General features: G+C 64.7%; 49 protein-coding genes and 1 riboswitch (1 of these 50 running past the window's edge). Of the genes, 15 read left to right on the top strand and 34 right to left on the bottom strand.

Annotated features, from left to right (window positions below; all coding sequences use genetic code 11):
- A protein-coding gene (locus JKF87_RS12610) for an AMP-binding protein (protein ID WP_236261360.1) crosses the window boundary here: on the top strand, positions 1 to 729 show its final stretch. The gene continues 945 nt to the left of window position 1, outside the view; the window shows 729 of its 1,674 coding nt (coding positions 946-1,674); its start codon lies beyond the left edge, outside the window; the stop codon is at positions 727 to 729.
- A 189-nt stretch (positions 730 to 918) separates the two neighbouring features.
- On the opposite strand, the gene JKF87_RS12605 is transcribed toward JKF87_RS12610, so the two are convergent.
- The 12 genes from JKF87_RS12605 to JKF87_RS12550 all read right to left on the bottom strand — a co-directional run bounded on the left by JKF87_RS12605 (position 919) and on the right by JKF87_RS12550 (position 11,535).
- Complete coding sequence (locus tag JKF87_RS12605) at positions 919 to 1,680, bottom strand: class I SAM-dependent methyltransferase (protein ID WP_201100243.1); 762 nt, start codon at positions 1,678 to 1,680, stop codon at positions 919 to 921.
- 70 nt (positions 1,681 to 1,750) lie between these two features.
- Entirely contained in the window at positions 1,751 to 2,461 is a 711-nt protein-coding gene (locus tag JKF87_RS12600; RefSeq protein WP_201100242.1) for an ABC transporter ATP-binding protein, read from the bottom strand.
- Positions 2,458 to 3,783, bottom strand: a complete 1,326-nt coding sequence (locus JKF87_RS12595; RefSeq protein ID WP_201100241.1) for a TolC family protein — start codon at positions 3,781 to 3,783, stop codon at positions 2,458 to 2,460. Before JKF87_RS12595 ends, JKF87_RS12600 begins: the two co-directional genes overlap by 4 nt.
- On the bottom strand, positions 3,780 to 4,658 hold the full coding sequence (locus JKF87_RS12590) for an efflux RND transporter periplasmic adaptor subunit (protein ID WP_201100240.1): 879 nt from the start codon (positions 4,656 to 4,658) through the stop codon (positions 3,780 to 3,782). The genes JKF87_RS12595 and JKF87_RS12590 overlap by 4 nt, the downstream gene beginning before the upstream one ends.
- Positions 4,655 to 5,785, bottom strand: coding sequence for an ABC transporter permease (locus JKF87_RS12585; protein WP_201100239.1), 1,131 nt, complete (start codon positions 5,783 to 5,785; stop codon positions 4,655 to 4,657). Before JKF87_RS12585 ends, JKF87_RS12590 begins: the two co-directional genes overlap by 4 nt.
- Positions 5,782 to 6,189, bottom strand: a complete 408-nt coding sequence (locus JKF87_RS12580; RefSeq protein ID WP_201100238.1) for a DMT family transporter — start codon at positions 6,187 to 6,189, stop codon at positions 5,782 to 5,784. Before JKF87_RS12580 ends, JKF87_RS12585 begins: the two co-directional genes overlap by 4 nt.
- Positions 6,186 to 7,298: a GNAT family N-acetyltransferase gene (locus JKF87_RS12575; RefSeq protein ID WP_201100237.1), complete on the bottom strand. Its 1,113-nt coding sequence runs from the start codon at positions 7,296 to 7,298 to the stop codon at positions 6,186 to 6,188. Before JKF87_RS12575 ends, JKF87_RS12580 begins: the two co-directional genes overlap by 4 nt.
- A complete protein-coding gene (locus tag JKF87_RS12570) occupies positions 7,291 to 8,139 on the bottom strand; it encodes an alpha/beta hydrolase (RefSeq protein ID WP_201100236.1) in 849 nt (282 codons plus the stop codon). The genes JKF87_RS12575 and JKF87_RS12570 overlap by 8 nt, the downstream gene beginning before the upstream one ends.
- A 23-nt stretch (positions 8,140 to 8,162) precedes the next feature.
- Positions 8,163 to 8,525: an EamA family transporter gene (locus JKF87_RS12565; RefSeq protein ID WP_201100235.1), complete on the bottom strand. Its 363-nt coding sequence runs from the start codon at positions 8,523 to 8,525 to the stop codon at positions 8,163 to 8,165.
- Positions 8,522 to 9,439 carry an arginase family protein gene (locus tag JKF87_RS12560; protein ID WP_201100234.1) on the bottom strand — a complete coding sequence of 306 codons (918 nt, stop codon included), beginning with the start codon at positions 9,437 to 9,439 and terminating at the stop codon, positions 8,522 to 8,524. The genes JKF87_RS12565 and JKF87_RS12560 overlap by 4 nt, the downstream gene beginning before the upstream one ends.
- 8 nt (positions 9,440 to 9,447) lie before the next feature.
- Positions 9,448 to 10,851 (bottom strand): aspartate aminotransferase family protein, encoded by a 1,404-nt coding sequence (locus tag JKF87_RS12555; protein ID WP_201100233.1) that lies wholly within the window; start codon positions 10,849 to 10,851, stop codon positions 9,448 to 9,450.
- A 15-nt stretch (positions 10,852 to 10,866) separates the two neighbouring features.
- Entirely contained in the window at positions 10,867 to 11,535 is a 669-nt protein-coding gene (locus JKF87_RS12550) for an MtnX-like HAD-IB family phosphatase (RefSeq protein ID WP_201100232.1), read from the bottom strand.
- A 167-nt stretch (positions 11,536 to 11,702) separates the two neighbouring features.
- On the opposite strand from JKF87_RS12550, the gene JKF87_RS12545 reads away from it, so the two are divergent.
- From JKF87_RS12545 to JKF87_RS12535, 3 genes are all read left to right on the top strand, one after another.
- Positions 11,703 to 12,224, top strand: coding sequence for an RNA polymerase sigma factor (locus tag JKF87_RS12545; RefSeq protein ID WP_201100231.1), 522 nt, complete (start codon positions 11,703 to 11,705; stop codon positions 12,222 to 12,224).
- A 106-nt stretch (positions 12,225 to 12,330) separates the two neighbouring features.
- Positions 12,331 to 13,296 (top strand): FecR family protein, encoded by a 966-nt coding sequence (locus tag JKF87_RS12540; RefSeq protein ID WP_201100230.1) that lies wholly within the window; start codon positions 12,331 to 12,333, stop codon positions 13,294 to 13,296.
- 59 nt (positions 13,297 to 13,355) lie between these two features.
- The gene (locus JKF87_RS12535) at positions 13,356 to 14,597 is read left to right on the top strand and encodes an SAM-dependent methyltransferase (protein WP_236261359.1); all 1,242 of its coding nucleotides are present in this window, start codon (positions 13,356 to 13,358) and stop codon (positions 14,595 to 14,597) included.
- A 6-nt stretch (positions 14,598 to 14,603) separates the two neighbouring features.
- Here JKF87_RS12535 and JKF87_RS12530 read toward each other — a convergent pair whose 3' ends face one another.
- Positions 14,604 to 15,749, bottom strand: a complete 1,146-nt coding sequence (locus JKF87_RS12530) for an FAD-dependent oxidoreductase (RefSeq protein WP_201100229.1) — start codon at positions 15,747 to 15,749, stop codon at positions 14,604 to 14,606.
- A 60-nt stretch (positions 15,750 to 15,809) separates the two neighbouring features.
- On the opposite strand from JKF87_RS12530, the gene JKF87_RS12525 reads away from it, so the two are divergent.
- The gene (locus JKF87_RS12525; RefSeq protein ID WP_201100228.1) at positions 15,810 to 16,262 is read left to right on the top strand and encodes a MarR family winged helix-turn-helix transcriptional regulator; all 453 of its coding nucleotides are present in this window, start codon (positions 15,810 to 15,812) and stop codon (positions 16,260 to 16,262) included.
- A 33-nt stretch (positions 16,263 to 16,295) separates the two neighbouring features.
- Here JKF87_RS12525 and JKF87_RS12520 read toward each other — a convergent pair whose 3' ends face one another.
- From JKF87_RS12520 to JKF87_RS12505, 4 genes are all read right to left on the bottom strand, one after another.
- Positions 16,296 to 17,426: a zinc-binding dehydrogenase gene (locus JKF87_RS12520; protein ID WP_201100227.1), complete on the bottom strand. Its 1,131-nt coding sequence runs from the start codon at positions 17,424 to 17,426 to the stop codon at positions 16,296 to 16,298.
- A gap of 204 nt (positions 17,427 to 17,630) precedes the next feature.
- Entirely contained in the window at positions 17,631 to 18,881 is a 1,251-nt protein-coding gene (locus JKF87_RS12515; RefSeq protein ID WP_201100226.1) for a TetR/AcrR family transcriptional regulator, read from the bottom strand.
- Positions 18,882 to 18,980: 99 nt separating this feature from the next.
- Positions 18,981 to 19,751, bottom strand: coding sequence for an SDR family NAD(P)-dependent oxidoreductase (locus JKF87_RS12510; RefSeq protein WP_201100225.1), 771 nt, complete (start codon positions 19,749 to 19,751; stop codon positions 18,981 to 18,983).
- Between the two features lie 51 nt (positions 19,752 to 19,802).
- Positions 19,803 to 21,074, bottom strand: coding sequence for an acyl-CoA dehydrogenase family protein (locus tag JKF87_RS12505; RefSeq protein ID WP_201100224.1), 1,272 nt, complete (start codon positions 21,072 to 21,074; stop codon positions 19,803 to 19,805).
- Between the two features lie 346 nt (positions 21,075 to 21,420).
- Between JKF87_RS12505 and JKF87_RS12500 the strand changes: the two genes are divergently transcribed.
- The 5 genes from JKF87_RS12500 (at position 21,421) to JKF87_RS12480 (ending at position 28,167) form a co-directional block, all read left to right on the top strand.
- Positions 21,421 to 23,196 carry a class I adenylate-forming enzyme family protein gene (locus JKF87_RS12500; protein ID WP_307418041.1) on the top strand — a complete coding sequence of 592 codons (1,776 nt, stop codon included), beginning with the start codon at positions 21,421 to 21,423 and terminating at the stop codon, positions 23,194 to 23,196.
- A gap of 212 nt (positions 23,197 to 23,408) precedes the next feature.
- Complete coding sequence (locus JKF87_RS18525) at positions 23,409 to 24,008, top strand: TetR/AcrR family transcriptional regulator (protein ID WP_201100223.1); 600 nt, start codon at positions 23,409 to 23,411, stop codon at positions 24,006 to 24,008.
- A gap of 113 nt (positions 24,009 to 24,121) precedes the next feature.
- Positions 24,122 to 24,733 (top strand): glutathione S-transferase family protein, encoded by a 612-nt coding sequence (locus JKF87_RS12490; RefSeq protein ID WP_201100222.1) that lies wholly within the window; start codon positions 24,122 to 24,124, stop codon positions 24,731 to 24,733.
- Between the two features lie 229 nt (positions 24,734 to 24,962).
- Positions 24,963 to 27,323 carry a TonB-dependent receptor gene (locus JKF87_RS12485; protein WP_201100221.1) on the top strand — a complete coding sequence of 787 codons (2,361 nt, stop codon included), beginning with the start codon at positions 24,963 to 24,965 and terminating at the stop codon, positions 27,321 to 27,323.
- A gap of 43 nt (positions 27,324 to 27,366) precedes the next feature.
- Positions 27,367 to 28,167 (top strand): glutathione S-transferase family protein, encoded by an 801-nt coding sequence (locus JKF87_RS12480; protein WP_201100220.1) that lies wholly within the window; start codon positions 27,367 to 27,369, stop codon positions 28,165 to 28,167.
- A gap of 74 nt (positions 28,168 to 28,241) precedes the next feature.
- On the opposite strand, the gene JKF87_RS12475 is transcribed toward JKF87_RS12480, so the two are convergent.
- Genes JKF87_RS12475 through JKF87_RS12455 form a run of 5 tightly spaced genes read right to left on the bottom strand, consistent with a single transcriptional unit; the run spans position 28,242 to position 36,397 of the window.
- Positions 28,242 to 30,305, bottom strand: a complete 2,064-nt coding sequence (locus tag JKF87_RS12475) for a heavy metal translocating P-type ATPase (protein WP_201100219.1) — start codon at positions 30,303 to 30,305, stop codon at positions 28,242 to 28,244.
- Positions 30,306 to 30,351: 46 nt separating this feature from the next.
- Positions 30,352 to 33,573 (bottom strand): efflux RND transporter permease subunit, encoded by a 3,222-nt coding sequence (locus JKF87_RS12470; RefSeq protein ID WP_201100218.1) that lies wholly within the window; start codon positions 33,571 to 33,573, stop codon positions 30,352 to 30,354.
- Between the two features lie 11 nt (positions 33,574 to 33,584).
- Positions 33,585 to 34,754, bottom strand: coding sequence for an efflux RND transporter periplasmic adaptor subunit (locus JKF87_RS12465; protein WP_201100217.1), 1,170 nt, complete (start codon positions 34,752 to 34,754; stop codon positions 33,585 to 33,587).
- Positions 34,754 to 36,007, bottom strand: coding sequence for a TolC family protein (locus tag JKF87_RS12460; RefSeq protein ID WP_201100216.1), 1,254 nt, complete (start codon positions 36,005 to 36,007; stop codon positions 34,754 to 34,756). Before JKF87_RS12460 ends, JKF87_RS12465 begins: the two co-directional genes overlap by 1 nt.
- A gap of 57 nt (positions 36,008 to 36,064) precedes the next feature.
- The gene (locus JKF87_RS12455; protein WP_236261358.1) at positions 36,065 to 36,397 is read right to left on the bottom strand and encodes a hypothetical protein; all 333 of its coding nucleotides are present in this window, start codon (positions 36,395 to 36,397) and stop codon (positions 36,065 to 36,067) included.
- Between the two features lie 150 nt (positions 36,398 to 36,547).
- Between JKF87_RS12455 and ligD the strand changes: the two genes are divergently transcribed.
- Positions 36,548 to 39,124 (top strand): DNA ligase D, encoded by a 2,577-nt coding sequence (gene ligD / locus JKF87_RS12450; RefSeq protein ID WP_201100215.1) that lies wholly within the window; start codon positions 36,548 to 36,550, stop codon positions 39,122 to 39,124.
- Positions 39,125 to 39,151: 27 nt separating this feature from the next.
- Here ligD and ku read toward each other — a convergent pair whose 3' ends face one another.
- Entirely contained in the window at positions 39,152 to 40,000 is an 849-nt protein-coding gene (ku, locus tag JKF87_RS12445) for a non-homologous end joining protein Ku (RefSeq protein WP_201100214.1), read from the bottom strand.
- 121 nt (positions 40,001 to 40,121) lie between these two features.
- Positions 40,122 to 40,329, top strand: a riboswitch (cobalamin riboswitch).
- A gap of 108 nt (positions 40,330 to 40,437) precedes the next feature.
- On the opposite strand from ku, the gene JKF87_RS12440 reads away from it, so the two are divergent.
- From JKF87_RS12440 to JKF87_RS12430, 3 genes are all read left to right on the top strand, one after another.
- Positions 40,438 to 41,424, top strand: a complete 987-nt coding sequence (locus JKF87_RS12440; RefSeq protein WP_201100213.1) for a DUF1852 domain-containing protein — start codon at positions 40,438 to 40,440, stop codon at positions 41,422 to 41,424.
- 28 nt (positions 41,425 to 41,452) lie between these two features.
- Positions 41,453 to 42,481, top strand: a complete 1,029-nt coding sequence (locus JKF87_RS12435; protein WP_201100212.1) for a methionine synthase — start codon at positions 41,453 to 41,455, stop codon at positions 42,479 to 42,481.
- A gap of 91 nt (positions 42,482 to 42,572) precedes the next feature.
- The gene (locus JKF87_RS12430) at positions 42,573 to 43,082 is read left to right on the top strand and encodes a flavin reductase family protein (RefSeq protein ID WP_201100211.1); all 510 of its coding nucleotides are present in this window, start codon (positions 42,573 to 42,575) and stop codon (positions 43,080 to 43,082) included.
- A 389-nt stretch (positions 43,083 to 43,471) separates the two neighbouring features.
- On the opposite strand, the gene JKF87_RS18390 is transcribed toward JKF87_RS12430, so the two are convergent.
- Complete coding sequence (locus tag JKF87_RS18390) at positions 43,472 to 44,413, bottom strand: hypothetical protein (RefSeq protein WP_236261357.1); 942 nt, start codon at positions 44,411 to 44,413, stop codon at positions 43,472 to 43,474.
- Positions 44,414 to 44,544: 131 nt separating this feature from the next.
- Between JKF87_RS18390 and JKF87_RS12420 the strand changes: the two genes are divergently transcribed.
- Positions 44,545 to 45,207 carry a beta family protein gene (locus JKF87_RS12420; RefSeq protein ID WP_201100210.1) on the top strand — a complete coding sequence of 221 codons (663 nt, stop codon included), beginning with the start codon at positions 44,545 to 44,547 and terminating at the stop codon, positions 45,205 to 45,207.
- On the opposite strand, the gene JKF87_RS12415 is transcribed toward JKF87_RS12420, so the two are convergent.
- The 10 genes from JKF87_RS12415 to JKF87_RS12370 all read right to left on the bottom strand — a co-directional run bounded on the left by JKF87_RS12415 (position 45,164) and on the right by JKF87_RS12370 (position 57,609).
- Positions 45,164 to 45,883, bottom strand: a complete 720-nt coding sequence (locus JKF87_RS12415) for a sce7726 family protein (protein WP_201100209.1) — start codon at positions 45,881 to 45,883, stop codon at positions 45,164 to 45,166. The two genes, JKF87_RS12420 and JKF87_RS12415, sit on opposite strands and share 44 nt — an antisense overlap.
- 110 nt (positions 45,884 to 45,993) lie before the next feature.
- A complete protein-coding gene (locus JKF87_RS12410; RefSeq protein WP_201100208.1) occupies positions 45,994 to 47,106 on the bottom strand; it encodes a M48 family metalloprotease in 1,113 nt (370 codons plus the stop codon).
- Between the two features lie 23 nt (positions 47,107 to 47,129).
- Positions 47,130 to 47,750 carry a nucleotidyltransferase domain-containing protein gene (locus JKF87_RS12405; protein ID WP_201100207.1) on the bottom strand — a complete coding sequence of 207 codons (621 nt, stop codon included), beginning with the start codon at positions 47,748 to 47,750 and terminating at the stop codon, positions 47,130 to 47,132.
- A gap of 160 nt (positions 47,751 to 47,910) precedes the next feature.
- On the bottom strand, positions 47,911 to 48,186 hold the full coding sequence (locus JKF87_RS12400) for a hypothetical protein (RefSeq protein WP_201100206.1): 276 nt from the start codon (positions 48,184 to 48,186) through the stop codon (positions 47,911 to 47,913).
- Between the two features lie 48 nt (positions 48,187 to 48,234).
- Positions 48,235 to 49,314: a hypothetical protein gene (locus tag JKF87_RS12395; RefSeq protein WP_201100205.1), complete on the bottom strand. Its 1,080-nt coding sequence runs from the start codon at positions 49,312 to 49,314 to the stop codon at positions 48,235 to 48,237.
- A 131-nt stretch (positions 49,315 to 49,445) separates the two neighbouring features.
- Entirely contained in the window at positions 49,446 to 50,699 is a 1,254-nt protein-coding gene (locus JKF87_RS12390) for a tyrosine-type recombinase/integrase (RefSeq protein ID WP_201100204.1), read from the bottom strand.
- 588 nt (positions 50,700 to 51,287) lie between these two features.
- Complete coding sequence (locus JKF87_RS12385) at positions 51,288 to 53,204, bottom strand: DUF7017 domain-containing protein (RefSeq protein ID WP_201100203.1); 1,917 nt, start codon at positions 53,202 to 53,204, stop codon at positions 51,288 to 51,290.
- The gene (locus JKF87_RS12380; protein ID WP_201100202.1) at positions 53,201 to 55,975 is read right to left on the bottom strand and encodes an ATP-dependent DNA helicase; all 2,775 of its coding nucleotides are present in this window, start codon (positions 55,973 to 55,975) and stop codon (positions 53,201 to 53,203) included. Before JKF87_RS12380 ends, JKF87_RS12385 begins: the two co-directional genes overlap by 4 nt.
- 83 nt (positions 55,976 to 56,058) lie before the next feature.
- The gene (locus JKF87_RS12375; RefSeq protein WP_236261370.1) at positions 56,059 to 56,790 is read right to left on the bottom strand and encodes a nucleotidyl transferase AbiEii/AbiGii toxin family protein; all 732 of its coding nucleotides are present in this window, start codon (positions 56,788 to 56,790) and stop codon (positions 56,059 to 56,061) included.
- A gap of 54 nt (positions 56,791 to 56,844) precedes the next feature.
- Positions 56,845 to 57,609, bottom strand: coding sequence for an IS6-like element IS6100 family transposase (locus JKF87_RS12370; RefSeq protein WP_001389365.1), 765 nt, complete (start codon positions 57,607 to 57,609; stop codon positions 56,845 to 56,847).
- Positions 57,610 to 57,671: the final 62 nt, after the last annotated feature.

The raw sequence follows: 57,671 nt of genomic DNA, 5'->3' as shown, positions 1-57,671 counted from the left end.
CGACTGCGCACCGGCATCATGGCCGGCTCACCCTGCCCGATCGAAGTGATGAAGAAGGTCATCGAGCGGATGCACATGCGCGACATCACCATCGGCTACGGAATGACCGAGACCAGCCCCCTCAGCTTCCAGAGCGGCGGCGATGATCCGCTGGAGCGCCGCGTATCCACCGTTGGCCGCATCCACCCGCACGTCGAATGCAAGATCGTCGATGCGGACGGCGCCGTCCTGCCCTACGGCCAGCCGGGAGAGCTTTGCACGCGCGGCTATTCGGTCATGATCGGCTATTGGAACGACCCGGAGCAGACCGCCGCCTCCATCGACGCCGACGGGTGGATGCACAGCGGCGACCTGGCCACCTTCGACGACGAAGGCTACTGCCAGATCGTCGGACGGTTGAAGGACATGATCATTCGCGGCGGCGAAAACCTCTATCCGCGCGAGATTGAGGAATACCTGTACCGCCACCCCAAGATCCAGGACGTCCAGGTCTTCGGCGTGCCGGACGACCGCTACGGCGAGCAGGTCTGCGCCTGGGTGCGGCTGGTCGATGGCGAGACGATGGAGCACGAAGAGCTTCTGGCCTTCTGCCGGGGCGAGATCGCCCACCAGAAGCTGCCCCACTATGTCCGCTTCGTCTCCGAATTCCCCCTGACCGTCACCGGCAAGATCCAGAAGTTCGTCATGCGCGACATGATGATCGAGGAACTGAACGCCTCCGCCGTCTAGGTTCGATCGACATTCAGTTCCAAACCGTCATTCCGGGGCGTCCGCAGGACGAACCCGGAACCCAGGAGGCTCGCAATCCGGCGCCGAATACGGCCAGCAATGGCGGCGCAGCCCTGGGTTCCGGGCTCTTCGCTTCGCTCAGCCCCGGAATGACGATTTAAGATTTCGACCGACTGAATATCGATTGGCCTAGGTCTTGGCGAAGGCGATCATCACCGTGCGATAGGAGAAGGCGACCTCGGGCGTCTGGAGCTCGGGCGTGCAGGCGATCAGGTCGCGGACCTGTTGTTCCGCCTTCTGCTGCCGGTCCTGCGGCAGGGCGGCGATGAAGCTGACCGACAGGGTGCGGGCGACCACGACTTGATCCGCCGGCCCGACATGGCTGTTGACCGCATGACGCTCGCCCAGCTCACGCAAGCCCTCCGCAGGAAAGGCCCTGCGCCATTCGCCTGTGCGGTAACGGGGCGTGTCGGCGTTCAGGGCGTCGGTGATGTCCGACAGGGCCGCGACCCACGGCACAGTCTCGTCGCGCACATTCCAGATCAGGCCCAGCACCCCGCCCGGCTTCAAGACCCGTCGCACTTCCGCCAGCGCCTCCTTGGTCGCGAACCAGTGGAAGGCCTGGGCGCAGACCACCGCATCGACCGAGGCGTTCGGCAAGGGGATGCTGTCTGCCGCCCCGGCCAGAACCTCAACATCGGGATTGGCCTGCGACAGTTGCCGCCGCATCGCCGCGACCGGCTCCAGCGCAATCAGATCGGCGCCGCTGGCCCGCAGCAGCGGCAGGAACTTGCCCGTCCCCGATCCCACATCCAGCACCCGCCTGCCCGGCGCCAGTCCGACCACGTCGCGCAGCCATTCAGACGCCTCTGGCGGATAGCCGGGCCGCCCGCGCGCATAGGTTTCCGCGCCTACGGCATAGCCCTTGGTCGCACTGTCATGGACGCTCATTCGCTCACCCTCCGTCGCCATTCTGAAATCAGAACACCCCGACGAGCCGTTTGTTCGCAGTCGAGCGTCCTCAGCCGGAATAGGCTTCCTTGCGCACGCCCGGATCAGTGATGCGTCCGTCCTCCATCCGCACCACCCGGTCGGCATAGACTTCCAGACGGGGATCGTGGCTGACGCAGATCACGCCGACCCCGTCCTCCAACGCCGTGGCGCGCAGCATTTCCGCGACCTGACGGCCATTGGTCGAATCCAGCGCCGAGGTCGGTTCATCGGCGAAGATCAGTTGCGGACGCTTGGCGAGGGCGCGGGCGATGGCGACTCGCTGACGTTCGCCGCCCGACAGCGAGTCAGGGCGGTTCTTCAACCGATGTCCCAGGCCCACCGCCTCCAGCGCCAGTGCGGAACGGGTGTCAGCCAGGCGGCTTTTCAGACCCTGGCGTCGCAGAACGATGCTGACCTGCTCCATCGCCGTCAGGGCTGGCAGCAGGTGGAAACCCTGAAAGATGAAGCCGAAAGACTCCAGCCGCAGAGCGTCCGCCTCGGCCTTGCCCATGGCGGTGATGTCCCGACCCAGCACCTCAATCTGCCCCGCGTCCGGCGTCAGCAGGCCAGAGATGATGGCCAGTAGCGTCGATTTCCCCGAGCCGGACGGACCGGACACCATGACGAACTCGCCCCGCTCGACGGCGAAATCGGTGGGGTGCAGAGCCACCACCCGCCCGCCGCCCGTCGCATAGGACTTGCCCACGCCGCGCGCGTTCAGAAGCGGCTCGTTCCTCATCCGCCGGTCCCTGTCGCCAGACGGCTCTGGACGCGGGCGGCCAAGGCCTGCGCCTGCGCCTGTGTCAGCGCGCGTTGCGCCGTCTCGACCGCCAGCGCGGCGTCGGCCATGGCCACGCCGTCGATCACGCCCTCGCGGTGGCGGCGTTCGGCGGCCTGCAGGGCGGTGCGCGCGGTGCGGTCGACTAGGCTCGCCTGACTGACGGCGGCGGCGGCGTCCGCCTCACGCCGCACGGCCAGTTGCATCTCGGTCCAGCCGTCGACCACGGCCTTGCGCCAGGCGATCTCGGCCTGATCCGCTTCGGACGAGGCGGCGGCGATGCGTGCGTCTGCGGCGCCCCCGTCCACCACGGCCTGGGTCACCGTGCCCGCCAGAGCCCAGGCCAGGGTCTTGACGTCCAGCAGGGTGGCGATGGCGGGATCGGGCGCGCCAAGGGCGGCGATGATCTGAAACTGAGGCCGTTCCGCAGCCACGGCGGCGGCACGTCGTGCATCCGCCGCATGAAGGCGCAGCAAGGCCGCCTGAACCTCGGGTCTGTGATCCACAGCATCGGACGACAGGCCGTCCGCGTCCGCAGGCAGGCGCGGCAGATCGGCAGACGCCAGCTCCAGACCCCGCACGCCGCCCAGCAGGGCCTCAAGCAGCAGAGTCTGGGCGATCACCTCGGTGCGGGCTTCGCGGCCCACGGCCTCGGCCTCGGCGCGCACGACCTCGGCCTTCAGCACCTCGCCGTTCGACGCCGCGCCGTTCTGGGTCCGCACACGCATCAGGTCCACGCGCCGGGCGGCGGCGGCGACGGCGCGCTGGGCAGAAGCCTCGGCCTGCTGGGCCGCCCGGAAGGCGACATAGGCGGTGACGGTCTGGGCGGCGATCAGTCGCCGCGCCTCGATAGTGTCGGCGGCTGCTGCTGCGGCGTCGGCATCGACAGCCGTGCGCATCTGGCGGATGCGTCCCCACAGGTCGGCCTCATAAGCGGCTTCCAACGTCGGCGAGGCGGCATGACGGGTGCGCCGCAACGACGTGCCGCCTGCGGCCCCAGCCACGCCGACCTCGATGCGCGGCGTGCGCGTGGATCGGGTCAGGGCCACGGCAGCCTGGGCCTGTTCCGCACGGGCCAGCGCCGCCTTCACGTCCAGATTGCCCAGGTCCGCCCGCGCCAGCAGGTCGCGCAGGATGGGATCACCGAAGTCCTCGGTCCACACCGCCTCCTGTGGCGGCGTCAGGCGCAGGGCCGAGGGCCGCTCCTTCGGCACGGGGGTCGCGCAGGCGCCCAGTCCGATCAGGGCCGCTGCGACGACTGTGGTGGTCAACGGCCGCTTCACGGTGCGATCCGCACCAGAACGCGCTGGCCCAGACGCAGATTGGGTTGTTCACCCGTCGGCTGCAGGATCACGCTGATGCTGCGCGTATCCGATGGCGCGGTCGGGTCGCCGACGATCTGGCTCGGCCCGAACATCTCGGAAATACGGACCAGCCGCGCCTGGAAGGTGCGCGATGTGTCGGATTCCAGACTGACCGTCGCCGTCATGCCGGGCTTCAGCTTGTCGGCGAACTCTTCATCCACCTCGGCGCGGACGACGCGGGCGCCCGCAGGCTCCAGCATGAACAACGGCGTTCCCGCCGTGACCGACGCGCCTTCCGACACCCAGCGCCGCACGATCCGCCCCGCCGTCGGCGCGGTGATGGTGCGGGCGTCGACGGCATAGGCGTCCAATTGGCGGCGCGCGCGGGCCGTGTCGGCGGCGCGCTGGGCCGTGATCAGTTCGTCACGCGCCAGTCGAGCCGCGTCGCGCGCGCGGTCCGCATCCTGGCGCGATCCGGCGTCGGCGTCGGCCAGACGTCGCAGGCGTGCGGCCTCGACATCGGCGCGGTTCGCCGCAGCATTGGCCGCCGCGACACGGGCCTCGATCTCGGCGATCTCGGCGTTGGCGGCGGTCAAGGTCAGGCGCGCCAAGCGGTCGTCCAGACTGGCCAGCTGCGCGCCCGCCGCAACCTGATCGCCTTCCTTGACGCGCAGCGACCGGACCACGCCGTCGAACGGCGCGGCCAGGGTCACCAAACCCGGCTCGGCGTCGATGACCCCGCGCGCCACAGCGGCAGGGGGCGCGACATTGGCGGTCGGGATATTGTTCGCATCCCCGCCCTTGCAGGCGGCGACGGCCAGAACACAGGCCAGCAGGGGAAGATGCAGTTTCATAGCAGCAAGCTCGCGGGATCGGCCTTGCCCACGCGTCGCAGCGCCCAGGCGCCGGATCCCAGGGCCACCAGGATGATGAGGATGCCTGCGCCCGCCATCATGGGCAGGGACAGCACGATGGGGACGCCTTGGGTCCGCGCCACCGCAGCCAGCAACAGTGTCATGACGCCCGCCGCCGCCAGGCCGGCGACGCCAACCCAGGCGCTCTGCTCCAGCACGATGGCGCGCAGCGATCCCATGGAGAACCCCAGGGCGCGCAGGGCGGCGTATTCGCGGATCGACCCGACGACGGCGGCGGTCAGGGTCTGGCTGGTGATGATGACGGCGACGGCGACGGCGACGATGCTGCCGAAGATGAAGGCGATGCCCGCCCCCGATTCCGCCAGCCAGTAGAGGGTGCTGCGGTCCGCAAAGGCGTCGGCCTGCATGGCCTCGAACCCGGCGCGCTTGCCGACCAAGTTAAGCGCCTTGGTCGCGGCGGCTACGTTCTCGGGCGTATCGAACCGCGCCAGCACATAGCCCACGCGACCCTTGGGCGCCGCTGCGGGATCAAGCGCGCGAGTGGTGGCCACGGAGGCGATGACATTGACCCCGCCCAGACCCCGCAGGCCATTGGTGAGGCCCACGATGCGGACGCGGCGTCCATTGATCTCGGCGGTGTCGCCGGGCGCCACATCCAGCTTGTTCATATCGGCGGCGTCGATCAGCACCGTGTCCGGCTCCGCCAGACGCGAGCGTTCCTCGGCCCCCAGCGTGCCCGCCAATGCCAGCGCCTGCGCATCCAGCGCCACGCCGACGATATAGACGTTGACCGCCCCTTGGGTCTCGGTGCGCCACTGGCCCGATCCCCAAAGCAGAGGCTCGACCTGTTTCACCCCCGGCTGCATCCAGGCCGACAGTTCCGCCTGTTCGCTGATTGGGCGGCCCAGATCGACGCTCTGCACGCCCGGATAACCAATCCAGACATCCGCCGACGACTTGGTCACATACAGGCTGGACAGAGAGAAGATGCCCAGGATCAGCGCGGCCTGAAGCAGCACCAGCAGCCCAGAAAAGGCCACCGCCACCACAGCGGGCGAGAACCGCCGCCAGTCGTGGATCAGGCTTTTGAGGGCAAGCGACTTCACGCTCGCTCCCGCCCGATCATCCAGACCCCGGCCATGATGGCCACGCCGCCCACAGCCTGCAGCCAGTGCAGTTGTTCATGGAACACCAGCCAGCCGGTCACCATCACCAGCACATAGCCAAGGGCCAGCATCGGGAAGGCCGCACTCAGCTTGATCTCGGACAACACCACCATCCAGGCGATCAGGCTCAGCACCTCGATCACCAGCAGGGCCGGTCCCCATGGCTGGCTCAGCGCCGCGACGATCCAGTCCAGACCGAACGGCTTGTCGTCCAGCGCCATAGCGGTGAACTTAGACGCCACCTGATACCCCAGACCCAGCAGGGGCAGGCCCAGGCACAAGGCGACCAGCGCCACTCGGCGCGGGATCGGCCCATCTCCGTTTTCGCGGCTCCAGATCGTCATGCCGCCGCCTTCACGCCTTGATCCGCCGCAAACAGGGGCGCGGCCAGGTTCAAAGCCCCGTTCAGGACGCGGTTTCTGTGCCGGAAATACAGGCCCATGCCGGTCAAAGTGCTGCCCAGGCGCCGCTTGACCTCATAGGCGGCTGCGCCCGCATGATAACGACCGATGCCGTTTTGCAGGCAGTGTTCGATATTGGCGAACCAGCTGAGGAAATACAGGTCCAGCGCACGACCGCCCTCCCCGTCCATGACGAAGAATTTGTCGACCAGAACATCATCGCCCGACAGCAGCAGGTTCATCGCCAGCAGTTCCTCCCCGGACCAGTAGAGAACATACTGCACCCGATCGCCCATCGTCTCGGACAGGCCTGTAAAATAGGCGGGCGTCAGGTCCTCGAAGGTCATGTCCGCCCGCGCCAGCGTCTGGCGGTACAGTTCCATGACCCGGTCCAGAACCCCGTCCAGATCATTGCGCCACTCAACCCGCACCTTGGCGCGGTTGCGCAGCTTGCGCCGCATATCCTTGCGGGTCGCGGCTGAGCGCCCGGCCAGATAGGCGTCGACGCTGTCGAAGCTGATGTCCATATGCGCGACCGGCAGGCCCGCGATCCGGCGATAATCCCGCGTCCCCGCCACCATATCCCACAATGGATACTGGTCTTCCGATGCGTCTTTCAGTCCCATCAGCCCGCACCGCGACCGCGCAGCCTCGGCCTCGAAGGCGTCCAGCAGCAGGCGCAGCAGAACGGGCTTTTGCGTCTGGTCCACCTCGGCGGCGAAACCCAGCGGCAGGCCTTCCGTGCAGGGCGATCCCAGGCAGGCCAGACGCAGCGTCAGCAGGCCCGGAAACACCTTGCGCGCGCCCTCGACGACCTTGCGTCCCGACGCCGCCAGGGTGGTGTCCAACGGATAGGTGGTGACGAACATCGGCGCGCCCGCCAGCACCCGTCCCGCCTCCTCGACCACCAGATAACGGTATTCGAAACCTGACAGACCCGCGCGCTCGACCGTCAGCAGATAGTCGTAGGCCTCGACCTCGCCGACGAACAGCCGGTCCCAGGCCTCGCGGCCAATCTCGACGATTGACGAAACTATGCGCGCATCAGGCATCCACCACCTCGCGCACCGAGGCGGTGGCGCTGTGACGGGCGAAGAAGTCCGCGCTCAACTCGGCGACCAGATCGCGTTCCCGGTCGACGTGGATCATGTGGAAACTGTCGTTCAGATAGTGCAGCTCCGTCTCGCCCGCGAGGCAGGCCTGCAGCCGCTTGGCGTTCTTGGGGCTGCTCATGTCATCTTCCGATGCGTGCAGGATCAGGGTCGGGGTGGTGATCGACGGTCCCTTCACCTCGACCCGACGGCCCAGCCGATACAGCTGATACAGGGCGCCCAGCGGCATGATGTCGATGGCCCCGTCGATCAGGCCATCGGCGGCGTTGGCGGCCATGGCGCGCAGGCGCTCGTCCTTCAGACCGAACGGCGACGGCTCGTTGATCGGGATGTGACGCACGCCCGGAAGGTTGGCGACCAGCTGGATCAGCGGCGCGCCCATGGCCCAACGCGGCATGTTCCAGCCATCATATTCGAACGTCATCGAATAGACAGCCGCGCTGCGGATTTCGGGCACTTCTGACGCCAGCAGCAAGCCCAGGGCGCCGCCTGCGCAGATGCCCGCGACATGGACCTCGTCCACCTCACGCGCGAACTTCTCATAGGCCGTGCGGGCGCTGTCCAGCCAGTCGCGCCAGTCGGTCTTCAGCAGGTCTTTTTCGGTGCCGCCGTGACCCGCCAGCTGCGGGCAGGAATAGTCAAAACCGCGACGCTTCAGCCGCTTGGCCAGAGGTTTCATCTCGCCCGGCGCGCCGGTCATGCCATGCAGCAACAGAACACCCTTGCCGTTCCCGGCGCTGGCGGAAAAGCTGCGGTCCTGAATGGCGGTCTCGCGTCCCATAAGGGGCCTCTTGTTGGATAGGGTCATGCGGCGGTCGCGCCGACGCACAGGACGCCGCCCAGGATCAGCATGGCGCCGATGATCTGCTGTTTCGACATCCGTTCATGCAGGAACAGGGCGCTGGCCGCCGGAACCCCGGCGTAGGACAGCGTCATCAGGGGAAAGGCCACGACCAGCGGCACAGACTGCAGCACTACAATCCAGAGGCCGGTCTGGATCGCCCACAACAGCATGCCGAACCACATCCACGGCTGGCGCGCGACATCGCGGACATAGTGGTCGCTGTCGCCCGCCCTGTTGGCTGCGACCTTGAAGGCCACTTCGTGGAAGATTTCGGCGGCGACGCAGGCCGCGATCAAAACGAACGACAGGGCGGTGACGTTCATGCCGCCAGCTCCTGCAGGGTCTCATACAGGCTCAGGTTCACCGCCTGATTATGCGCGCGCGCCTCGACCGATGGCGCGGACCAGGGCTGGTCCAGCAGGGCCTCGCCCTTCTTCAGCAGGGGCGCCAGACCGCCGCCGCCATAGCGCGGGTGCGACCAGTCGCCGATCACATCTGCCCCGACCAGACGACGCCCCCTGGCCGCCACCGCCAGCAGGCGCTGCAGATAGGCCAGGGTCATCTGCCCCTGATCCCAGTTGGTCGCCGCATCGTCGGGACGCAGCACGTCCTTGTCGATGGTGATGTAGAGGCTTTCCGTCTCGATCCGGGTCGCCAGGAAGTCGGCGAAACCGTCTTCGCCCAGAGACTGGATGGTGGCGAATTCCCTGCCGAACAGGTCCAGAGCGCCGCCGCCCGGCGCGGCATGGGCGTACAGCTCCAGCACCCCATCCTGGATCAGGGAGGCGTCGCCCTCTTTCGAGCCAGGGGGCAGAATGTCGCTGCTGCACACGCCCATGGTGATGACCTTCCTGACCGACGGCAGCCGCGCCGCCGTCGCCACCCACGACCCACAGTGCAGGCCGTTCTGATACCGCACCCAGTCGGGGTGGTTGTCAAAGTGGACGACGGTGATCGCCTCTTCCGACGCGCGTTCGCTGGCCAGACGCACCAGCAAGGCGCTGACGTGGTGGAAATCGCCTGACCCCATGAAGGTCAACAGCGGCCGGGCGTCATCGCCCAGTCCGGCGCGCACCCGGTCCTCCAGCGCCTGCAGGGACGCAGGACGCCCCCACAGACGAACCGACAGCCCCAGGTCGCGGCAGTCCACAGACCGCCCGCCGTCAGAGAGGACACGCCCCTCCAACGCCGTTTGCGACGTCAGGGCGTCGTCGAGATGCAGCAGGACCGGACGCACGACCCGTCTCAGGCCGCCGTGCAGCGACGCAGCAGGATGTCCAGAAGCTCGATCGCCAGATCGATCTCTTCGTGAGTGATCTCCAGCGACGGGGCCAGGGTGATGACGTTCTTGTAATAGCCGCCGACGTCCAGGATCAGGCCGTAGGTGCCGCTCTTGGCGACCAGATCACCCTTCATGCCTTCGTCTGCCATCAGGTCCAGCAGGGCCTTGTTCGGCGTGAAGCCGTCTTCCTGGCAAATCTCGCAGCGCAGAGCCAGGCCCAGGCCGTCGACGTCGCCGATCTGGGGCCAGCGCTTCTGAAGCTCCTGCAGACCCTTCAGGAAGTAGGCGCCCTTCTCCATCACGGCCGCGCCGTAATCGACTTCCGACGTCATCTTCAGGGCTTCCAGCGCCACTGACGTGCCCAGCGGGTTGGAGTTGAAGGTCGAATGGGTCGAGCCGGGAGGGAAGATGCCCGGATTGATCAGTTCTTCGCGCGCCCAGACGCCCGACAGCGGGTTCAGACCGTTGGTCAGGGCCTTGCCGAAGACCAGCACGTCCGGCTGCACGCCGAAATGCTCGATCGACCACAGCTTGCCGGTCCGGTACATGCCCATCTGGATTTCATCGACCACCAGCTTGATGCCGTGCTGGTCCAGAACCTTCTTCAGTTCGATGAAGAAGTTGGGCGGCGGGATCACATAGCCGCCGGTGCCCTGAATAGGCTCGATGTAGAAGGCGGCGTATTCCGCCTCGCCGGTCTTGATGTCCAGCACGCCGTTGTATTCGGTCTCGAACAGGCGGGCGAACTTCTGCACGCAGTAGTGGCCGTATTCTTCCTTCGTCATGCCCTTGGGGCCGCGGAAGTGGTACGGGAATTCGATGAACTGGGCGCGGTCGCTGAAGTGGCCGAAGCGACGGCGATAGCGGTACGACGAGGTGATCGCCGAGGCGCCCAGGGTGCGCCCGTGATAGCCTCCCTCAAAGGCGAACATCAGTTGTTTGCCGTTCGAAGCGTTGCGGACCAGCTTCAACGAGTCCTCGACCGCCTGTGCGCCGCCGACGTTGAAGTGAACGCGGCCCTTGCGGCCGAACTTGCGCTCCATGTCCTGGGCGATCATCGCGGCCAACTCGACCTTCTCGCGGTGCAGATACTGCGAGGCGACCTGCGGCAGGGTGTCCAGCTGGCGGTGGGCCACGGCGTTCAGGCGCGGGTTGCGATAGCCGAAGTTGACCGCCGAGTACCACATCTGCAGGTCGAGGAACTGACGGCCCTCGGCATCGTACATGTAGGAGCCTTCGCACCCGTCGAAGAACTTGGGTTCCTCCATGTAGTGGACGGTGTCGCCGTAGGAGCAGTATTCGGCTTCCAGACGGCGCAGTTCAGCTTCATCGACCGGTGCGACGGGGGATAGTATCTTGTCGTGCATACTCAGCTTCCGTTGTCAGACCGCGCAGGCCTGTTTCGCCGGGACGGCCGCAAAACCGTTCAGCGTCGCGGTCACATCCGCGAAGGTTTCGTAGGGGAGAAATTCTGCGCCGCGCGCAGCGGCGTACTCGGCCAAACGATGCTTGGCGAAGAGGATGTCGACCTTGGCCGAGACACAGAAGTCGGAACGGCCGTCGCCGACAAAGACCACCGGGCCCTGGGTCTCGGTCGCCGTCGTGCGGACGACCTCGCATTTGCAGACCCCCGAGCCCCCGGCGCAGCCCGCGCGCATCCACGGCTGCTCCAGCGCCCAGGCGCCCGCTTGCCCTGCCAGCACATTGGCGAAGACCGGCAAACGGCCCAGCCCCTCGCGCGTCAGCAGGCGTTTGATGAAATGGTTCACACCGTCGCTTAGAATGGTGATCGGGTGGCCGTTCGCCTCGGCCCAGAGGACGAAATTCTTGAAATGCGGGTCCAGTTCGACACGATCCAGCACCGTATTCAGGTCAGTCTCCGAACCGCCGATCATGGCGACCTGAAGACGCATGCATTCCGCAGCGTCGATTTCGCCGGATTCCCAGCGGGCTTCAATCTCATGCCAGGCGGGGTCCGCCAGGGCGGTCAGCACGAAATCCGTCGTGTCGCTTCGACTGATTGTCCCGTCGAAGTCGCAGAAGATACGCATCCACTAAGCTCGCGTTTCGACCGCGATCATGCGGTATGTTCGGAAGACGACGCGCACGGCGACTTGCCTCAAAAATTTCTACGCGGCATGAGAAGCGCAACGACGCATCATCGACGTGGCCCGGGATCAGAGGACGCGTGTCAGTCCCAGCATCCGATCAGGCCGTGATGACCTCTCCGCCAACGCTCGTTGAAACCTATCTCCTGCAGCGACAGGCGATGACGCGGTTTTTCCAGAGCCGCCTGGGGGCGGAGGCGGATGTCGAGGATCTGGTCCAGGAACTGTACCTCAAGGTCATTGCCCTGGACGCCGAACAGGCCCAGGTGCAGAACCCGCGCGCCTATCTGTACCGACTGGCGTCCAACCTGCTGATCGACCGCTGGCGCGGATGGCAGAGATCACGCCAGCGCGACACCGCCTGGCGCGACGCCGCCCATGTCGAAGGCGTCACGCCCGAGGCCGACGGCGCGCCCTCCCCCGAAGCCATCGTCATCGACCGCGACCGTCTGGAGCGTATCGTGCGCGTCGTCCAGAAGCTGCCCGCGCGCACCCAGAGCATCTTCCGCCTGCACAAGTTTGATGGCGTCAGCCATGCCGAAGTCGCCGCCCGGCTGGGCATCTCGCGCAGTTCTGTCGAGAAGCACATGATGGACGCCCTGCGCGCCATCACCGAGAAACTGGAGCGGTGATGGACCCTTTTTCGCCACAAAATGCAAAAAATCGCGGTGGTGGTCGCGGCGCGGCGCCGTCTTGTCGTCATGGCCCATGGTCTTGGCGACTGGAGGGGGTGGTGAAATGACGACGCATTCCGAAGTCCCGACCGAGATCCGACCCGATATTCGTGAACGCGCCCTGACCTGGTTCGTCCAGCTTCAGGACGAGGCGGCGACCGAAGATCAGTGGCTGTCGTTCCAGGATTGGCTGGAAGCGGACGGCGCCCACCGACGCGCCTATGCCCTGGTCGAACAGGCCTGGGCGGTCACGGATCAGACGCCTCTCGCGATCAAGCCCGCCAATGACGACACGCCCCCGCTCTGGCGTCGCCGCAGCTTCATGCGCGGTGCGGGCGTGGCGGCGGCCCTGGCGCTGACGGCGGGCCTGTCGCCGCAACTGATCGAAATGGCCACGTCTCAGTCCTACAGCGCTGATGAGACGCCGATGACGATTGATCTGGAGGATGGGTCGCGCATCTATCTGAACCGGGCCACCGACATCCGCGTGCGCTTGGGCCGCAACAAGCGTTCCGTGGTGCTGAAGGAAGGCGAGGCCGCCTTCGATGTCGCCCATGATCCGTCACGCCCGTTCGAAGTCCGCTCGGGCCATCGCTCCGTCCGCGTGCTCGGCACCGCCTTCGACATGGTCAGCCACGATGACATGTTCCGCGTCAGCGTCGCGCGCGGGGCCGTCGCCGTCTCCACCACCGGCCAGGACGCCGACTTCCACCTGGCCGCCGGTCAGCAGTTGAACCAGTTGCGAAAGGCCCCCGCCGACGTGTCCGAAGTGGACCCCACTCGCGCTTTCGCCTGGCGTCATGGCGTCCTCGTCTATCAGGATCGCCCCCTGGGCGAGGTGGCTGCGGATATGTCCCGCTATTTCGAAAAGCCCGTCGTGGTGATGCCGACCGCCACGTCCCTGCGTTTCACCGGAGCGCTCAAGGTGGCGGACGAGGCGACCGTGCTCGACAAGCTGGACGACTATCTGCCGATCCGGGTCGAAAGAAGCGCCGACCAGATCGCCATCTACGCCCTGGCCGAGCACTGAATGTTCCTGTTTTCGGCGCTTTAGATTCGCAGAACGATTTCGATAGGTGGAGCCTCTGAATGCTGACGCGTCTGGTCGAAGCGACATTGGGCAAACACGTCCGCACGGGCGACCTGACCGTCATTCTGCCGAACGGAAGCAAGCTATTCATGGGCGATGGGACCGGCGATCCCATCGTGGTGCGGCTGACCGATAACGCCGCCGTCCTGTCACTGCTGCTCCAGCCCGAACTTCGCACCGGTGAACTGTTCACCGACAGCCGACTGCTGGTCGAAAAGGGCACGGTCTTCGACTTCCTCTGCCTGGTGCTGGGTCAGACCTATCCCCGCCCCTCGGCCCTTTCGCGCTGGGTCGAACGCACCCGCCAGAAACTGTCTCTGTGGGGCCAGAGGAACAATCCCGGTCAGTCGCGCCGCAACGTGGCCCATCACTATGATCTGGGCGACGCCTTCTACGCCCTGTTTCTGGACCCGGACTGGCAATACTCCTGCGCCTATTTCGAGCATCCGGGACAGTCTCTGGCCGAGGCCCAACTGGCCAAGAAGCGCCATATCGCCGCCAAGATGGCCCTGCGTCCCGGCGACCGAGTGCTTGAGATCGGCTGCGGCTGGGGCGGCATGGCGCTCTATCTGGCCGGCGTCGCCCAGGCGGGTCAGGTCGTCGGCGTCACCCTGTCGGACGAACAACTGGCCCGCGCCCGCAGCCGCGCCTCGGCTTTGGGTCTGGACGGAAAGATCGACTTCCGGCTTCAGGACTATCGCGCAACACCAGAGACCTTTGACCGCATCGTCTCGGTGGGCATGTTCGAACACGTCGGCCTGAACTTCTACGAAGCCTTCTTCGACACCTGCCGCGAGCGTCTGACTGATGACGGGGTCATGCTGCTGCACACCATCGGGTCGTCCGATGAACCCAGCACGACCAATCCCTGGCTGACCCGCTACATCTTCCCCGGCGGGCACCTGCCCTCGCTGTCGGACATGACGACGGCCATCGAGCGCGCAGGCCTAATCATCACCGATGTCGAGGTGCTGCGCCTGCACTACGCCTTCACTCTCAAGGCCTGGCGCGACGCCTTCATGGCCCGTCGCGACGAGGCGGTCGCCATGTTCGACGACCGCTTCTGCCGGATGTGGGAGTTCTATCTCTCCATGGCCGAAGCCGCCTTCCGCCACGAAGACATCGTCATCTTCCAGCTGCAACTGGCCAAGAACCAGCACGCCGTCCCCCTCACCCGCAACTACATCGGACAGGCCGAAGACGCGCTGCGGGCGAGAGAAGTCGAAACGGGCTGGAAGTAGGCCGGATCAGGCGGCGGCCTCTTTTGGCGCCTCCATGTCATCCAGCAGCGCCTGTTCGCCATCGGCGGCGAACCAGTCGGCAAAGGCCTGATTGCACTCGACCGCCGTCTCGGCTGCGCGGGCCAGCATGACGTCCTCATAATCGCGGACGGCCTGTCGCCAGTCCTGCGCCGTGACCAGGGCCTCGGCCAGTTCGGCGGCGTCCAGCATCGCCAGATTCACCCCCACGCCCATCGGCGGCATGACATGGGCCGCATCCCCCACCAGGGTCAGGCCATCCCTTTGCTCCCACCGCAATGTTTCGGTCGGCAGGGCGACAATGGGTCGAACCGCCGCAACCCGATCAGCATCGGTTATCAAGGCAGTCAGGGAAGGCGCCCAGCCCTTAAACCGCTCCAGCAGTTCCGTCTTGGTGATATCGGCCAGCACCCTGTCCGGTCGATCCGTCTCCTCGGGCCGGGTTCGAAAGGCGGCGTAGACGCGGACCGTGTCGCCGCCATTCCGCTGACCAATGATCCCCACCCCGCCATGCAGGGCGTACATCGAACCATGGCCAACCAGCTTGGCTAACTCAGGATGGCGCGCATCCACGTCGTTCAGCCACAACTCTACAAAGGTGACGCCGGAATAGACCGGCTGGGCCTCAGTCAGCGCCGCCCGCACCCTCGACCATGCGCCATCCGCACCGATAACCAGATCGAACGGCCCCATGACACCCGTATTCAGGCGCAATTCGTGGCGCCCGTCCGCCAGCGCAGTCACCGCCTCGACCCGCACGCCCCAATACACCAGTTCGTCCGGCAAGGGACGCAGCAGAAGTTGGCGCAACAACACCCGGTCGATCTCGGGGCGGTCGCCGGTTCCCGCCTCGGGTATCTCTTCACGCAACAGGGCGCCGGTCACATAGTCCGCGACCCTCTGCTCCTGGTCCTCATGCCGGGCCTCAGCCAGAAAATCGTCCAGCAGCCCCGCCTTCACCAGCGCCAACTGCCCGCTGTCAGGATGCAGGTCCAGGGTGCCGCCCTGATCGCGCGCGGTCAGTGAGGCGTCGCTCTCAAAGACTTCCACCCGCCAACCGGCGCGGTGCAGGATATTGGCGGCCGTCAGCCCGGCAGGCCCAGCCCCGATGATGGCGATGGATGGATGTTGCATTTCAAACCAGCTTCGATAATTTATATAGGACACTATCAATAAATATAGCCACCTATACAAATGAACAAGCCCCTGTCGCAATGGCGGCCCGAAACCATGCCCGCCCTGGTCATCAGCCGCCTTGGCAAGCTGCTGATGAAGCGTATGGACGACAGTCTGAAGTCGGTAGGCGTGACGACCGCCCAACTGCCCGTGCTGGTCGCGCTGAAAAATGGTGAACGTCTGACGCAGAAGGCCCTGGCCGAGTTCGCGGATGTGGAACAGCCCAGTATGGCCCAGTTGCTGGCGCGGATGGAACGCGACAACCTGATCCAACGCGAACCCTCGCCCACAGACGGGCGCAGCAGCCTCATCGCATTGACGGACCATGCGCACGGCCTGCTGGAACCCGGCCGCGACGCCCTGCGCCTGCTCGATGCCGAAATCTGCGCCGACCTCACGCCCAAGGAACATGCAACCCTATCCACCCTCCTCGCCCGCGTCGCGGCACGTATCGAGAAAACAGCAGACTGAAGGGGGCGCGAAGGTGGCGACGCCCCCGCCCGGTCAGGTCTTCTGCGGCAGGATCAGATATTTCTCGCCAGTCGCGCGACGATTATATGCGGCGACGATTTCGGGCTTCAGCGCGTCGGCCAGAGAGATTTCCGCGGTGTAGCGGCTGGCGAAGGTGGTCTTCAGTTCCGCCATGACCCGGCCGCGCATGGCGATCACCGTCTCCATGCCGAACTTTGCCAGGCTGGGCGGCAGCAACCAGCCGCCGACGCCCCAGCTCATGCCGAAGCCGCGCGTCAGTTCGGTCGGGCGCAGGTCCAGGCCGCCATAGATATAGACCTGTTTGTGCACCGACGAGCCATAGCGGCTGAAGGGCGCGCCCGAGCGGATGACGGCGATCTCCATCGCGTTCAGGATTTGCCCCGCCAGCTTGCCTCCGCCGATGGCGTCGAACGCCAGGGTCGCGCCGGTCGCGGCGATGGCGTCGGCCAGGTCGGCTTCAAAGCTTTCCAACGTGCTGTCGATCACATGTTTCGCACCGATGTCGCGCAACAGGGCCGCCTGTTCGGCGCTGCGGACGATGTTCACCAAGCCGATGCCGTCGGCCAGGCAGATCTTGTTCAGCATCTGCCCCAGGTTCGAGGCGGCGGCGGTGTGGACCAGCGCCGTATGGCCTTCGCGGCGCATCGTCTCGACCATGCCCAGCGCCGTCATCGGGTTGACGAAGGCCGATGCGCCGTCGACGGCGGTCGCGCCCTCCGGCAGCACCAGGGCGTCATGGGCGCGCACGGTGACATATTGGGCGAACGTCGGCCCGCCGACGATGGCGACCGTCTTGCCAAGCAGATGCTCGGCCTTGGCGCCTGCCGCGATGACGGTTCCTGCGCCCTCATTGCCCGCCGGCATCGACTGATCCAGCCGCCCCTTGATAATGGCCAGCCGGCGCTGCGGCACGTCGGCGACCAGAACCGGGCTGTCCGCCGTCCCTTCGGCCCGCGCCGTGCTGAGGTCAGCAGGACCAAGCAGAAGCGCGAGGTCGGACGGGCTTATCGGCGCAGCCTCGACCCGCACGACAATCTGACCGTCTGCGGGATGAGGAACCGAAACCCGCTCCAGCGACAGCCGCAACTGCCCCTCAGAGGTGATCAGGGTTCTGAGTTCGATGCCGGAAGCGATGTCGGTCATGGTCCGTCTTTCCAGTCTGGTCACGCCATGCGGCGGCTTGGGAACGCGGCAGCGTGTTCGCCGACGCGGAAATAGGGGTCGCGGCCGTAATGACGGCTGTCTGACGCCCTGTGGATGAAGCATTTCCCGGGACGCATCAAGGCATAAATCGAAAAATGGGTATGCCCACAGCTGCAGAACGGCGGAACGCGCCGACGACCCGCATCAAAGCGTCTCCAGCACCCGATCATCAAACATGCCGAAGGCCAGGCTGGAGGCGTACAGGGCCACCGCACGCTCTCTCGGCATGGTCGAAGCCCAACTCCGCATGTCGAAGGCGGCGTTCTGCAGCGCGACCAAACCCTGACTGGCGATGAAGGGATCGACAGGCCGCATCGAGCCCTCGGCGACGCCGTCGCTGATCATGCCCGCATAGGACTGGGCGATCCGGTGCGACCGTTCCAGCATAAGGGCGAACTCACGCGCAGGCACGCTGGTCAGGGCGGTCGTGCGAAGCAGCCCCTCGCCATTGGCCAACTGAAGATCGAGTATGCTGGCCAGAACGCTGGACAGCCGACGCCAGTGATTGCCGGCCACCGTGTCCGACAGACGCTGCGCCGTCGTCATGATGTTGAAGCTGCGGTCATAACAGGCGGTGATCAGGTCATCCTTGGCATCCATGTGATGATAGAAGCTGCCCTTGGTGACCTTCAGTTCGGCCGAAATCCGTTCGACCGACGCGCCGCGATAGCCGACCTCGTTCATCAGACGGGTGGCGACGCGCAGGAAGGCGTCGCGATTGACCGTTTCATCGTCCTGAATCTGCACCAGAGGGATCAGCTCCGGCGCCCAGGGCTGCCCTGCGGCTGCGATGCCGTGCGTCAGCAACTGCATCATGCGCGCTTCCAGCCGGTCGAACTCATAGGCGTCGTAACGGTCCAGCCAGACCGGCAGCCAGAAGGTCTTTTCCAACAATAGATGCGCGCGCGCGCCGTAGAGGTCCGCGTGAACCCGTGTCGCGGGCGCGCCCCACAGGCTGCGAGTCCGCCGGAACACGGTGCGCCAGCCCGCCAGCAGTTGGCCGCGCAGCGGGTCTTCCATGGCGCGCAGATCGGACAGCACCGCGAAGGGCGCCTCCTGCCCCGCCTGAATCCGGGCCAGCCGCGCCATGTGCAGCGACAGATAACGCCGCACCCGCAACTGGGGGGTCGGCTCCTCCAACGCCTGGTCCAGAATCTCCAGCAGCTTGTCCAGCGTCCGGCTGAAACAGGCCGCCGCCAGATCTTCCTTTTTCTTGAAATAATAGGTGACGCTGGTCGTGGTCAGCCCGACCCTGCGCCCCACGTCGGCCAGCGTCAGACCCTTGGCGCTCTGCTCGTTGATGGCCAGGGCGGCGGCGGCGAGAATGGCCTCGCGCTTGGCGTGATAGCGGGCGGGGCGTCGCGATTCCGCAGGCTCGATATCCGTGCTGCTCATTGGCGATACATACCCAATAAAACGGGCCCAATAAAACGAGCCCAATCTCGGGGGAAAGTCAGCCTGATGCTGCGAGCATCAGGCTGACCCCGCTTTCGATCAGGATCGGATCGTCGCGCCGCCGTCCACGATCAGCGCCTGCCCGGTCATGAAGGTCGAGGCCGACGAGGCCAGGAAGGTCACCGCCCCCGCGATCTCATGCGGCTCGCCGATACGACGCAGCGGGGTCTCGGAGGTCATGGACTTTTCGACCTTGGAGTCTTCCCACAGCGCCTTGGCGAAGTCGGTGCGGACCAGCCCCGGCGCAATGCAGTTGATGCGGACGTTGTGGCGTCCGTATTCCACCGCCAGATTGCGCGCCAACTGGAAGTCCGCCGCCTTGGAGACGTTGTAGCCGCCGATCATGTCCGAGCCGCGCAAGCCGCCGACCGAGGAGATGATGATGATCGAACCCTCCTTGCGCTCAATCATCTCGCCGATGACCATCTGGATCAGCCAGTGGTTCGACAGCACGTTGTTGTCGAAGATCTTGCGGAACTGCTCGTCGGTGATGGTGCCGATCGGGCCATAGTGCGGATTGCTGGCGGCGTTGCAGACCACGACATCGACACGCCCGAAAGCCTTGCGCGTCTCGTTGACCAGATTCTCCAACTGCGATTTGTGGGCGATGCTGGCGGCGACGGCGATGGCTGTTCCATCGCCGTGACGCGCGTTGATTTCCGCCGCCACGACGTCGCAGGCGTCCTGATTACGGCTGGAGATGACCACCTTGGCGCCATTGGCGGCCAGTTCTTCCGCCGCCGCCTTGCCGATGCCGCGCGATGAACCGGTGATGATGACGACCTTACCGGCCAGATCGAATTGAGACATGCGTAAACCCTGAAATGCGGTGCGGCCCAAAGGCCGAAATGACGGCGGCTTTTAGCGGTGGGTCCGCTCTGGACGCGGGGCGGCGACGTCCTCGTATTTGCCCAGCTCAGCGCGGGCGATGGCGCGGTTGTGCACCTCGTCCGGGCCGTCGGCGAAGCGCAGGGTGCGGATGCCCGCCCAGGCCGCCGCCAGTTCGAAATCACCCGAAACACCGCCGCCGCCGTGCGCCTGAATGGCGTCATCGAGGATTTTCAGCGCCATGGTCGGCGCCTGCACCTTGATCAGAGCGATCTCCAGCTGGGCCGACTTGTTGCCCGCCCGATCCATCATGTCGGCGGCCTTCAGACACAGCAGGCGGCTGCATTCGATGTCGATGCGGGCGCGGGCGATCCGTTCCTCCCAGACGTTGTTGTCGCTGATCCGCTTGCCGAAGGCGACGCGGCTGACCAGTCGACGGCACATGGCCTCCAGCGCCATTTCGGCGGCGCCGATCGTGCGCATGCAGTGATGGATGCGGCCCGGGCCAAGCCGCCCTTGCGAAATCTCGAAGCCACGTCCCTCGCCCAACACCAGATTCTCGACCGGCACCCGCACATTCTCCAGAGCGATTTCGGCATGGCCGTGCGGCGCGTGGTCATAGCCATAGACCGACAGCATCCGCTCGATGCGGACGCCGGGAGTCGAGAGGTCGACCAGAATCTGCGCCTGCTGCTGGTGACGCGCCGCCTCGGGATTGGTGCGTCCCATGACAATGGCCAGTTTGCAGCGCGGATCGCCCGCGCCCGACGACCACCACTTGCGGCCGTTGATGACATAGTGGTCGCCGTCCCGCTCGATCCGGGTCTGGATGTTGGTGGCGTCGGACGAAGCGACTTCCGGTTCAGTCATCAGGAAGGCCGAGCGGATTTCACCGTTCATCAGCGGACGCAGCCAGCGCTCCTTCTGCTCCAGCGTGCCGTATCGATTCAGCACTTCCATATTGCCGGTGTCGGGCGCGGAGCAGTTGAACACCTCGGACGCCCATTCGACCTTGCCCATCTCTTCGGCGCACAGGGCGTATTCCAGATTGGACAGTTGCGTGCCCTCGAACACGAAGCTGTCGTCCACATGGGGCGCGCCGCTGGTCGGGGGCATGAACAGGTTCCACAGCCCCTCGGCCTTGGCGTGGGCCTTCATCTCCTCGATCACCGGAATGACCTTCCAGCGCTCGCCCTCGCGCTGCTGGGCCAGATAATCGGCGTGGCGCGGACGGATGCGGGTGTCGATGAACGCCTTCACCCGATCGCGGAAATGCGTCTCTCTGTCTGAAAGCTGAAAGTCCACGCGCGTCTCCTGAGGTTGAAGCGCCGCTGCGCTTCGGTTGCCATACCAAATATTCGATATTTGGAGTATCGGCTGCGAACGGCGGACGCAAGCCCCGGATATGCGGCCCGAAACCCGGCGCCATAACCCCGGTTCCATTCGCTTGTATCAATACTTCCGGCACCCATGGCCCCGATGTTGGTCTGCGCCTTGGGGCTTTGAACGGATTGGCTTGACTCCAATCTCAATCATACCTCAAGTTCGAAACTACAGCACATCCGGTCGCGGCCGCCATCGCTTCCGGGGACGCTGTGCGTTCAAAATACTCAAGAGCCCGGCAAACGGGCCAGCAGTAGAGGAAACGACCGTGACGACCCAAAGCGCCCAATCCGCCTCGCCGTCCGGGTCCGCCCCCGCATGGCCAGCGATGAGCCTGCAGCAGGCCCACGGCCTGCTGACCCAGCCTGGCTCTCCGTTCGAAATCGAGGACGTCCAGATCGACGGCCGCACGGTCAAGTGGTGGAAAAACGCCCCTTCGACCCTGCGCCAGACCTTCCAGGTCGCTGCGTCTCACGGCGACAAGACCTTTCTGGTCTATGAGCAAGACCGGGTCAGTTTTGACGCCTTCAAACGCGCCACCCTGGCCTTGGCAGCCGAGCTTCAGGCCCAGGGCGTCCAGCCCGGCGACCGCGTGGCTGTCATCATGCGCAACCTGCCGGAATGGCCGGTGGCCTTCTTCGCCGGCGCCCTGATCGGCGCCATCGTCGCGCCGCTGAACGCCTGGTGGTCGAGCGCCGAACTGCTGCATGGCCTGAACGATAGCGGCGCCACGACCGCAATCGTCGACCCCGAGCGCCTAGCCGCCATCCTGCCCCTGCTGGACCAGACCCCGGCCCTGAAGCGGATCTATGCCTGCCGCACGGACGCCCTGCCGGAGGACGCGCGCGTCACAGCGCTGGAGGCCGTCATCGGCGCCACGGCCCAATGGCCTGCCCTGCCTGAGGGCCTGATGCCCGATGTCGAACTGACGCCGGAGACCCCCGCCACCCTGTTCTACACCTCGGGCACCAGCGGTCGGGCCAAGGGTGCGCTGGGCACGCATCGCAACGCCGGATGCGGCCTGATGGCCATCCAGTTCTCGATCGTGCGCACCATGCTGCGTCGGGGCGAGACGCCCAAGCCGCCCGCCCCGGATGCGCCCCAGGGCGCCGGGCTGGTCTCCATCCCCTTCTTCCACACCACCGGATGCAACGCCGTCCTGCTGGTGGCGATGGCCATTGGGCAGAAGCTGGTCTGCCAGCGCCGCTTCGACGCGGGCGAGGCCCTGGCCCTGATCGAGCGTGAACGCATCACCTCGGCGGGCGGCGTGCCAGCCGTGGCCATCGCCCTGATGACCCATCCCGACCGCGACCGCTACGACCTGTCGTCGCTGGAGTTGATGAGCTACGGCGGCGCCGCCGCGCCCACAGAGCTGGTCCGCCGCATCGACGGCGACACGCCCCATGCCGCCCCCGGCTCGGGCTGGGGCATGACCGAGACCAGCGCCGCCCACACCCACCACGCGGGTCAGGACTATTCCCAACGCCCCGCCAGCTGCGGCCCGGCCCTTCCGGTCGGCGAGGTCAAGGTGGTTGACGAGCAAGGCCGCACCCTGCCCGTCGGCGAGCAGGGCGAATTGCTGGTCTATGGCCCCAATATCGTGACCGGCTACTGGAACCGGCCCGAGGACACCGCCGAGACCTTTGTCGACGGCTGGGTCCGCACGGGCGATATCGCCCACATCGACGAGGAAGGCTTCGTCTTCATCGTCGACCGCAAGAAGGACATCATCATCCGCGGCGGCGAGAACATCTACTGCCAGGAGGTGGAGGACGCCATCTACAGCCACCCGGCCGTCGCCGAAGCGGCCCTGGTGGCCCGCCCGCATCCCGTGCTGGGCGAAGAGGCCGTCGCCTTCGTCACCCTGATCCCCGGAGAGACGGCTTCGGCGGACACGCTGAAAGCCTTCGTCGCCGAACGTCTGGCCGCCTTCAAGGTCCCCGCCGACATCCGCATTCAAGCGGCGATGCTGCCCCGAAATGCGGCGGGCAAGATCATCAAGACTGAACTCAAGGCCGCGCTGGCCGGCGAATGCGCGGCCTGACCCTCGCCATCGGGACAGACCTCCGGTTGGCGCGCCCCATTGCCACCGCCAAGCCGAGAGGCGTACTGCGGTCTGTCGCCCGCCTGCGCGCGGACGACCGTAGGCTGTTCGCAGGCGCGGAGAAACGGATCACCATACGGCGCCTGAGCAGGGCGGCCATATCCCCCGCTCCCTTCCTCGACAGCCGTCACATTGGCTCACCGAGGCAGGGCGTGAAGCAGACACGATTGAAGGGCGCCGAACGACGCACGCGGTTTCTGGACGCCGCTGCGGAAATCGTCGTTGAGGATGGCGTTTCGGCCGTGACCATGGACGGCGTCGCGGCGCGTTGCGGCGTGGCCAAGTCGCTGGGCTATCGTTACTTCAAGGACCGCGACGACCTGCTGGGCGCTCTGTTCGACCGTGAAATGCAGGCCTATGTCGACCATGCCCGCGAGAACATGAAGCCGGACGCCCGTCTGGAGGACTGGATACGCGGCGGTTGCCGACAGTGGTTCCGTCTGGCCGATGAACAGGGCCAGTTGTTCACCCGTCTGGCCGGCGACAACGGCCCCCTCGCCTCTCGCGCCCGCGCCGCCCAGCGCGCCACCGCCCAGGGCTGGGCCGCCGGACTTCAGGCCGCCTATCGTCTGCCCCAGCGACAGGCCGAACACATGGCCTGGTTCATCGTCAGCGGCGCCGCCGGAATCCTGTCCGCGCGCAATGGCGAGGACGACGAGGCCTTGATCGAAACCCTGGTCGTTTCCGTTGTCGCGGCCTGCGAGGCGCTGCGGGCGAAATACGCCCCGCCCAGAACGAAAAATATCGCCTGAAACCCGGTCAGACCGCCAGTTTCCGATTGCCCATCGCCACTAAGTGACGATACCGTCACTAAATGCCCCGCCGTCGTGGTCGGGCCGAAATCTGGCGATCAGCGCGAGTTCCGATGAAACTGTACGGCGACCAAAACCCCGCCCCGAATCCACGACGCGTCAGGATCTTCCTGGCCGAGAAGAACATCGAGGTTGAGCACGAGCGCGTGTCGCTGCGCGAAGGCGCGCACAAGACGCCGGAGTTTCTGGAGAAGAACTCGCTGGGCCAGGTTCCGGTGCTGGAACTGGATGACGGCAGCTACATCAGCGAAAGCGTCAGCATCTGCCGCTACCTGGAGGAGACGCACCCCGAACCCCCGCTGTTCGGGCGGGACGCCAAGGACAAGGCCCTGATCGACATGTGGTGTCGGCGCATCGAACTGCGGCTGATGATCCCGATCGCCCACATCTGGCGCCACACCCACCCGCTCACAGCCGCCCTGCTGGTCCAGTACAAGGACTTCGGCGAGTCCAATCGGCCCCGCATCGACGAGTTCTATCTCTGGCTGAATGGCGAGTTGGAGAGCCGCGATTTCATTGCTGGCGACGACTATTCGATCGCCGACATCGTCGCCCTGACCGCAATCGATTTCGGTCGAATGATCGGCGTCGACATTCCTGAATCCTGCACCGTCGTCTGGGCCTGGCACGCCCGCGTCTCCGCCCGCCCCAGCGCCCACGCCTGACCAGAATATCATTGCCGCAATCCATAAGTGACGTTAACGTCACTTAACGCTCAAAACGTTGTCCGGAAGGGAGAAAACCACCGGCACAAGCCGCCTGCACGGGCGCGGCGCGATCTCTGCCGCCCCCGTCAAAGCCTGCATCAAGACTGCGGACCGGCGGCTCAATCCGCCCGGCCTGCAACCAAGAAACTTTCAAAAATAAGTCGCACAGCGACAGGGAGAGAAATGCATGCCTAAAGGTCAAAACAAGCCCCTCTATGCGCGCGGAAAACCTGCCATCGGCGCCGGACTGGTCGTCGCGGCGCTTTCCGCCGGCTCCGCCGCCTGGGCGCAGACTTCGCCGCCCCCGGCCAACACTGTCGACGACATCGTCGTCACGGCTCAGCGCCGCGCTGAAAACGTCCAGAACGTCCCGATAGCCATCACGGCGGTCCGGGGGGAGACGCTGCAGAACCTGAACATCACCCAGCCGTCGCAACTGTCGCTGATCGATCCCAGCGTTCGCTTCAAGCAAAGCTTGAGCAGCAGCGCCTCGGGCCTGTCCATTCGCGGCGTCGGCACCAGCAGCTTCTCGGCCGGCATCGAACAGAGCATCTCCACCGTCGTCGACGGCGTGGTTCTGGCGGTCCCGTCCGGCCTGTCCACCCTCAGCGACATCGACCGGGTGGAGATCCTGCGCGGGCCGCAGGGCATGTTGTTCGGCAAAAACGCTTCGGCAGGGCTGGTCCACTTCATCACCAAACGCCCCAAGCTGGACGCCACCGAGGGCGAGCTGGATGTTCAGATCGGCAACCGCGGCACACGCATCGTCCAGGCCATCGGCAACGTCGCCCTGACCGAGAATTCGGCCCTGCGCATCGTCGCCTCCCATCACGAACGTGACGGCCTGATCCGCAACCTGTTCCAGGACGGCGTCAGAACCGACCCTCAGGATGTCTCCAGCCTGACGCTGAAATACCTCTGGAAACCTAATGAGGACCTGACGGTCTATATCTCAGCCGACCGCACCGAGAGCGACGGCTTCTGCTGCCAGTCGACCTATCGCAAGGTCACGCCCGGCTTTGCGCCCGCCGTCATGAATGACCGCTACGGCGTCGTCGCTGGGCCCAAAAACCTGGACATCGCCGCCAGCGGCCCGGTCGTCGGCGACAGCTATGCGCAGGGCGCCTCGATCCAGGTGGACTACGCCCTGGGCGACCACACGATCACCTCCATCACCGCCTATCGCCAGTTCGACGCCCATGGCGCGTCTGACGGCGACATGACCGCCGTCAACTACATCGACAGCAACGGCGGGGCGAACAAGACGGACTGGTTCACCCAGGAACTGCGCCTGACCTCGCCCATCGGCCAGCATTTCGACTATGTGGCAGGCCTCTATTATTACAACTCGACCGCATCATCCCTGATCCGCCAGCGCGGCAATCTGAACTGGATCGTCCCCGCCTCGCAGGGGCAGGTCATCCCCATCGTTCCGGGCGCCAGCCTGAACACGGTGTTCGAAAACTCGACCTACAACGACGTCGATTCCACCAGTTTCGCCGTCTTTGGCCAGGGCACATGGCACGCCACGCCGCGTCTCGACATCATCGTCGGCGCCCGTTCGACCTGGGACGACGCCGAGTTGGATTACCGCCGCGCCCTGACGCCTGGGACCATGCCGATCCCCGGCTCTGTCCCGCTGCAGTTCAAACAGAGCGTGGACGCCCATAACCTGTCGTGGAGAGCCAGCGCCCGGTATAGTCTGGCCCAAGACATGATGGCCTACGCCACCATTTCGCGCGGCTACAAGGGGCCGGGCTTCAGCGGCCTCAGCGCCGCATCCGCCACCGCCGATCAGCGGGTCCAGCCGGAAATCCCGACCAGCTATGAGCTGGGCCTGAAGACCGCCTTCCTGGATCGTCGTCTGGTCGCCAATCTGGCGCTCTACAGCACCACGGTCAAAGACTTCCAGGCCCAGGTGTCGGACCTGTCCAGCCCCACCTATTCGACGCGCATCACCAACGCCGGCGAGATCAAGACCAAGGGGGTCGAGTTCAACCTGATCGCCCGCCCGACTGTGGAACTGACCATCACGGCAGGCGGCGCCTACACCGATGGCCACTACGTCGATTTCAATGGCGTCCAGTGCTATTTCGGCCAACCCAAGGTGTCCCAGGGCGGACCCTGCACCACCCCGCCCGCCAATCCCACATCGCCAGACGGCTTCTTCAACGCGGGCGGCTTGTCTTTGGCAGGCGTCGCGGAATGGGTTTACGGCACGACCGTCACCTATCAGCGCGACGTGGGCGCCGGGCTGCATATGGCCGGTCAGGTCAACTGGAACTGGCAGAGCGACGTCAACTTCGCCCCCAGCGGCGACCCCGGCACGATCCAGAAAGCCTATGGCCTGCTGGGCGCCCGCATCGCGGTCTCCAGCCAGGACGCCCGATGGACCCTGGCCCTGCTCGGCAGCAATCTGCTGGACGAGCGTTTCGCCGCCATGATCGCCCCCTCGCCGTCCACGGCCCTGAACCCCGGCGGCTATGTCCAGTTCTTCAGTCCCGATTCCGTGCGCCGCTTCAGCGTCAGCCTGTCGACGCGCTTCTAGTCGGGCGCGCCCAGACCGGCTTCAACCAGAACCACGAGAACAGATGATGAAAACCACCGCCCGCCTGCATCCGCCGACACGTCGACGCGCAACGGCCTTGTCCAGTCTGGCTCTCGCCTGCGCCCTGGGCCTGGGCATGGCCGCCTCGCCATCGATGGCCGCATCCCAGCCCCAGCCTGCCGCATCCGAGGCCAAACCGATCCTGACCATCTATCACCTGGAGGGCCGCCGTTCAGAGCGCGTCGTCTGGCTGTGTGAAGAACTGGGCCTGCCCTATACGCTGGAATACAAGCGTGGCGACCTGCGTGGTTCGATGGCGCAGATCCGCGCCCTCAATCCCCTGATGCCGGTGGCGCCGACCGTCCTCTATGGCGATCAGGTCATCGTGGAATCGGGCGCCATTCTGGAGATGCTGCTCGCCCGCCACGGCGATGGTCGTCTGCGCCCCGCGGTCGATTCCCCGGACTTCCCCTATTATCTGCAGTGGATGCACTATTCCGAGGGTTCGTTCGCGGCGCGGGTGATCGGCGACTATCGCGTCGAGATGATCCGCCGCTCGACCAGCCCCAGCCCGCTGGTCGACGCCGAAGACACCATCCGCTTCGCCGAAGACTATCTCAGCCGCCACCCCTATTTCGGGGGCGCCGAGTTCTCGGCGGCGGACATCATGATGCTGTTCCCGCTGAACGTCGCCACCTCGACCAGGATCGCCGACATCAGCCAGTTCCCGCATCTGGCCGCCTGGCGTGAAAAGATCGAGCAACGCCCCGCCTATCAGCGGATGTTGGCCGTCGCCCGCCCCGACGGCGTGATCGGCTCCCTGCCGCCCCTGCCGGGACGTTAGGAGCGCCTCTTCTTGGCGGGACGCTGGATGGCCGACGTCCCGCCAGTTTCAAGCGATTGCGAGGCCTGAAACCCTCATGTCGACTGTGGGGACAGGGCTGAACTGACAGCCCCCCGTTTTTCCGCACGGTCCCGATAGCCCAGCAGCCGCAAGGCGTTGATCACCACCAGCAGCGTCGATCCTTCGTGAAGGATGACCGCCGGACCGATCCCCAGGCCGAATATGGTCGCCGGCACCAGGAAGGCGACGACGCCCAGACTGACGATCAGGTTCTGCAGGATGATGGCCCGCGTCCGTCGGCTCAGGCCCACGGTGAACGGCAGTTGCGACAGGTCATCGGACATCAGCGCGACATCAGCCGTCTCCAGCGCAACGTCCGAACCTGCCGCGCCCATGGCGATGCCGACCGTCGCCGTGGCCATGGCGGGGGCGTCGTTCACCCCGTCGCCCACCATGGCGATCTTGCCGTCTGCCCGCAGACGCTTGATGGCGACCACCTTGTCCTCCGGCATCAGGTCACCCCAGGCCTCGGTCAGACCGACCTGCCCGGCGACGGCCTGAGCGGCCTTCTGGTGGTCGCCGGAGATCATGATCATCCGTTCGATGCCCAGCGTCCGCAGCGCCTTCAGCGTCGGCTCGGCCTCAGCGCGCGGCGTGTCCAGCAGACCGATCACGCCCATGTCCCGCGCACCGCGCCGCACCACCATCAGGGTCCGCCCCTCCTCGCGCAGTCGAGCGACGACCGAAGCCGTCTCATCACCCAGCGCCGTCACACCGTCGGCGCCGAACATCTCGGGCTTGCCGATCCAGATCGTCTCGCCGTCCAGCAAGGCCGTTACCCCCTTGCCCGTCAGGCTCTTGAGGTCCGTCGCCGTCGCCATTGCGGCGTCGCCCAGACGTGCGCCCCCATCGCGCGCTATGGCCTCGGCCAAGGGGTGATTGCTCAACCGTTCGACGGCGACGGCTGTCGCCAGCAGATCGTCCTGCGTGATCGTCCCCACAGTCACGATGTCGGTGATGCGCGGGCGTCCCTCCGTCAGGGTGCCGGTCTTGTCGAATGCAATGGCGCTCAGGGAGCCCAGATTCTCCAGCGGCGCCCCGCCCTTGATCAGCACCCCGGCGCGCGCCGCACGAGCCACGCCGGACAGAACGGCGCTGGGCGTGGCGATGGCCAACGCACACGGACTGGCCGCCACAAGCACGGCCATGGCGCGATAGAAGCTGTCGCGGAACGGCTCGTCCACCACGACCCAGGCGAACAGCAGCAGGAAGGCCAGCACCAGCACCAGCGGCACGAAGACGCGCGCGAACTGGTCGGTGAACCTTTGGGTCGGCGACTTCTGCGTCTCCGCCTCGCTGACCATGCGCACCACCTTGGCCAGGGTGGTGTCGCTCGATTTCCGTGTCGTCTCGATCTCGATGGCGCCCGCGCCGTTGATCGTACCAGCGAAGACCTGGGACGCGGCGCCGATCTGGGTCGGTCGCGCCCGCGCGCTGGCGGCGTCGGCGACGGGCTGTTTGTCGACCGGGATGCTTTCGCCGGTCACTGGAGCCTGGTTGATGCTGCTGGCGCCCGCCACCACGAAACCATCGGCGGGCAGCCGTTCATTGGGGCGCACGACCACCACGTCCCCAACCTCCAGCGCCTCGACGGGCAGTTCGACGATCTGGCCGCCGCGCCGCACATGGGCCGTTCGGGGCGCCAGTTCCGCCAGCGCCTCAATCGCGCGCTTGGCCCGGCCCATGGCGTAGTGTTCCAGCGCGTGGCCGATGCTGAACAGGAACAGCAGCAGCGCACCCTCGGCCCAGGCCCCCAAGGCCGCCGCCCCCGCCGCGGCGACCAGCATCAGCGTGTCGATCTCGAAGCGCTTGCGCCGCAGGTTCTCGGCCGCTTCCCGCACGGTGAAGAAACCACCAAACCCGTAGGCCAGAAGGAACAGGGCCAGGGGCAGCCACGACGGAATGCCGGACACCCACTGCTCCAGCACAAATCCAACGCCAAGCGCCGCCCCCGAGGCCAGGGCGAAGATCAACTCCGTATTGGGGCCCAGGAAACCGCCGTCGCCGTGGTCGTGGCTTGCACCGTCTTCATGGTCATGATCGTCGGCCGTTTCGCTGCATGGGATTTGGCGGGTCATTCGGCGATCTCCTTTGCGTGCGGGCGGTTGTTCTGACGACAGGCGATCATTCCTCGCCCCCTTCATCCTTGCGACGGCGCACCGTCCTGGCTGCGAAGGTCGGCAGCACCAGCAGGGTCAGGGCCGTCGCCGTCAGCAGCCCGCCGATGACCACGGTGGCCAGCGGCTTTTGAACCTCCGCCCCGGCGCCATGGGCGATGGCCATGGGGATGAAGCCTACGATGGCGACCAGGGCGGTCGTCAACACGGCCCGAAGACGGCTGGACGCCCCTTCAATCGCCGCGTCTCGGGGCGCCAGCCCCGCCTGAAGCCGCTCACGGATGGCCTGCATCAGGACCAGCCCGTTCAGGGTCGCCACCCCCGACACGGCGATGAATCCCACGGCGGCGGACACAGAGAACGGCATGCCGCGCAACAGCAACGCCAACGCCCCCCCGATCAAGGCCAGGGGCACGCAGGCGAACACTAGCCCCGCCTCCGTGAACGAGCCCAACGCCATGAACAGCAGCACCCCGATCAGGACGAAGACAATCGGGATGACCAGACCCAGACGTTGCTCTGCCCGCTTCAGATTCTCAAACTGACCGCCCCAGGTCAGGCGGACGCCAGAGGGCAGCTGAATCTTCTCCACCTTCTGCTGGGCGTCAGCGACGAAGCCGCCCAGATCGCGACCGCGCACATTGGCCTGAACCACCATGCGACGGCTGCCGTTGCTGCGGCTGATCTGGTTAGGCCCCTCGGCGCTCTGGATGCGCGCGACCGACGACAGGGGCGTGATCACGCCCGTGGTCGAGACAATGGGCAGGGCCGCCAGCGCCGCAGGGTCATTGCGCGCGTCGTCAGGCAGGCGCACCACCACGTCAAAGCGGCGGTCCCCCTCGAATATCCGCCCCGCCTCCGCGCCGCCTATAGCCGCAGACACCGCCTCGGACACGTCGGCTGCGGACAGGCCGTAGTTGGCGGCCGCGATCCGATCGACGCTGATTGTCAGGGTCGGCAGGCCCGAAGCCTGTTCAACCCGTACGTCGGCTGATCCCGTCGTCTCTCGCAGGGCCACGGCCACCTGATCGGCGACGCGCTGCATGGTGTCGAAATCGTCGCCGTAGACCATGACCGCCAGATCGGTCCGCACCCCGGAAATCAGTTCGTTGAAGCGCAGTTCGATCGGCTGGCTGAACTCGAACGCATTGCCGATCTGCTGATTGGCCAGGGTTTCGAACCGCTCCAGCAGGGCGTCCTTCTCCAGCCCGGAATCGGGCCAGTCCTTGCGGTCCTTCAGGACGATGACGCCGTCGGAGATGTTGGGTGGCATCGGGTCCACGGCGGCCTCTGCCGTGCCGGTGCGTGAGAACATGGTCTCCACTTCCGGCTGAGCGGAGATCGCCCGCTCCAGCGCCATCTGCATGGCCAGCGACTGCTCCAGCGACGCTGAAGGCACGCGCAGGGCCTGCATGGCGATGTCGCCCTCGTCCAGGGTCGGGATGAACTCGCGCCCCAGCGAAGAGAAGGCCAGTGCGCCGACGACTACGGCGCCCAATGCCGACGCCAATACGATCTTGGGCCGATCGACGGCCATGCGGATGGCCGGCTGCAGCCAGCGACGCGCGTGGCGCAGCAGGAAGGTCTCATGCTCGTGGGCGCGGCCTTGCGCATCCACCTCGACCTTCTTGGGATCGCGCACCAGCAGGGCCGTCATGGCGGGCACGAAGGTGAACGAGAAGATGAAGGCGCCGACCAGAGCCAGCATGACTGTCGCGCCCATGGGCACAAAGGTCTTGCCCTCCACCCCCTCCAGCATCAGCAGCGGGGTGAAGACCAGAAGGATGATCAACTGACCGAAGGCGGCGGGCTTGACCATCTTGCACGCCGCAGCCCCCGCGACCTGAAGCCGCTCGCGCCGAGTCAGCGCGCGGCCAAGATCAATCCGCCGCTGCGACAGCATCAGCAGGGTGCTCTCCACCACAATGACCGCGCCATCGACCAGCAGGCCGAAGTCCAACGCCCCCAGGCTCATCAGATTGCCGCTGATCCCGAACCGATTCATGCCGATCACGGCGAACAGGAAGCTGATGGGGATCATCAGGGCCGTGATGCTGGCCGCGCGAATGTTGCCGAGCAGCAGGAACAGCACGACGATGACCAGCAGCGCACCCTCGCTCAGATTGCGCGCCACGGTGGCGATGGTCGAGTTGACCAGGGCGCTGCGGTCCAGAACCGTCACCGCCTCGATCCCGGCAGGCAGGGTCTTGCGAACCTCCTCCAGCCGCTCGCCCGCCGCTTGGGCCACGGTGCGGCTGTTTCCGCCCGCGATCATCAGCGCGGTTCCCAGAACGGCCTCGTGGCCGTCGCGGCTGGCCCCGCCAAGGCGCGGCGCCTGGCCGATCTCTACGGTGGCGACGTCGGCGACCCGCACGATCAGGCCGTTCCGATTGACCACCGGCGCCTGGGCCAGATCCTCAATGGTCGAGGCCAGGGCGTCTGTCCGAACCGTCAGCGCCTCGCCCGCGCGCTGCACATATCCGGCCCCGGCCTGGGTGTTGGCCCGGTCCAGCGCTTGGATCAGATCACCCAGTCCCAACCCATAGGCCGACAGTCGGGCGGCGTCGGGCCGCACGGCGTATTCCTTGACGTAGCCGCCGACCGTATCGACGCCCGCAAGCCCCCGCGTCGTGCGCATCTGGGGGACGATGACCCAGTCCTGAACCGTCCGCAGATAGGTGGCGCGTTCCTGTGGAGTCGAAAGCAGCTCCCCTTCCGGGGTCAGATAAGCGCCGCCCGCCTGCCACCCGGCCTGCCCCGGCTTGGCCAGGTTCGCGCTGTTGAACGGCTTGTAGTCGACCGTCCACATCAGCACCTCGCCCAGCCCCGTGGTGATCGGAGCCATGGCAGGCTCCACCCCGTCTGGCATGGCCTCGCGCGCGCCCGCCAGACGTTCGGCGACCTGCTGACGGGCGAAATAGATGTCCGTCTGGTCGGTGAAGATGACCGTCACCTGACTGAACCCGTTGCGGCTCAGCGACCGCGTCGAGGTCAGGCCGGGGATGCCCGACATGGCGGTCTCGATGGGATAGGTGACCTGCCGTTCGATCTGTTCGGGCGCCAGCGCAGGGGCGACCGTGGTCACCTGGACCTGGCGATTGGTGATGTCCGGCACAGCGTCGATAGGCAGCCGTGTCAGCTCAAGCAGTCCACAGGCCGCGACCAGGGCCGTAGCCAGGACGACGAGCCACCGGAACTTTACTGATACCTCAATGATGGATTTGAACATCGGCTTCGCCCCTAATGACCGTGCTCGGCCTCGCCCTTGGCGAGTTCGGCTTTGAGGAGGAAGGCGTTGGTTCCGGCGATCCGTTCAGACCCGGTCAGACCCCGCAGGATTTCGGTCCGGCCGCCCGCCTGGCGTCCGGCCAGCACCGGACGGGACTGGAAGCCCTTGGCCACCTGAACAAAGACGACGGTGTTCCCGTCAACGGTCTGGACCGCCTCGCTTGGAACGGTTAGGCGGCCCGCGGTGTCGCCGGTGACGATGGCCCCGGATACAGCCGATCCGGCCGGAGGCAGGACAGACCCCGTGGGCCGAGCGCGTATGACGGCGCCGCCGTTCGCACCGCCCGCGCCCGCCGCGACCCCGGTCACGACGGCGTCGAAATCCCCTCCAGAGCCGCTGACACGCAGCGGCGCCCCCGCCTGCACATCGACAGCCAGGGCGGGCGGCGCGGTGAAGACCAGTTCGACTCTGGCGGGGTTGGTGACCTCGGCGACGACGCCGCCCTGGGCGACGAACCCGCCCGGTCCGACCTGCACGCTGGTCACCACCCCGGCGATGGGGCTGGTGACGCTCAGTCGACCAGCGACATTGGGCGCACCGGCTGCGCTGGACCGAGCACGCGCCGCACGGGCGCCCGCTTCAGCGCTGAGCAGTTGCGCGCGTGACGCCTCCACCTCCTGTCGGGCCACCACGCCCTGTTCCGCCAGATTGCGGTTCCGCTCATAGACCTGACGCGCCGCCTCGGTCTGGGCGGCTGCGGCGTCAGCATCGGCGCGGAAGGTCGCCGCTTCACCGCTGACAAGACTGGCCAATGGCTGACCGATCCGCACCGTCTGGCCGGGCGACACCAGAACCCGTTCGACCCGTCCGCCGACCGAGGCCGCAACGGCGGCGCGCGCGTCAACCATCGGTTCGACGCGGCCAGCCAACTGCACTTCGGCCCCGCCTCCCCGTCCGACGCCGACGACAAGGATGTTGGCGCCCTGGATCTGGCTTTCGCTCAGTTCGACAAAGCCTTCCGGCGCATCGGCTTCGCTTTCGGCCTCTGCAGCATTGCTCTCAGCGACAGCGGGGGCCGCGTCCGGCCCGCGCGACAGCAGGTAGAAACCACCCACGGCCAACAGAATGACGGCGGCGGCCCCGCCGATCAGCAACGTCTTGTTCGATGTGCGCTGACGCATCATTCAGCTCCTTGGAAAGGGGCGCGGCCGTCCAGGCGCGCCAGTTCGATTTCCGCGCGGACGCGGGCGAGGCGCGCATCAACAGCGGTGGTCCGCGCAGAGATCAGGGCCGCGCGGGTGACGCGCAGCTCAAGCTGCGAGATGCGCCCAGCGTCAAAACCGATCCGCGACAGGCGATAGGCCTCCTCGGCGGACCCCACCCCGGCGTCGGCCGCAGAAACCCGGCTGACCGAGGCGGCCAGACGCGCCTGGGCCGCAGCACGATCGGCCTGTGCTTCCTGGCGGGCACTGGCCAGCCGCGCATCCGCCGCACGGAAGTCCGCCTGGGCCGCTTCGATATTGCCCCGGTTCCGGTCGAACAGAGGCAACGGCATGCTGACGCCGAACGTCAGGGCGGTGGCGTCCTCCATCTCATAGCGGCGCACCCCCACGCTGGCGGTGATGCCCGGTCGTGTGCGGATGCGCTCCACATCAATCCGCCGTTCTGCGGCTGTTCGCTCGGCCTGCGCGACACGGACAGTCGTCGGGTCCGCTGATCCGGCGAATGCGGCGGCAGGCGACCGATCCAGCAGGCTGACGTCGATGCCGGTCACCGGCGAGGGCAGCATGGCCACGGCGGTCAGCCGTGCGAATGCAGCGTCCCGTTCGGCGACGGCCTCATCGCGACTGGCGCGCGCCGCTGCGGCTTCGCTTTCGCCCTGGATGCCGCGCAGCAGAGGCTCCCGTCCCTGCTCAACTAGGATCAGCGCCGCACGCGCATCGGCTATGGTCAGGCTCAGGCTGTCTTCCGCCAGCACCGCACGCCGTTGCGCCGCCTCGGCCTCGGCATAGACCTGGGCCAGGCGTCCCGCCGCAGTCAGAACGACCAAGTCGCGCTGCAGGGCCGCCGTCCCCGCGTCCGCCCGCGCCGCATTGATGCGTGCGGTTCGGCGTCCCCACAGTTCCAGATCCTGACTGAAGGACAGGGTGGTTTCGGCATTGTCGAGCCCCCGATAGGGCCCGCTTCCGAAAACATTCGAGGCATCAAGGCCCAGCGTCGGATTGGGTCGGGCACGGGCTTGGCGAACCCGCGCCTCGGCGGCCTCCGAAAGGGCTTCGGCCTCCTGGCTTGCAGGGGTTTGATCGAGCCGCGCCAGCAAGGCGGGGAAGGAAGGCGCCGGGTCAGCCCAGGCGGGGCTGGCCAGAACGGCCGACAGTGCGGCCAGCGCGCAGCCGACCGCGAAGCGCGGCGGCCGACGATGAGAGGCAGACATGAGTCATTTTCCAGCAGTTTGACACGAGATCACGCGCACGACGGCGCAGACGTCGGGTCAGACTCTGGGAGGGCGCTTCAGACCGTCGGGCGAAATCGACGACGGGAAATCACTGGAGGGGAAGGCGTGGACGGGGCGCGCATGGATATGCACAGCGATGTCGTCGCTGGCGTCGGTTCGCGCCGTTCCGTTGTGATGGCAATGACCGTGAGCGCATAGGCCGTGGCCTTCACCCAGCCCGCCCTGGTCGGCGTCGCCAGAGTCCTGGTCAATAACCGCGTGCGCATAAGGGCTTTCCGGCGCACAGACCTCGGCGTCAGCGATCGGGGCGACAAAGAACACGGCCGCGACCAAGGTCACCGCCAAAATCAGTCTCGCCCATGTCGCCATCGACCATGTCATCGCGGGCTGGATACTGTCATCCGAGCGCCCAGGCAATCCGTTATACTGTACGACCGCCGCGACTATTTGACGAACTCAGGGCTCGACGCCCAACTCAGGCGGCCCGCAACGCTTTCGCCCGGCAGGGATTACAACCCCATGCGCGGCGAACTGGACACCTATCAGGCCAAGCGACGGTTCGGGGAGACGCCCGAGCCCAAGGGGCGCAAGGCTGCGCGATCCAAGGGCGGCCTCCGCTTTCTGATCCAGCGCCACGCGGCGACGCGGCTGCACTATGATTTCCGCATAGAGGCGGACGGGGTGCTGAAATCCTGGGCCGTGACCAAGGCCCCGTCGCGCGACACCTCCGTCAAACGGCTGGCGGTCGAGGTTGAGGACCATCCGCTGGATTACGGATCGTTCGAGGGGACCATCCCCAGCGGCAACTACGGCGCTGGAACCGTGCAGATGTGGGACGTCGGAACCTGGGAGCCGCAGGAGCCTGACCTGGAAGCCGCCTGGGCCAAGGGGCAGATCAAGATGATCCTGCACGGTGAACGGCTGAAGGGAAAATGGGCGCTGATCCGGCTGAAAGCGGATCGAGACAAACCCCAAGGGCGCGGAAAGCAGCGCAACAACTGGCTTCTGCTCAAGGAAAAGGACGAATACGCCGTGGCGGGCGAAGGCGATGCCCTGTCCGAAATCGACGCCTCGATCACCACAGGCCGGTCGCTGGCCCAGATCGCCGATGGCCAGACCCAGTGGACATCCTCCAAGCCGACGGGACGCAAGGGCCCCGACAAGCCAAAGCCCACCAAGGCGGCGGCGTCCACAGCGACCAAACCGCCGCCGTTCGTTCCGATTCAACTGTGCAAGGCCGTCGACCATCCGCCCGGCGCGGCGGGCTGGGCGCATGAGATCAAGTTCGACGGCTATCGCATCCAGATCGGCGTCGGCGGCGGAAAGGCAGTCTTGAGAACCCGCAAGGGCCTGGACTGGACCGACCGGTTTGCCGAACTGACGTCGGATGCGGCGGGTTGGCCCGACGCGGTGATCGACGGCGAACTGTGCGCGCTGGATGACGACCACATGCCCGATTTCAGCGCGCTTCAGGCGGCGATCTCGGACGCCGACACCGACCGCCTAGTCTACTTCGCCTTCGACCTGCTGTTCGAGGGCGGCGAGGATCTGCGCAAACTGCCGTTGTCGCACCGCAAGGCGCGGCTTCAGGCCTATGTGGACCGGGTGGGCAAGTCGGGCGCGGCGCGGCTGCGTTACGTCGAGCATTTCGCCTCGACCGGTCAGGCGGTGCTGGAGAGCGCCTGCCGGATGCATCTGGAAGGCGTGATTTCGAAGAAGCTGGACGCCCCCTATCACGCCGGGCGCTCCACCAGTTGGGTCAAATCCAAGTGCCGGGGCCGCGACGAGGTGGTGATCGGCGGCTGGTCGTCAGAGGGCGGCACGCGCTTCCGCTCTCTGCTGGTCGGGGTGCGGAAGGACGGGGGCCTGCGCTATCTGGGGCGGGTCGGGACGGGTTATGGCGAGGCCGTCACCCGCACCCTGGTCCCGGCCCTGAAGGCCGAGGCGGCGGACAAGAGCCCATTTTCCGGGCCGGGCGCACCCAAGGCGGCCAAAGACATCCACTGGCTGAAACCTGTGCTGGTCGCCGAGATCGAACACGGCGGATACACCGAGGCTGGGTCGCTGCGTCAGGCGGCGTTCAAGGGGCTGCGTGAGGACAAGCCCGCCGTCGAGGTCACCCAGGCCCCGCAGCCGCCCGCCGACATGAAGCCGCAGAAGAAGACGACCACGACAGTTCGCCCGACCTCGAAACCCGGCAGGGTCACGGTCGCTGGCGTCACCTTGTCCAGCCCTGACAAGGTGCTGTGGCCCGCTGTCGGCGACCGGCCTGCGATCACCAAGGCCGACCTGGCGCGGTATTATGAGGCGGCGGCGGAGCGCATCCTGCCGCATGTCTCGGATCGCCCCACATCCATCATTCGCGCGCCCGAAGGCATTGCCGGCGAGATGTTCTTCCAGCGCCACGCCATGAGCGGATCGAACCCGCGCCTGAAGCTGATCGACGTCAAGGCGCGCACCCCCTATGTCGCCGCCGTCGATGTCGGCGGGCTGGTCGCCATTGGTCAGTCGGGCGGACTGGAGCTGCATCCCTGGGGCTGCAAGCCGGGCGACCCGGAGACGCCGGAGCAGATCACTTTCGACCTCGATCCCGACGAAGGCCTGGATTTCGCGGACGTGATCGCGGCGGCCAAGGTGGTGAAGGCGAGACTGGAGGACCTGGGCCTGACGCCCTTCGTCAAGACAACCGGCGGCAAGGGTCTGCATGTCGTCGCGCCCATCAAGACCGACGCCCGATCCCGGGTGACCTGGGACCAGAACAAGGCCTTCGCCAAGGCGGTTTCAGAGGCGATCCGCCTCGATGCGCCCGACCGTTTCACCACGACCCTGGCCAAGAAGGCGCGGGGCGGCAAGATTTTCATCGACTATCTGCGCAACGGCCGCATGGCGACGGCGGTCGCGCCCTGGTCGCCGCGCGCACGGCCCGGCGCCGGGATCGCCTTTCCTCTGTCGTGGGACCAGGTGAAGCCGGGCCTCGACCCGGCGGCCTTCAACCTGTGGACCTACCCTGCCCTGCTGAAGAAGTCGGACCCATGGGCGGACTTCCGCGCGTCAGCGACGAACCTGAGACCTGCGCTGAAGAAGATGGGCCTCTGACCCCCTCTCCTCCTTGCCCGTAAAGGATCAGGCGGCCGACTTCTTCTTGGCCGCAGGCTTCTTCGCCGGCGCCTTCTTGGCAGCGGGCTTCTTGTCGCCTCCGCCGCCCTTGAGGCTGTTCTTCAGCGCCGCCATCAGGTCGATCACATTGGTGTCGTCCGGCTCTGCGATGTCGACCACGCCCTTGCCGCCCTTGGCCTTGGCCTTGATCATCTCGCGCAACGCCTCGTCATAGCGATCCTTGAACTGGGAGGCGTCGAAGTCGCCCTCCTTCTGGCCGATGATCCGCGCTGCGATCTCCACCATGTCGGCGTCCGCCTTCACCGTCGGGATATCGTCGAAATAGTCGGCGGCGTCGCGCACCTCGTCATGGGCGCGCAGGGTGTAGGCGATCAAACCCTTGTCACGCACCTCCAGTGCCAACTGCCGTTCCTTGCCACGCAGCACCAGCTGCCCCAACGCCACCTTGCCCTGTTTCTTCATGGCATCGCGGATGACGGCGAAGGCTTCGACGCCCGCCCCCTTTTCCGGCACGACAAAAAAGGGATCGGCCCAATACAGGCGGTCGATGTCGGCTTCATCCACGAACCTGTCGATGGAGATTGTCTTTGTACTCTCCAGCTTGACCTGATCGAAGTCGGCGTCGTCGAACAGGACATATTCGTCCTTGGACACCTCATAGCCGCGCACCAGATCGCTGCGCTCCACCGGCCCGGTGTCCGGGTCCGTCGGCACCATGCGGATGCGGTTGTTGGTGTCTGGATTGATCAGATGAAACCGCACGTCATTGGTGCTGGTCGTCGCCGTGTAGAGGGCCACCGGACAGGTGACCAACGACAGTTTCAGATGCCCTTGCCAGGTCGGACGTGCGGCCATGTTGCTTCTCCCTTGGGCAATGGAATGCGTCAGGCGCGTTTCCGTTCGCGACACGGGAACCGACATCGCATAATCACATAAAGATATCTTTATATCTTGATTGACATGAGCGGCGATTGTGGCAATTTCCAATGGTCGAGGTTCTTCACGTCGCTCTCGGGCGGCGCGAAGCTAAGAGGGAAGCCGGTTCAACGCCGGCGCTGCCCCCGCAACTGTAAGCGGCGAGCTGAAGGTCCATCTTGCGTCACTGAGGGCATCCGCCCTCGGGAAGGCCGGACCCGAAGCCGTGACCCGCGAGCCAGGAGACCTGCCCCGACAGATAACGTCCTCCGGCGGGGTGTCCGGCCAGGTCGCATGAACGTCGCGCCGGAAAGATTCCGCGTGGGCAGTCGCGCGTCCCTGTCCGCTGTCTCGCCACAGCATCAACGGCAGAGACCATGGCGAGCAGCGAATTCACCTTCATCATCAAGCGCACGGCGCTCGACGAGGATTACCGCCCTGCCGAGAACACGCGGATCACAACCAACTTCGCCAATCTGGCGCGCGGTGAGAGCCGTCAGGAGAACCTGCGCAACACCCTGAGGATGATCGACAACCGCTTCAACTCATTGGCCCATTGGGACAATCCCAAGGGCGATCGCTACACGGTCGAACTGCAGATCATCACCATCGAGATGAGGGTCGCCCCCGGTGACAGCGGCGAAGCCTTCCCCCTGATCGAAATTCTTCAGACGACCATCATCGACAAGAACACCGGCGAACGCATCGAAGGCGTCGTGGGCAACAACTTCTCCTCCTACGTCCGCGACTACGACTTCAGCGTGGTTCTGCCGGAGCATTTGAAGACCCACCCCAATGCTGGTCCGCCAGCAGGCTTCGGCGATCTGCACGGCAAGCTGTTCAAGCATTTCCTGAACTCACGCGCCTATCGTGATAATTTCAGCAAGCCGCCCGTCATTTGCCTGAGCGTGTCCAGCAACAAGACCTACCACCGGACCGGCGCCGAGCACCCTGCCCTGGGCCTCGAATATGAGAATGACGAGTTCTCGCCGACCGATCAGTATTTCGCGAAGATGGGGATGAAGGTCCGCTATTTCATGCCGCGAAACGGCGTGGCCCCCCTGGCCTTTTACCACATCGGCGACCTGACGGCCGACTACACCGATCTCGAACTGGTCAGCACCATCAGCACGATGGAGACCTTCCAGAAGATCTATCGCCCCGAGATCTACAACGCCAACTCGCCCGCCTCGGAACAGTATCAGCCCAGCCTGAAGTACCAGGACTATTCGCTGACCCGGATCGTCTACGACCGCGAAGAACGCAGCCGCCTGGCCGTCGAACAGGGCAAGTTCGTCGAGGAACGGTTCATCAAGCCGCATCAGGCCGTTCTCGACCAGTGGTCCGCCAACTTCGCCGCCTGATCAGACCCAAAACAATAAAGTCACCACCATGAAAACTCTTCTCCCCACCTCGACCGCCGGCAGCCTGCCCAAACCCGCCTGGCTGGCCCAGCCCGAGACGCTGTGGTCGCCCTGGAAACTGCAAGGCGACGAACTGATCGAAGGCAAACAGGACGCTCTGCGCCTGTCTCTGAACGACCAGCTGAACGCAGGCATCGACATCGTCAGCGACGGCGAACAGACGCGCCAACACTTCGTCACGACCTTCATCGAACACCTCGACGGCGTCGATTTCGAAATCCGCAAGACCGTCAAGATCCGCGATCGCTATGACGCCAGCGTCCCGACCGTCGTCGGCGCCGTCGGCCGTCCGAAGTCGGTCTTCGTGGATGACGCCAAATTCCTGCGCCAACAAACCAAACAGCCGATCAAATGGGCCCTGCCCGGGCCGATGACGATGATCGACACCCTGTATGACGACCACTACAAGAGCCGCGAAAACCTGGCCTGGGAGTTCGCCAAGATCCTCAATCAGGAAGCGCGCGAGCTTGAAGCCGCTGGCGTCGACATCATCCAGTTCGACGAACCCGCCTTCAACGTCTTCTTCGATGAGGTGAACGACTGGGGCGTCGCGGCCCTGGAAAAGGCCGCCGAAGGGCTCAAGTGCGAGACCGCCGTCCACATCTGCTACGGCTACGGCATCAAGGCCAATACGGACTGGAAGAAGACCCTCGGCTCGGAGTGGCGGCAGTATGAGGAAGCCTTCCCCAAGCTGCAGCAGTCCAGCATCGACATCATCTCGCTCGAAGCCCAGAATTCGCGCGTGCCGATGGACCTGATCGAGCTTATTCGCGGCAAAAAGGTCATGGTCGGGGCCATCGACGTGGCCACCAACACCGTGGAAACCCCGGAAGAAGTCGCCGACACCCTGCGCAAGGCCCTTCAATTCGTTGACGCCGACAAGCTCTATCCCGCCACCAACTGTGGCATGACTCCCCTTTCGCGCCGCGTCGCGACCGGCAAGCTGAAGGCTTTGGGCGCAGGCGCCGAAATCATCCGCAAAGAACTGTCCGCCTGACAGATGATCGAAGCGGGCGCTCGGGCTTGATGACAAAAGCCCGCGCGCTCGCCGACGCCGCTCTGAATGCGGCGCCCCAGGGTTCAAACACATGAACATGTTGAGCAACATCAGCGATGATGCTGAGCTGCGCCGCCTATTCGGCCGCTTCCCAACCGGCGTCACCACCCTGTGCGCCATGGTTGGCGGTCAGCCGGTCGGCATGACCGCCAGCGCTTTCGTCGCCATCTCGCTGAAGCCGCAACTGGTGTCCGTCTGCATCAAGCGCGGCTCCAGCACCTGGCAGCAATTACGCACGCGGAAACGCCTTGGCATCTCATTCCTGAGCCATGGCCATTCTGCCGTTGCACGCCAACTGGCCCAGAAGACCGGCGACCGCTTCCAGGGCCTGGATTACGAGACAACCACCGACGGTGCCCTGTTCCTCGCCGACGCAACGGCCTGGCTGGAATGCTCAGTCGAAAACGAAATCCCCGCGGGTGACCACGACATCGTCCTCTTCCGCCTGCACCGGGCATCGGTCGCCGACGACATCACGCCGCTGGTGTTTCACTCCAGCGACTTCCACACCCTGGCCCCCATCGATCAGTTGGCTATCTGATCCCGGCGTCGCGCCTCATTCCCACTCGATTACTGAACATCGATCCACATCACTGAATATAAACAAGAAACTTAGAGTGGAGAATCACTGATACCCGCACAATGCCCGGGAAAATATAGTACCGTTGAAAAGTAAGAAGAAATCGAGGTTATCAAAAATGTGTGATAACTGTATCTTTTGGTGCCTTTTGGAGCAAGTGAGACCGAATTTCTGTCTTTGCACCCCAAAAACTGATTCGACTTGTACTGTAACATCTCAGATCGGCGTCATCGAGCGAATGGGTATCAGGGGTCATCCCCGCCATCTCGACAACCATCGTTGGTGAAACGCCTGCTTGAGGCGTTCAATGGAGGGACGGGGCCACACGCCCCGCCCCTCCGGAAGCGATCCTAGGCCCAGACCTTGTTCAACACAGCAGCGGCAAGCGCTGCCTTGTCCTGCGGCAAGAACCGACCGTAGTGCGCCTGCACTGTCGCGGGCGCGTCCTGGATCGCGTAGCTGGCCTGCTCATAGGAGCCTGTTGTCTTGAGCACATGGGTAGCCAGCACGTCGCGTACGCTGTGAGGCCCATGCGGCAGCAGACCAGCGATGGCGCCCCGGCCGGTGTATGGATTGTAGATCCCGTATCGCTGGATGGTCAGACGCCAGGCTTCGTAGAAGGTGGTCTGATTGTACGCGGCATTGGTCGAGGTGCGTTTGCGGGTTTTCACGAACACAGTACTTGGATCGTCGGCCCCTCCCAGCAGCACCCGCCGATGCACGGTCACGTAGGCGTCCAGCCAACCGTAAAGACCGTCGAGGTCCGGTAGCAACAAACGAAACGGTCGCTTCGCAAAATAGGCCGAGCCAGCGTTCTTGAACGCCGCACAGGGCACGAAAACCTCCCAGGCGGCCTCGCGGTCGCTCCAGCGGAGCTCGCCGCACTTGAGCCTCTCGAGCTCCCGTTCGGTCGTCGGCGCGCGGTCTTTGGGACAGAGAAGCATCTGCCGCAGGTTCTTCTGACGAAGGCCCAAATGGAGGCCAAGGCGCAGCATCAGCAGCGCCCGAACACTCTCCGCCGCTCCGCGGGGATAACGTCGTGCATCAGGCATACGTTTGAGGATTTCCGCCGTGATCTTCCGGTACTCGCCCACCGGACTTGAGGCCTCCAGGATTGGTAAGAGCGGCTCGAACGGGTCCCGGTGGATCCGAGCTACCCGCGTGATTTCCTTGGCGCGCTGAAGCGCATGGGCATTGAGGCGGCTACAGGCGGCCTCCCAGTCACGACGGACGTCATCAACCTGATCCCCGCTGACCAAACCCGAGATCGGAACGAGCCGCTCAGCAGCCATGGGCTTTGACGTAGCCAGCCGGTCTTCTCCCCCGTCAGAGCCGCAGCCAACAGCAGCATCTCTGCTTCCCAGCCGGTGAAGAACCCACGGCGACGTTCTCGCCATTGGACGTACCAGTTCTGCGGTGCACCTTGGACGAGGCCCTGGATCCGGACTTCGACGTGAACGTCGCCGCATTGCTCGCGGCCTTGGGGCTCGACCTCTCTGAACTCGACCTGGTCCTGGACCTGCGAGCTCCGGCCTACGAGCCGTTGCACGGTCTCGTGGGCGTGGTCCAGGCCGCGCTGAGCGCTTCGTCTACCATGACCAACGCACGAAGCCTCGTCGTCATGGCCGCGTCCTTCCCGGACAGTCTCGCCCATCTCAAGACCTCGCTCGAGCTGTTGCCGCGCAACGACTGGCTCTTTTATCGTACGCTCGCGGCCGCCCTGCCCAACGGCGCAAGACGCCCTGCGTTCGGCGACTACGCGGTGGCCGCCGTGGCTTTCCCAAAAGGGGATATGCGGTTCATGTGCGGGGCGCCGAACGTCCGCTACGCAACGACGAGCGGATGGCTCGTGGCCCGGCGCAAGCGCCTCAAGGGTGAGACCAATCAGGCCTATCCTGGACTTTGCAAGCTGATCACCGGAGCGTCCGCCTACCATGGCGCGACCTATTCCGCGGGCAGCGGATACATCAGTGACTGCGAACACGGACGCGTCAGCCGCGGCAACGCGACCACCTGGAAGTGGGTCGCCACCAACCACCACATCACTGTGGTCTTGGACGATCTCGCCAGATTGCCCGCGCCTTGAGCGTTTCGCGCACGCGCATGGACAGCTCACGGCGCGAAAGGGCTTCGATCAGTTGCTGGTACAGCTCCTCGCGTGGGCCACGAAGCTTCCGCTCAGCCGTATTCAGATCGCGCAATATCTGAGCCGCTTCCGGCCGCCAGAGGAGTCTGGCCAGAACGATGGGATCGACGGTGCGATTGACGCGCTCTTCCCGAACCCGCCGCAACGCAACTTCGCCATTTGAGAAACGCGTCGCGACAACCACGCCCCACCACTGAGGGAGCAATGGCAACGCCGCGTCGAGGTGGCGCTCGGCGACGATCAGCGAGGCTTTGTCCACGACGTCGCCGTACGCAGCGACCTGCGCTGGAAGCCGCGTCAGGGTGTCGGCCTCGGCCTTGATTTCCAATCCCCGGATGTGGCCGTTGATCACCGCGATATCGACCCGGCACGAACCATGATCCAAGCCTAGCTCGTCGATGACCAGCGTATCCGGGCTACGGACGGCGGCGCTGAGCATTCGCGCATAGACAGCGCGCCGCACATCTCCGTCCTTGAGAAGACTCGTCATGGTCCGGGGATACTGCCTGCCATTCTCCTTCGGCAAGCCGAGACTTTTCGGTGGGGGATAATCGTCATCCCGACACACCCGATCAATCACCGACAATGGCGCGAAAGATTTGAGGTCTCCGGCCAATCTCGGGGGCCGCGATAAGCCGCGGTATCGCGCGCTGAGATGCCATTCGGGCTCGCCGCTTTGACATCTACAGTCATATCAGGGCTTTCGGTTCCGTTTCCGGGCCGATCTCAGGGGATGGCATGGGTCTTCAGCAGCTCGACTAGAGGTTCAGGCAGAGTGCGCGCGCCCTCGCGGATGCTCGTGCCGACCGTCCTCATAATGCGCGCAGACACGCTCCGGAAGCCGCGCAGGACACCGAACTCCTGTGGCTTCAGAACGGCGACGGTGTCGAAACGGCTGATCCTTTCTTCGGCGGCAGGATGGGTGTCGGCCTGCAAGGCACGACGGCTCAGTACGATGTCACCGACCTCGCGCAGGTTTTCGAGGGCCAGCAGGAGGACGACGCCGCCAGCGCCCCCCGCCAGATAGGGACTCTCCATGAGGAAAGGGAATCGCTCGACCTCATAACCGATGCGAAGCGCGAACTGATCTGCGGCGAACTCCTCTGCCTTCGCGTCGGCCTCAAGGCAGCGCCCATGGTCCAGGTCGTGATGACCGTATTCGTGAGCGATGGCGAAAATCTCCATCGCTCGCGCCACTTGCTCCATCAGCATCACCTCCTGGGGCGAGGAAGGTTCATACGGCGTCAGGATGTGGGTCCCGGTCACGGCGAACGACATCTGGATCCTCAGCCAGTACCACATAAGCGCGGGCTGCCTTGAAAGCCGAGCCAGCGCCTCCCGCTCATCCCAGTCCGGTGACTGCCAGAATACGGGATCCAGAAGCAGCGTGCGGGTGAACGCGCGTGCGATCAGGCCGCAGTACCGAAACAGGAAGGCCCCCACGGTGACGATGCTCTCATCAGTCATCGTCACATTGATCTTGGCGGCGATCGGTCCAAGCCTGGGCTCCACGCCGCGGGCTACTCTTTCATAGGACGACAGACCCAGCCGCGCCATGGCCGACTCCACATCCGCCGTGAGACGATCAAAGGCGATTTCGACGTCCGGACTGACACCCGGGCTGGTGACCGGGGCCGCCTCCTGTCGAGCGGCATGTGCGGCAGCGATGGTCGCGATCTGCGCCTCAGTCCACCCAGCGCGTGCGAGCGCCGTCCGCATCCGCCGATCATCATTCAAGGTGTCATGGTCCGGATCGACCAGCGCGGCATACTCGTCCTGTGCGAGCCGCTCGAAGATCTGCGGCCAGAGCTGGGCGGAAACCTCGGTCTTCTTCACCATCGCCAATCCAAAAATCCCGAAACTCAGCCATGCCATTTGTAGACGCGATGGAAAGTCGCATCGGGCATCTTGAGCATGTCGAGTGGCGTCGCGGGACTGATGTACTCCGAGATCGCCTCCAGCGCTGAGACAGCCGCCGCAACCTCATCTTCATGCTCGGGCTGAAGCAGGCCCTGATCCGTCAGATCCTCTTCATTCGTGACGACGATCAGATCGATATCGCCCACGTCGCCATCACCGGTCAGATAGCTGCCATACAGAAACAACGACTTGATCCGGATGTCGCCGACCGCCGCCTCGTTATGCGTTTCGGCCCAGCTAAGGATGGCGTCAAAAATTTCGTCGGCCTCGTCGCGCGGGAGTCGGGGACGGACGATGTGCTGCGCGAGGGACATCCCCTTGGTCGTCGGTACGGCTGTTCCGGGCTCCAGCCATCCCTCCGATGTGAAACAGGTGATCAGGCTCGTCGCCTCGGCTGTACAGATAGCCAGCCGGCCACTGAGGAACTCCGGCGTCATCCGCTTTGGCGTTACCGTCGGGAAGCTGCCTGACCAGTCGTACGCAGTCGGAAGATCGAGGAAGGCCTTGAAGGCATCGCGAATCTCGAGCGGCGCATGGCCGCAGATGTTCTCGGGTAGCTGCATTCATGCTCCATATCTCGATCCGACCGTGGCGCCGACCGCCGATCTTCCACTTCCTCACGCCGGACCGACCTAGGCCCGGGGGATCATCTGGACCTCCCTCGATCCGGCGGCGGCGGTGCCCGTCCTGACTCGATCAGGCGCGCGAGGATTTGCTTGCGCGTCACGACAGGTGGGAGGCTTCGGACGAACCGCTCGAGATCGACCGCCAACATCCGATCGTCGTGGGCGCCCCCCCGTTCTGAGCCGTAATACCTCGGCGACACCGCGCCTCGGCCAGACCCCAGAGGCCAAGCGCCGCGACGAAGGCGACGACCTTCTCCCAGTCAGCCGTCCATCCCTCTCCCGGTGCCAGAAGAACGGCCAGCGCCGCCATACAGGCCAGACCGGCGGTGATCCGGGCGGGGACGGTTCCAAGGACGAGCAGCAGACGTTCCATCTGCGAAGCTTAGGTCGGGTCGCGTGATCGCAGAGGCATCGGATCCGATCAATACCGACGGTGCGCCCTGGCGATGACTCCCGTGACACCCGCACGGTCCGCCGCCACGACGACCCGCACCTTGTCAGCCTGCAGGCCTTTGACGACCTGAAAGACCGGGGTGTCTGGCGTCATGCCGATCCAGCTGCCCTGGAGTCCGCCGACCTGCACGACATCGTCCAGATCATGATCGGTCAGATCGATCATCCCGCCGGCCAGTTTCGACTGCGATACGATGTAGTCGAGCAGTACCGGCGTGACCGCACCGGTCGGCGCCCCGCCGACATCCGTCCGCACGATCGCGACGACCTCCGCACCGAAGCCGTCGAGCGCCTCCAGCAGGGGCTGATCACCGGAAACCGCCAGGAAATTGCGATCGGCCACGTCTCCCAGCACAGGTCGAAAGGCCTGGGCGCGGGTCGGACGGCTCCGCAAGGCCAGACCCAGGGTCGAGTGATGACGGGTCCAGTCCGCCGCCTCAGGGTCACGGGCGGCGATCATATCCAGAATGGATTTGTGCAGGGCGTTTAGGTCCAGCCCAAGGACCGGTTCGTGGTGCGCGACGCGATTGCGAAGCCGGTTGATCTCGCGAACAAGGATCTGGACGTCCGCCCGGGTCAACCCGGGCGCCAGGTGGGGCAACACCCGGCGAAGATGGACCTGCCATAGCGGGCGGTCGTAGTCGGGTCTGAACAGGTTCGACCAGAAGTCGAAAGTGAGCGCCGCGACGATCTGCTCCCGACTGGCCCTCGCCTTCTTGTCGTCCTCGATCCTTGTGATCGCGGTATCGATGGCCTGAACGCCGACCGCCGGCAGAAGCGCCCGGAAGGCCATCTCCCGAGGCCAGTCCGCGCCGTATTTCTCGACCAGGAGCGCATCGATCCCGTTTCGCAGCACGACTTCCACCATGTGCAGCGGATAGAGCAGCGCCTTGGCGAGTCTGGCGTTGTAGAGATAGAGGCCGACCGCATGATCCACGTGGTAGCCGGCGGCGGTCAGGTAGGTGTCGAACCGGGTCTCGGACAGCGCCGCCCTCAAGGCCGCCAGCCGGGCTGGGGTGTAGGGATAGGGAACTTGACTCTCAGCCATCAAAAACTACCTTGTCAGCACCAGCAGTCGGTGCGGCCCCTCTGACCCGTGGTCAAGCGCCCCCGGCAACGGTTTAGAGCCCCGGGACAGGCAGCGCCTCTCCCGGGGTTTCGCTTTCCGGGCCTCTTCCATCATGATTTCGGATCGAACCGTGGACCAGCCCCTTCGGGTACGGTGACGGTCGGAGAATATGCCCGCCCCTCCTCCCAGGCCTCGACCGCATTGGACCACTCCTGCGCCATATGCCGCCGTTGGGTCTCGAACTCTGCCTTGTTGTAGACGCCTCGGGACGAGCGCTCCTCGTGCGCCAGGCCTTTCTCGATCCAGTCCGAGTTGAACCCCATCTCGTGGAGAAGCGTGGACGCCGTCCGCCGAAGATCGTGGACAGTGAATGGCTCGAGGGCCAGCGCCTGTTTTTCAGCGCGCTCGGCGATGGCCGTGGTCACCCGATTGAACGTCGCCTTCGACATCGGCGCATCCGCGTCATAGCGCGACGGCAGGATGTATTTCGAGTTGCCGGCGCAGGTCTTCAGGGCGACCAGGATGTCGACCATCTGGGTCGAGAGATAGACGTTGTGTGGCCGCGATCGCTTCATGCGGGCCTTCGGGATCGACCAGACAGCGTTTTCGAAATCGACCTCGTCCCAGGTGCCGTCCTGCAGTTCGCTCTTTCGGACCATGCTCAAGAGCACGAACTTCAGGCCGAGCCGGATGGTGGGAAGCGTCGCCACCTCGCCGAGCAGACCCAGCATGATCCTGATCTCGGATGGCGACAGGCTGCGATCCCTGGGACGGAAGGTGGCGATCGACGCCGGCCCCACGCCGTCCGCCGGATTGTTGATCTTCTCCCCATGAAGGATCGCCCAGCCATAGATCTGTTTGACGATGTCACGGACATGGATCGCCGTCGCCGGCGCGCCGCGGTCCACGATCGTCTTGCAGTGCGCTCGCAGATCGTCCGGCGTGATCTCCGAGAGCAGCCGGCTCCGCCATTTGGGCAGAACCTCCCGGTTAAAGATCGACCGGCGCATGTTGCGCGTGCTGTCGGCCATGGGCGCCTTGTCCATCCAGGCCTGGGCGACATGCTCGAAGCTTCGGGACTCCTGCAGCCGACGTTTGGCCCTCTGCTTCTCGATCGCCGGAGAGGCGCCTTCGGCGATCGTCCGCTTGATGTCGAAGAGACGTTCGCGGGCCTGGGCGAGGCTGAGACCGCCTCGTCCGTAACGTCCGAGCGTCACGGTCTCACGACGTCCGTTGAAGCGATAATCGTAGCGGAACGAGATCGCACCGCCGGGCGAAACATAGGCGTACATGCCGTCCCTGTCGGTACTTTTGTAAGCCTTTGTTCTGGGTCGCAAATTCTTGAGCGCAGCATCGGTAAGCACGGTAAAATCAACTCTCTCGGCCGTTGATCGATTTCGGCCGAATTTCAGAGGGTATTTTTCTGCGTTTTCAGCTACTTGAACCAAAACGATACCGTCAGAGGTCTCGACCTGCTCATGACGTTATGGGTGAGAGTCTTCCGGATCAACGCCGCGCCGTACCGTCGGCGGAGACGGCAAAACGAAAAAAGACCCTCCGAATGATATCGAAGGGTCTCGTTAGAATTCACAATGTTGTCAGTGCTTTACGAGGCCATCCGGAAGCGATTCCGAAAGGCCCCGAAAGGCCCGAATTATTCCCACTCGATTATTGATTGGCAGCATAACGCCTTGAAATATCGCCATTAAAAATATTTTTTACGGCGATATACCGTCAGCTATCCCGGCAAAATGGCTGGCTTTTGAAATTATTGGATTTTTCCGGGATGCCCCGAAAAACCGTACTTTCGGGATCTATCGTCAAGCGAGGAACGCAGGAAACAATCCGACTCGATCCATGCATTCCGCCGATTTCACGATGTAGCTCTATCATCAAAGCAGCTAATTGTCACGCGAGGCCGGAGCGCGAATGGCTCGCGCATTGTCACCAAGTCAGTCGTTTTTCGCGCTGATAGCTTTCCAGCCCCATGTGCTTCGCTTCTTGTCGAAATTGATAACGGCTAGGCCTTCCACCCGATCGCCATCGACGACCCTGGATTCTGCAACGATATCCGGCGGAATAAAGATGCCAGCGGAAGTGAAGCCGAGGCCATTACGGACTTCGACATCGTCGTTGAAAGGCTTCAGCACATCCGTTCCAGGCGATCGGGTGGTAGAGGAAACCGACAGCGTCCGAGTCCGCGCACCTTTCCGGCTATGATAGCGGGTCGCCCGAACCGCGACAGCCTGTCCTATCGTTGCTGAACCGGTAAAGTCGGCCAATGGAAACGTGCCGTCGATTCCCTTAGCCACCACAAAATGGAGGAGCGACTTGGCCCGGTTGATGTGATCGATAACGCCGCATAGTTCCGGCACAACGTCATCGCTGGCGCCGTTCCGTGGCTGAATCCGATGCACCATCGCCTTCCATGGTTCGGCGGTCGACACCTCCATCTGCACCCTGATCGGAGCGCCCGACTGGCGGCCCCGCACGTCCGGGTGCCCCGCAGAGACGCTGATTTCTAAAGGCAGAGGGCTGGCCTTCACGAATATCCGCCGGCGTGTCCGATCCTTCTGCCCTTCCTGCCCCTCGATCACGAATTCGTCGCCGACTAATGCATCGGTCCAAGGGAGATGGGCGAAGAGCAACTCCTCGGCGCGCGACTTGAAGCGATCGTAGAACGAACGGCCCGGGGTAGATGGTGCCGCGGCAAGGAACCAGGCGCTTTCCGCCATCCGCTGGGCGTCGATGGGAATGCGGGTGCCCTCGCGACGTCTATGTTCGATCACCCGTTCCACTTCGGCTCTCGCCTCACCGGGATGATCGGCGGCGACCAGGGCCGCGAACTTGAGACGCAGCTTGCTGACGAACGTATCGTCCTCCGAGCAAGTCAGCGCCTTCGCATAGCACGAAAGGCGCATAACCGGCTCCACCTTGAGGTCGCCGATCAACTCCCAGGTCCAATATTCGCCTGCCTTGCTGCGGGCGAACTCAGTCGCGAGCAGTCGAGCCTCATCTAGCCGTTCGAGGCCGCGCAGCAACTTTACCATGTTCAACTTCAGCCAGACGTTCTCAGGGAACAGCTCCAGCCCGCGCTCAAGGTAGGGCAGGATATAGTTCATCTCCGCTGGAGATCCGCCCTTCGCAGCTTCCTTGGATGCGCGTTGCAGCACCGTTTCCGCAAGCGGGGGGAAGGTCTTGCCGTCGTCGAGTCGGGACTCCTCGAAGTCCTCGCGCCGGAACGAATCCAGCCCCCACAAGCGTGCGAATGCGGCGAGGCGGAGATGGTCGCCATGGGACAACCGGACCGCCTGCTGCATCATGCAGCTATGTAATAGACCGGACTCCGAGATGCCGAGCTTGAGATAGGTGTTGAGGTGCCGCTTGACGGTATCGATGGCGCTCGGCGCCAAATCCTGCCCCCCAGCCGCTCGGAAGATCGCCTGGGTGGCCCGATAGAGCTCCCAGCCGAAAGCAGTCTTGTCGTCCTTGGTCAGACCGCCTTTCGCCATGAGTGCCGCAAACGCGCCAACGGCCATGTCGTGCTGGCCATCCTTGCCGAGCTTTCGGGCTGCCATGACGGCACGACGATCATCGTCGACCAATGCCAGCGCCCGCTCTCGGTGTTCGGCGAGAAGCTCATTTCCACTAGGGACCTCAAACTTCGTCAGCAGGCGCAGATAGCCATGCAGCGATGCCTGATCCCGGTCGGCGGCATGCCGCTTCACGAGATCGATCAGACACCAGCCGTAGGCGCCGACCTCCCATTCGTTCGCCTCCGGCGCCGCAACCAGTTCCGTGGCGAGTTTGAACGCTTCATCGAGTTGGCCGCCCTTGCGCAAGGCCGTGACCTGCTGCCCCGGCTTCACGGGATGACCTGCGCAGTGAGTATCTCAAGCACCTCGGGCAACAACGTACCCGCTGGGACGCCCTGCCTCCCCCCGACGTTGATCGGCATGCATTTCGTGAACCGATCTCGTCCGTCGTAGAAGACATCGACGACGGCAGCATCACCGCCACGCGAGAAGGTGTAGCGCTGGCTCCACGCCTGTTCCTTCAATCCCACAATGTGGATTTGGCGTTCCCTGAGAAGAGGCAACAGGCGGTCGTGGAACTGTGCAAGGAAAGGGCGGCTTGGCGATTGCAGGCCCGACGAGCCACCCGTGCCGGCGACTGGCAGTGCCGAGGCAATGGACTGACCGACCAACGGCCGAAGAAGCTCGCCTAGCTGCTCGCTGAAAGCGCCTGCGGGGGGCACAGCCACCGCCGTAACCTTAAACTTGCCATTGTAACTGATGTTGGCGCGGGCGGTGTTGAGGTCGCGACGCAGGTAGAAGGCTTCCTGGTACTGGTGATGCGCGACATCGTCGATCTCGATGCCCGTCTCCCCGAGAAGGTCCCGCACGCGCGCCAGAACACCGAGGCGGAATGCCTCCTGGGGCGATATGATTGAGGCGGTGCCTCCCGCCTGCGCAGCTGCCGAGAGCTGCCCATCCGTCGATGTCGTCGATACCTCCGAAGGCGACCACCAGTCAGGCCCGGCGACCTTCAACCTGACTTCGGGCGGGTCGATCATATACAGCTTCCCGCTTGAGCGGGTCATGGCCGTATAGAGCCAACGGAAATACTCGGCCGATCTCGGATTCTGGCCAGACGGGCAATTCACGAACACATGCCCCCATTCGCCACCCTGCGCCTTGTGGCAAGTCACCGCGTAGCCGAACTTTACGCGGAGCGCGTTAAAGTATGGGTCCTGGCGTATGATCTGGCTGAGGCGTTCTCGGTCGTGGCCGCGCTTCAAATCAGGGTGACGCTTGAGGAAATCCACATAGAGCGCGCGCTGCTGCGCAGCGTCGAGCCCGGCCCCGCTATCGTGAAGATGATCGTCGAGGATTTTCGCGGTCAGAACGGTCTCGGCGCCATCTGGCGACGAAACGGTTATCTGGATGTCGCGGAACACTAACGACACCTCGATGACGTCGACTGCCCCGGTCTCCTCGTTACGGTATCGGAGATTGACGGACCGCCGCTCCACCATGGTTTCCGCATCGACGACATCGACAAACTCACCGTTAGCCAGGAAGCTGCCGTTCACAACGGCGTTGGCGGTGACGATCAGCCGATCACCGGCCGCCACGAAGTCACGTAGGGGGAAAAGTGCATCCCTGATCGCCCGGTTGTAACTGGCCGCTTCGCTGTTAGACCGCGTAATGACGATCGGAATGTTCGCTTCGCCGGTAGAGCGTGCCGCCATATATAATGGGAGAACCTCGTCGGCGCGGAGACGCAGGACATCTTCGCCGAAGTTGAAGCTGAGGCTACCAAATGTGCCCTTTGAAAGGCTATCGCGAAGCGGCATGACGTTACGGATAATCCCGCTATCCGCCTTCTGCCGCAGCACTTCCTTCAACTCGTATTCGGCCGCATCCAACCCGAGGTGTTTGTGGAGGTACTCCGTATCAAGCGCTGGGGAGACGGACATCCCCACCGGGGGAAGCTGAGCGGGATCGCCTACGAGGATAATCTTCCGGTCGGTCTCGCCATGCTCGAATCCGACATAGCTAATCAGGTCGTGCAACAGGTATCCGGTTCCCGATCGGAAGAACTCGCTCTCCGAATAGACGTCCGAAAGAAGCGACGCCTCGTCCACGATATAGACCGTATTGGCCTGATCTTGGTTGGACGCGATCTCCGCATAGAACTTGAACGTCTCCGACCCAACCTCCTGATCCCCCTTCGTATATTCCTTCAGGTCGCTGAAGTTGTAGATTTGGCTATGCACCGTCCGCGCGTCGCGCCCGGTCTTCTCCGAGATAATCTTCGCCGCCCGCCCGGTCGGTGCTGCGAGGCGGAAAGCGCGACCCTGTGCCGAAAGATATTCGGTGATGCCCTTGGCGAGGAAGGTCTTGCCGGTGCCCGCATAGCCCTTGAGCAGGAATACACGCTGCGTCGGACTGGAGAGGAATGTGGAAAGCGCGTCGAGGCAGGCGGCTTGGTCGCTCGACAGACTTTCCGTAAAGGCCTCGTGAAGTGTGATGCTGGTCCGAAGTTGGCGCACCCTCGGATCGACTTCCGCCATCGCGCGGGAGACCTGCTCCCGTATGCGCCGGACGCGCTCCTCGGGAAACTTGAGTATGTTCGATGACTTACCCGGGACCGTCGGCTGCCGCTCGGCAGACACGTCCTGCGTTTCCACCATGGATGGAACCGAGAGGGGATTGGCGTTCTGCCTCGCTGGAGTCAGCCATTCGATGTCGGGACGCATGAAGCGGCAGAACCAGCACGAAAGAGACCAAGCATCTTCCAAAAGAGCTTCAGCTTGTGCCGGCGTAACCTTCCCGTTGTGTGCGGCATTGTTGCCGACCTTCCGGATAGCGTGAAATTTGGAAAGGAGACGGGCGTCGAGCAGGTCTGCATTCTCCAGCAGGACCAACCTGTCGAAATGCGAATGCGCCGGGTCGTACTGAAGTCCCAGTTGGCCAAACAGTTTGACGACCATCGTCTCGGTAAGCCCACGCAGCCGGATGGCCACGAGGTCCGGCTCATGCGGTCCAGCCTGTTCCGCCTTTCTCCCGAGATCATGGAGATCTGGCCAGAACCGCTGAAGGAAATTGAAGCTGTCGGAGTGATCTCCGATCATTTCGCTGCACTCCGAACTACAACGCTCGCCGAAATGTCAGACATACCCATTACCGTCACTACCCGCCCCCTCATCGTCGTTTCTTAACTGGCCGCGTTGTTGGCTCGCGCGGCCATCTCGGCGCATCGCGCCATGAGCGCCTCGAACGGTTCTGCGTCATCGAAGAGCAGCCCATCCTCGACCATGCGGATATAGTCGTCCTTCAGCGCTTTCGCGCCATCGCCGACCGGCACAAGTTGCAAGCCGCCGTTGACGGCCATTGCATAGTCGATCGGCGAGCGATCAGCCGCTTTCTCCGCAAAGAACATCGACTTATGGCGAGCGACCGCGTTCGCCAGCTCGCGATCCGCGAAGGCAGCGTCCGCAAGCCCGACTTCATCGAGCCGGGCGACATCATGCCAATGCCGGGCGAAGCGGTCCCCGCGCAGCCGTTCCTGATGGCAGAAGACATGGATCGCGGTCGCCTTCTCCCAGAACGTCCGCTCGGCGTGCATGACGCGCGGACGCGCTGTCGGGAATATCAGGCCATCGATCAGGCCGGAGGCATCGCAGACAACATCGCGCAAACTGGCCGGCTCGCCCGTCGACCGCGCGCCGAACTCCAGCATGACACTGGGGGCGACATAGCCCGATCCGGTTGCGGTCGGTTCGTAGTCGATAAACAGCCGATCACCTTCGACGCGGATCGCCGCAGCCAAACCTTCCGTGGCCAAGGCGTCGGAGATCACCGGCTGCACGACAGCGTCAACCCATTCCGGTAGCCGGCGACGAACCTCGCTGGACCAGCGCTTTTCCTCGCTTCGCGTTTTCGGCAGGGCTCTGTTGCAAAGATTGGCGGCAGTCAGAGGTAGGCTGTCGCTCTGCGCCGATCAGGCGGCTGCTGCGAAATGGTGGTTGAGCATGCCCATGGCCTCCGTCAGCGCCGAGGGCCCAATGCCAAAAGCTCTCTCCACAAGGCGCACCTCGCCCCTGATGCCGGGCTGCAGGCACCAGGGGCGAGCCTGTCCTTTGCGCAGGGCTCGCATGACTTCGAATCCCTTGATCGTGGCATAGGCCGTGGGGATCGATTTGAAACCGCGCACCGGCTTGATCAGTATCTTGAGCTTTCCGTGATCGGCCTCGATCACGTTATTAAGATACTTCACCTGCCGGTGGGCCGTCTCCCGGTCCAGCTTTCCTTCGCGCTTCAATTCGGTGATCGCTGCACCATAGCTCGGCGCTTTGTCGGTATTGAGCGTGGCAGGCTTTTCCCAGTGCTTCAGGCCTCGCAGGGCCTTGCCCAGGAACCGCTTCGCTGCCTTGGCGCTGCGGGTCGGCGACAGGTAGAAATCGATCGTGTCGCCCCGCTTGTCGACTGCCCGGTACAGGTAGGTCCACTTGCCCCGCACCTTGACGTAGGTTTCATCCAGGCGCCAGCTCGGATCAAAGCCACGCCGCCAGAACCAGCGCAGCCGCTTCTCCATCTCCGGGGCGTAGCACTGGACCCAGCGATAGATCGTCGTATGGTCGACCGAAATGCCGCGTTCCGCCAGCATTTCCTCAAGGTCGCGATAGCTGATCGGATAGCGACAATACCAGCGCACCGCCCACAGGATCACATCACCCTGGAAATGGCGCCACTTGAAATCCGTCATCGTTCCGTCCGTCCAATCTCCGCCAAGCATGCTCAAGCTTCACGATTTTTGCAACAGAGCCC

This window comes from Brevundimonas nasdae (assembly GCF_016654005.1).
Taxonomy (GTDB): Bacteria; Pseudomonadota; Alphaproteobacteria; order Caulobacterales; family Caulobacteraceae; genus Brevundimonas; species Brevundimonas nasdae.
The sequence above is the reverse complement of the archived record's forward strand: the minus strand, read 5'-3'. Positions and strand labels throughout refer to the sequence as shown.

What these genes read in the sequence shown, in the direction of transcription:
- JKF87_RS12590 (WP_201100240.1), bottom strand. Translation starts at nt 4,658, where the DNA reads ATGAAACTGCATCTTCCCCTGCTGGCCTGTGTTCTGGCCGTCGCCGCC.
- JKF87_RS12370 (WP_001389365.1), bottom strand. Translation starts at nt 57,609, where the DNA reads ATGACGGATTTCAAGTGGCGCCATTTCCAGGGTGATGTGATCCTGTGG.
- JKF87_RS12540 (WP_201100230.1), top strand. Translation starts at nt 12,331, where the DNA reads ATGACGACGCATTCCGAAGTCCCGACCGAGATCCGACCCGATATTCGT.
- JKF87_RS12435 (WP_201100212.1), top strand. Translation starts at nt 41,453, where the DNA reads ATGAAAACTCTTCTCCCCACCTCGACCGCCGGCAGCCTGCCCAAACCC.
- JKF87_RS12575 (WP_201100237.1), bottom strand. Translation starts at nt 7,298, where the DNA reads ATGCCTGATGCGCGCATAGTTTCGTCAATCGTCGAGATTGGCCGCGAG.
- JKF87_RS12550 (WP_201100232.1), bottom strand. Translation starts at nt 11,535, where the DNA reads ATGCGTATCTTCTGCGACTTCGACGGGACAATCAGTCGAAGCGACACG.
- JKF87_RS12535 (WP_236261359.1), top strand. Translation starts at nt 13,356, where the DNA reads ATGCTGACGCGTCTGGTCGAAGCGACATTGGGCAAACACGTCCGCACG.
- JKF87_RS12460 (WP_201100216.1), bottom strand. Translation starts at nt 36,007, where the DNA reads ATGTCTGCCTCTCATCGTCGGCCGCCGCGCTTCGCGGTCGGCTGCGCG.
- JKF87_RS12430 (WP_201100211.1), top strand. Translation starts at nt 42,573, where the DNA reads ATGAACATGTTGAGCAACATCAGCGATGATGCTGAGCTGCGCCGCCTA.
- ku (WP_201100214.1), bottom strand. Translation starts at nt 40,000, where the DNA reads ATGGCCGCACGTCCGACCTGGCAAGGGCATCTGAAACTGTCGTTGGTC.
- JKF87_RS12380 (WP_201100202.1), bottom strand. Translation starts at nt 55,975, where the DNA reads ATGATCGGAGATCACTCCGACAGCTTCAATTTCCTTCAGCGGTTCTGG.
- JKF87_RS12525 (WP_201100228.1), top strand. Translation starts at nt 15,810, where the DNA reads ATGAACAAGCCCCTGTCGCAATGGCGGCCCGAAACCATGCCCGCCCTG.
- JKF87_RS12470 (WP_201100218.1), bottom strand. Translation starts at nt 33,573, where the DNA reads ATGTTCAAATCCATCATTGAGGTATCAGTAAAGTTCCGGTGGCTCGTC.
- JKF87_RS12580 (WP_201100238.1), bottom strand. Translation starts at nt 6,189, where the DNA reads ATGACGATCTGGAGCCGCGAAAACGGAGATGGGCCGATCCCGCGCCGA.
- JKF87_RS12400 (WP_201100206.1), bottom strand. Translation starts at nt 48,186, where the DNA reads ATGGAACGTCTGCTGCTCGTCCTTGGAACCGTCCCCGCCCGGATCACC.
- JKF87_RS12605 (WP_201100243.1), bottom strand. Translation starts at nt 1,680, where the DNA reads ATGAGCGTCCATGACAGTGCGACCAAGGGCTATGCCGTAGGCGCGGAA.
- JKF87_RS12520 (WP_201100227.1), bottom strand. Translation starts at nt 17,426, where the DNA reads ATGACCGACATCGCTTCCGGCATCGAACTCAGAACCCTGATCACCTCT.
- JKF87_RS12440 (WP_201100213.1), top strand. Translation starts at nt 40,438, where the DNA reads ATGGCGAGCAGCGAATTCACCTTCATCATCAAGCGCACGGCGCTCGAC.
- JKF87_RS12510 (WP_201100225.1), bottom strand. Translation starts at nt 19,751, where the DNA reads ATGTCTCAATTCGATCTGGCCGGTAAGGTCGTCATCATCACCGGTTCA.
- JKF87_RS12490 (WP_201100222.1), top strand. Translation starts at nt 24,122, where the DNA reads ATGAAACTGTACGGCGACCAAAACCCCGCCCCGAATCCACGACGCGTC.
- JKF87_RS12465 (WP_201100217.1), bottom strand. Translation starts at nt 34,754, where the DNA reads ATGCGTCAGCGCACATCGAACAAGACGTTGCTGATCGGCGGGGCCGCC.
- JKF87_RS18390 (WP_236261357.1), bottom strand. Translation starts at nt 44,413, where the DNA reads ATGGCTGCTGAGCGGCTCGTTCCGATCTCGGGTTTGGTCAGCGGGGAT.
- JKF87_RS12565 (WP_201100235.1), bottom strand. Translation starts at nt 8,525, where the DNA reads ATGAACGTCACCGCCCTGTCGTTCGTTTTGATCGCGGCCTGCGTCGCC.
- JKF87_RS12455 (WP_236261358.1), bottom strand. Translation starts at nt 36,397, where the DNA reads ATGGCGACATGGGCGAGACTGATTTTGGCGGTGACCTTGGTCGCGGCC.
- JKF87_RS12480 (WP_201100220.1), top strand. Translation starts at nt 27,367, where the DNA reads ATGATGAAAACCACCGCCCGCCTGCATCCGCCGACACGTCGACGCGCA.
- JKF87_RS12405 (WP_201100207.1), bottom strand. Translation starts at nt 47,750, where the DNA reads ATGCAGCTACCCGAGAACATCTGCGGCCATGCGCCGCTCGAGATTCGC.
- JKF87_RS12570 (WP_201100236.1), bottom strand. Translation starts at nt 8,139, where the DNA reads ATGGGACGCGAGACCGCCATTCAGGACCGCAGCTTTTCCGCCAGCGCC.
- JKF87_RS12530 (WP_201100229.1), bottom strand. Translation starts at nt 15,749, where the DNA reads ATGCAACATCCATCCATCGCCATCATCGGGGCTGGGCCTGCCGGGCTG.
- JKF87_RS12555 (WP_201100233.1), bottom strand. Translation starts at nt 10,851, where the DNA reads ATGCACGACAAGATACTATCCCCCGTCGCACCGGTCGATGAAGCTGAA.
- JKF87_RS12515 (WP_201100226.1), bottom strand. Translation starts at nt 18,881, where the DNA reads ATGAGCAGCACGGATATCGAGCCTGCGGAATCGCGACGCCCCGCCCGC.
- ligD (WP_201100215.1), top strand. Translation starts at nt 36,548, where the DNA reads ATGCGCGGCGAACTGGACACCTATCAGGCCAAGCGACGGTTCGGGGAG.
- JKF87_RS12485 (WP_201100221.1), top strand. Translation starts at nt 24,963, where the DNA reads ATGCCTAAAGGTCAAAACAAGCCCCTCTATGCGCGCGGAAAACCTGCC.
- JKF87_RS12545 (WP_201100231.1), top strand. Translation starts at nt 11,703, where the DNA reads ATGACCTCTCCGCCAACGCTCGTTGAAACCTATCTCCTGCAGCGACAG.
- JKF87_RS12395 (WP_201100205.1), bottom strand. Translation starts at nt 49,314, where the DNA reads ATGGCTGAGAGTCAAGTTCCCTATCCCTACACCCCAGCCCGGCTGGCG.
- JKF87_RS12410 (WP_201100208.1), bottom strand. Translation starts at nt 47,106, where the DNA reads ATGGTGAAGAAGACCGAGGTTTCCGCCCAGCTCTGGCCGCAGATCTTC.
- JKF87_RS12600 (WP_201100242.1), bottom strand. Translation starts at nt 2,461, where the DNA reads ATGAGGAACGAGCCGCTTCTGAACGCGCGCGGCGTGGGCAAGTCCTAT.
- JKF87_RS12475 (WP_201100219.1), bottom strand. Translation starts at nt 30,305, where the DNA reads ATGACCCGCCAAATCCCATGCAGCGAAACGGCCGACGATCATGACCAT.